At 69.1% G+C, this 55,565-nt stretch carries 53 protein-coding genes (2 of these 53 cut by a window edge); 27 read left to right on the plus strand and 26 right to left on the minus strand.

The genetic code is table 11. The features are described from left to right. On the minus strand, positions 1-389 hold the start of the coding sequence (locus JC881_RS04440) for a DODA-type extradiol aromatic ring-opening family dioxygenase (RefSeq protein WP_198784448.1). 436 nt of this gene lie to the left of the window's left edge; 389 of the gene's 825 nt are visible here — the first part of the coding sequence; it begins with the start codon at positions 387-389; its stop codon lies off the left edge, out of view. Between the two features lie 99 nt (positions 390-488). On the opposite strand from JC881_RS04440, the gene JC881_RS04445 reads away from it, so the two are divergent. Together JC881_RS04445 and JC881_RS04450 are read left to right on the plus strand one after the other, a co-directional pair. Next, positions 489-1,424, plus strand: a complete 936-nt coding sequence (locus JC881_RS04445; RefSeq protein WP_198784449.1) for a LysR family transcriptional regulator — start codon at positions 489-491, stop codon at positions 1,422-1,424. A 72-nt stretch (positions 1,425-1,496) separates the two neighbouring features. Continuing rightward, a complete protein-coding gene (locus JC881_RS04450; RefSeq protein ID WP_198784450.1) occupies positions 1,497-3,353 on the plus strand; it encodes an ABC transporter ATP-binding protein in 1,857 nt (618 codons plus the stop codon). On the opposite strand, the gene JC881_RS04455 is transcribed toward JC881_RS04450, so the two are convergent. After that, positions 3,350-4,042, minus strand: coding sequence for a GNAT family N-acetyltransferase (locus tag JC881_RS04455; RefSeq protein WP_198784451.1), 693 nt, complete (start codon positions 4,040-4,042; stop codon positions 3,350-3,352). The two genes, JC881_RS04450 and JC881_RS04455, sit on opposite strands and share 4 nt — an antisense overlap. Positions 4,043-4,112: 70 nt before the next feature. Here JC881_RS04455 and JC881_RS04460 point away from each other — a divergent pair, with 70 nt between their 5' ends. After that, positions 4,113-5,075, plus strand: coding sequence for a GlxA family transcriptional regulator (locus JC881_RS04460; RefSeq protein WP_198784452.1), 963 nt, complete (start codon positions 4,113-4,115; stop codon positions 5,073-5,075). Positions 5,076-5,089: 14 nt separating this feature from the next. Here JC881_RS04460 and JC881_RS04465 read toward each other — a convergent pair whose 3' ends face one another. Beyond that, positions 5,090-5,518, minus strand: coding sequence for a VOC family protein (locus JC881_RS04465; RefSeq protein WP_198784900.1), 429 nt, complete (start codon positions 5,516-5,518; stop codon positions 5,090-5,092). Positions 5,519-5,610: 92 nt separating this feature from the next. Between JC881_RS04465 and JC881_RS04470 the strand changes: the two genes are divergently transcribed. After that, positions 5,611-6,192: a TetR/AcrR family transcriptional regulator gene (locus tag JC881_RS04470; protein WP_198784453.1), complete on the plus strand. Its 582-nt coding sequence runs from the start codon at positions 5,611-5,613 to the stop codon at positions 6,190-6,192. Positions 6,193-6,315: 123 nt separating this feature from the next. On the opposite strand, the gene tssF is transcribed toward JC881_RS04470, so the two are convergent. Both tssF and tssE read right to left on the minus strand, forming a co-directional pair. Next, positions 6,316-8,196 (minus strand): type VI secretion system baseplate subunit TssF, encoded by a 1,881-nt coding sequence (gene tssF, locus JC881_RS04475; protein ID WP_198784454.1) that lies wholly within the window; start codon positions 8,194-8,196, stop codon positions 6,316-6,318. Positions 8,197-8,242: 46 nt separating this feature from the next. Continuing rightward, the gene (gene tssE, locus JC881_RS04480) at positions 8,243-8,830 is read right to left on the minus strand and encodes a type VI secretion system baseplate subunit TssE (RefSeq protein WP_443083328.1); all 588 of its coding nucleotides are present in this window, start codon (positions 8,828-8,830) and stop codon (positions 8,243-8,245) included. Positions 8,831-9,287: 457 nt separating this feature from the next. Between tssE and JC881_RS04485 the strand changes: the two genes are divergently transcribed. The 3 genes from JC881_RS04485 (at position 9,288) to JC881_RS04495 (ending at position 12,577) form a co-directional block, all read left to right on the plus strand. Beyond that, positions 9,288-10,682 (plus strand): DUF2868 domain-containing protein, encoded by a 1,395-nt coding sequence (locus tag JC881_RS04485; protein WP_198784455.1) that lies wholly within the window; start codon positions 9,288-9,290, stop codon positions 10,680-10,682. Then, complete coding sequence (locus tag JC881_RS04490) at positions 10,679-12,109, plus strand: GTPase/DUF3482 domain-containing protein (RefSeq protein WP_198784456.1); 1,431 nt, start codon at positions 10,679-10,681, stop codon at positions 12,107-12,109. The genes JC881_RS04485 and JC881_RS04490 overlap by 4 nt, the downstream gene beginning before the upstream one ends. 105 nt (positions 12,110-12,214) lie before the next feature. Continuing rightward, positions 12,215-12,577, plus strand: a complete 363-nt coding sequence (locus JC881_RS04495) for a hypothetical protein (protein WP_198784457.1) — start codon at positions 12,215-12,217, stop codon at positions 12,575-12,577. A gap of 6 nt (positions 12,578-12,583) precedes the next feature. On the opposite strand, the gene JC881_RS04500 is transcribed toward JC881_RS04495, so the two are convergent. The 4 genes from JC881_RS04500 to JC881_RS04515 are packed head-to-tail and all read right to left on the minus strand — an operon-like array spanning position 12,584 to position 16,969. Beyond that, positions 12,584-14,818 (minus strand): xanthine dehydrogenase family protein molybdopterin-binding subunit, encoded by a 2,235-nt coding sequence (locus JC881_RS04500; RefSeq protein ID WP_198784458.1) that lies wholly within the window; start codon positions 14,816-14,818, stop codon positions 12,584-12,586. Positions 14,819-14,820: 2 nt separating this feature from the next. Beyond that, positions 14,821-15,816, minus strand: a complete 996-nt coding sequence (locus JC881_RS04505; RefSeq protein ID WP_198784459.1) for an FAD binding domain-containing protein — start codon at positions 15,814-15,816, stop codon at positions 14,821-14,823. After that, on the minus strand, positions 15,809-16,471 hold the full coding sequence (locus tag JC881_RS04510) for a (2Fe-2S)-binding protein (RefSeq protein WP_198784460.1): 663 nt from the start codon (positions 16,469-16,471) through the stop codon (positions 15,809-15,811). Before JC881_RS04510 ends, JC881_RS04505 begins: the two co-directional genes overlap by 8 nt. Before the next feature lie 42 nt (positions 16,472-16,513). Next, complete coding sequence (locus tag JC881_RS04515) at positions 16,514-16,969, minus strand: DoxX family protein (protein ID WP_198784461.1); 456 nt, start codon at positions 16,967-16,969, stop codon at positions 16,514-16,516. 120 nt (positions 16,970-17,089) lie between these two features. On the opposite strand from JC881_RS04515, the gene JC881_RS04520 reads away from it, so the two are divergent. Then, positions 17,090-17,998 carry a LysR family transcriptional regulator gene (locus JC881_RS04520; RefSeq protein WP_198784462.1) on the plus strand — a complete coding sequence of 303 codons (909 nt, stop codon included), beginning with the start codon at positions 17,090-17,092 and terminating at the stop codon, positions 17,996-17,998. 4 nt (positions 17,999-18,002) lie between these two features. Here the strand turns inward: JC881_RS04520 and JC881_RS04525 are convergent, their stop codons facing one another. Beyond that, the gene (locus tag JC881_RS04525; RefSeq protein WP_198784463.1) at positions 18,003-19,004 is read right to left on the minus strand and encodes a sialic acid TRAP transporter substrate-binding protein SiaP; all 1,002 of its coding nucleotides are present in this window, start codon (positions 19,002-19,004) and stop codon (positions 18,003-18,005) included. Positions 19,005-19,508: 504 nt separating this feature from the next. Between JC881_RS04525 and JC881_RS04530 the strand changes: the two genes are divergently transcribed. Further along, entirely contained in the window at positions 19,509-20,504 is a 996-nt protein-coding gene (locus tag JC881_RS04530) for a Bug family tripartite tricarboxylate transporter substrate binding protein (protein ID WP_198784464.1), read from the plus strand. 16 nt (positions 20,505-20,520) lie between these two features. Beyond that, a complete protein-coding gene (locus JC881_RS04535) occupies positions 20,521-22,275 on the plus strand; it encodes an IlvD/Edd family dehydratase (RefSeq protein ID WP_198784465.1) in 1,755 nt (584 codons plus the stop codon). On the opposite strand, the gene JC881_RS04540 is transcribed toward JC881_RS04535, so the two are convergent. Beyond that, the gene (locus JC881_RS04540) at positions 22,276-23,145 is read right to left on the minus strand and encodes a LysR substrate-binding domain-containing protein (RefSeq protein ID WP_198784466.1); all 870 of its coding nucleotides are present in this window, start codon (positions 23,143-23,145) and stop codon (positions 22,276-22,278) included. A gap of 37 nt (positions 23,146-23,182) precedes the next feature. Beyond that, the gene (locus JC881_RS04545; protein WP_198784467.1) at positions 23,183-23,800 is read right to left on the minus strand and encodes a DJ-1/PfpI family protein; all 618 of its coding nucleotides are present in this window, start codon (positions 23,798-23,800) and stop codon (positions 23,183-23,185) included. Between the two features lie 61 nt (positions 23,801-23,861). On the opposite strand from JC881_RS04545, the gene JC881_RS04550 reads away from it, so the two are divergent. The 3 genes from JC881_RS04550 to trhA all read left to right on the plus strand — a co-directional run bounded on the left by JC881_RS04550 (position 23,862) and on the right by trhA (position 27,387). Next, positions 23,862-25,196 carry an aminotransferase-like domain-containing protein gene (locus JC881_RS04550; RefSeq protein WP_198784468.1) on the plus strand — a complete coding sequence of 445 codons (1,335 nt, stop codon included), beginning with the start codon at positions 23,862-23,864 and terminating at the stop codon, positions 25,194-25,196. Between the two features lie 88 nt (positions 25,197-25,284). After that, positions 25,285-26,730, plus strand: a complete 1,446-nt coding sequence (locus JC881_RS04555) for a glycerophosphodiester phosphodiesterase family protein (RefSeq protein ID WP_198784469.1) — start codon at positions 25,285-25,287, stop codon at positions 26,728-26,730. Positions 26,731-26,763: 33 nt separating this feature from the next. Continuing rightward, a complete protein-coding gene (gene trhA / locus JC881_RS04560; protein ID WP_198784470.1) occupies positions 26,764-27,387 on the plus strand; it encodes a PAQR family membrane homeostasis protein TrhA in 624 nt (207 codons plus the stop codon). A 9-nt stretch (positions 27,388-27,396) separates the two neighbouring features. Here the strand turns inward: trhA and bla are convergent, their stop codons facing one another. Then, positions 27,397-28,281 carry a class A beta-lactamase gene (gene bla / locus JC881_RS04565; protein ID WP_198784471.1) on the minus strand — a complete coding sequence of 295 codons (885 nt, stop codon included), beginning with the start codon at positions 28,279-28,281 and terminating at the stop codon, positions 27,397-27,399. A 170-nt stretch (positions 28,282-28,451) separates the two neighbouring features. Between bla and JC881_RS04570 the strand changes: the two genes are divergently transcribed. The 9 genes from JC881_RS04570 to JC881_RS04610 all read left to right on the plus strand — a co-directional run bounded on the left by JC881_RS04570 (position 28,452) and on the right by JC881_RS04610 (position 36,039). Next, positions 28,452-28,790 carry an ArsR/SmtB family transcription factor gene (locus JC881_RS04570; protein ID WP_198784472.1) on the plus strand — a complete coding sequence of 113 codons (339 nt, stop codon included), beginning with the start codon at positions 28,452-28,454 and terminating at the stop codon, positions 28,788-28,790. A gap of 26 nt (positions 28,791-28,816) precedes the next feature. Then, positions 28,817-29,353, plus strand: a complete 537-nt coding sequence (locus tag JC881_RS04575) for an SRPBCC family protein (RefSeq protein ID WP_198784473.1) — start codon at positions 28,817-28,819, stop codon at positions 29,351-29,353. Between the two features lie 40 nt (positions 29,354-29,393). Beyond that, entirely contained in the window at positions 29,394-30,137 is a 744-nt protein-coding gene (locus JC881_RS04580) for a glutamine amidotransferase (RefSeq protein WP_198784474.1), read from the plus strand. A 117-nt stretch (positions 30,138-30,254) separates the two neighbouring features. Next, positions 30,255-30,893, plus strand: coding sequence for a CDP-alcohol phosphatidyltransferase family protein (locus tag JC881_RS04585; protein WP_198784475.1), 639 nt, complete (start codon positions 30,255-30,257; stop codon positions 30,891-30,893). Positions 30,894-30,919: 26 nt separating this feature from the next. Further along, on the plus strand, positions 30,920-31,501 hold the full coding sequence (locus JC881_RS04590) for a glutathione S-transferase family protein (RefSeq protein WP_198784476.1): 582 nt from the start codon (positions 30,920-30,922) through the stop codon (positions 31,499-31,501). Between the two features lie 123 nt (positions 31,502-31,624). Continuing rightward, positions 31,625-34,045 (plus strand): penicillin acylase family protein, encoded by a 2,421-nt coding sequence (locus JC881_RS04595; RefSeq protein WP_198784477.1) that lies wholly within the window; start codon positions 31,625-31,627, stop codon positions 34,043-34,045. A 22-nt stretch (positions 34,046-34,067) separates the two neighbouring features. After that, entirely contained in the window at positions 34,068-34,715 is a 648-nt protein-coding gene (locus tag JC881_RS04600; RefSeq protein ID WP_198784478.1) for a histidine phosphatase family protein, read from the plus strand. Between the two features lie 41 nt (positions 34,716-34,756). Then, positions 34,757-35,719, plus strand: coding sequence for a DnaJ C-terminal domain-containing protein (locus tag JC881_RS04605; protein ID WP_198784479.1), 963 nt, complete (start codon positions 34,757-34,759; stop codon positions 35,717-35,719). Positions 35,720-35,721: 2 nt separating this feature from the next. Next, positions 35,722-36,039 (plus strand): chaperone modulator CbpM, encoded by a 318-nt coding sequence (locus JC881_RS04610; RefSeq protein ID WP_198784480.1) that lies wholly within the window; start codon positions 35,722-35,724, stop codon positions 36,037-36,039. 21 nt (positions 36,040-36,060) lie between these two features. Here JC881_RS04610 and JC881_RS04615 read toward each other — a convergent pair whose 3' ends face one another. Continuing rightward, positions 36,061-37,806 (minus strand): dipeptidase, encoded by a 1,746-nt coding sequence (locus JC881_RS04615; protein WP_198784481.1) that lies wholly within the window; start codon positions 37,804-37,806, stop codon positions 36,061-36,063. Between the two features lie 138 nt (positions 37,807-37,944). Further along, the gene (locus JC881_RS04620; protein ID WP_198784482.1) at positions 37,945-39,684 is read right to left on the minus strand and encodes a dipeptidase; all 1,740 of its coding nucleotides are present in this window, start codon (positions 39,682-39,684) and stop codon (positions 37,945-37,947) included. A gap of 60 nt (positions 39,685-39,744) precedes the next feature. Between JC881_RS04620 and JC881_RS04625 the strand changes: the two genes are divergently transcribed. Beyond that, on the plus strand, positions 39,745-40,338 hold the full coding sequence (locus JC881_RS04625) for a DNA-3-methyladenine glycosylase I (protein ID WP_198784483.1): 594 nt from the start codon (positions 39,745-39,747) through the stop codon (positions 40,336-40,338). Positions 40,339-40,424: 86 nt separating this feature from the next. Here the strand turns inward: JC881_RS04625 and JC881_RS04630 are convergent, their stop codons facing one another. Next, complete coding sequence (locus JC881_RS04630) at positions 40,425-40,775, minus strand: alpha/beta hydrolase (protein WP_198784484.1); 351 nt, start codon at positions 40,773-40,775, stop codon at positions 40,425-40,427. 267 nt (positions 40,776-41,042) lie between these two features. Beyond that, positions 41,043-42,011 carry a Bug family tripartite tricarboxylate transporter substrate binding protein gene (locus JC881_RS04635; RefSeq protein WP_198784485.1) on the minus strand — a complete coding sequence of 323 codons (969 nt, stop codon included), beginning with the start codon at positions 42,009-42,011 and terminating at the stop codon, positions 41,043-41,045. 227 nt (positions 42,012-42,238) lie between these two features. Between JC881_RS04635 and JC881_RS04640 the strand changes: the two genes are divergently transcribed. Beyond that, the gene (locus JC881_RS04640) at positions 42,239-43,750 is read left to right on the plus strand and encodes a short-chain fatty acyl-CoA regulator family protein (RefSeq protein WP_198784486.1); all 1,512 of its coding nucleotides are present in this window, start codon (positions 42,239-42,241) and stop codon (positions 43,748-43,750) included. Here the strand turns inward: JC881_RS04640 and JC881_RS04645 are convergent. After that, positions 43,692-44,543, minus strand: a complete 852-nt coding sequence (locus tag JC881_RS04645) for a hypothetical protein (protein WP_198784487.1) — start codon at positions 44,541-44,543, stop codon at positions 43,692-43,694. The two genes, JC881_RS04640 and JC881_RS04645, sit on opposite strands and share 59 nt — an antisense overlap. 7 nt (positions 44,544-44,550) lie before the next feature. Then, on the minus strand, positions 44,551-45,501 hold the full coding sequence (gene gcvA / locus JC881_RS04650) for a transcriptional regulator GcvA (RefSeq protein WP_198784488.1): 951 nt from the start codon (positions 45,499-45,501) through the stop codon (positions 44,551-44,553). 172 nt (positions 45,502-45,673) lie between these two features. Here gcvA and JC881_RS04655 point away from each other — a divergent pair, with 172 nt between their 5' ends. Then, positions 45,674-47,041 (plus strand): amidase, encoded by a 1,368-nt coding sequence (locus JC881_RS04655; protein ID WP_198784489.1) that lies wholly within the window; start codon positions 45,674-45,676, stop codon positions 47,039-47,041. A gap of 8 nt (positions 47,042-47,049) precedes the next feature. Next, positions 47,050-48,366 (plus strand): MFS transporter, encoded by a 1,317-nt coding sequence (locus tag JC881_RS04660; protein ID WP_198784490.1) that lies wholly within the window; start codon positions 47,050-47,052, stop codon positions 48,364-48,366. A gap of 186 nt (positions 48,367-48,552) precedes the next feature. Here JC881_RS04660 and JC881_RS04665 read toward each other — a convergent pair whose 3' ends face one another. Genes JC881_RS04665 through JC881_RS04695 form a run of 7 tightly spaced genes read right to left on the minus strand, consistent with a single transcriptional unit; the run spans position 48,553 to position 54,845 of the window. Beyond that, the gene (locus JC881_RS04665; RefSeq protein WP_198784491.1) at positions 48,553-48,777 is read right to left on the minus strand and encodes an acetyl-CoA carboxylase biotin carboxyl carrier protein subunit; all 225 of its coding nucleotides are present in this window, start codon (positions 48,775-48,777) and stop codon (positions 48,553-48,555) included. Then, complete coding sequence (locus tag JC881_RS04670; RefSeq protein WP_198784492.1) at positions 48,770-49,585, minus strand: LamB/YcsF family protein; 816 nt, start codon at positions 49,583-49,585, stop codon at positions 48,770-48,772. The genes JC881_RS04665 and JC881_RS04670 overlap by 8 nt, the downstream gene beginning before the upstream one ends. Next, positions 49,582-50,601, minus strand: coding sequence for a biotin-dependent carboxyltransferase family protein (locus JC881_RS04675; RefSeq protein WP_198784493.1), 1,020 nt, complete (start codon positions 50,599-50,601; stop codon positions 49,582-49,584). Before JC881_RS04675 ends, JC881_RS04670 begins: the two co-directional genes overlap by 4 nt. Then, the gene (gene pxpB, locus JC881_RS04680) at positions 50,598-51,326 is read right to left on the minus strand and encodes a 5-oxoprolinase subunit PxpB (protein ID WP_198784494.1); all 729 of its coding nucleotides are present in this window, start codon (positions 51,324-51,326) and stop codon (positions 50,598-50,600) included. Before pxpB ends, JC881_RS04675 begins: the two co-directional genes overlap by 4 nt. A gap of 17 nt (positions 51,327-51,343) precedes the next feature. Then, a complete protein-coding gene (locus JC881_RS04685) occupies positions 51,344-52,744 on the minus strand; it encodes an acetyl-CoA carboxylase biotin carboxylase subunit (protein WP_198784495.1) in 1,401 nt (466 codons plus the stop codon). 3 nt (positions 52,745-52,747) lie between these two features. After that, positions 52,748-53,983 carry an MFS transporter gene (locus tag JC881_RS04690; RefSeq protein WP_198784496.1) on the minus strand — a complete coding sequence of 412 codons (1,236 nt, stop codon included), beginning with the start codon at positions 53,981-53,983 and terminating at the stop codon, positions 52,748-52,750. A gap of 40 nt (positions 53,984-54,023) precedes the next feature. Continuing rightward, entirely contained in the window at positions 54,024-54,845 is an 822-nt protein-coding gene (locus tag JC881_RS04695) for a putative hydro-lyase (protein ID WP_198784902.1), read from the minus strand. Positions 54,846-55,042: 197 nt separating this feature from the next. Here JC881_RS04695 and JC881_RS04700 point away from each other — a divergent pair, with 197 nt between their 5' ends. Then, on the plus strand, positions 55,043-55,565 hold the 5' portion of the coding sequence (locus tag JC881_RS04700) for a LysR family transcriptional regulator (protein WP_198784497.1). It continues 452 nt past the right edge of the window; 523 of the gene's 975 nt are visible here — the first part of the coding sequence; its start codon is at positions 55,043-55,045; the stop codon falls past the right edge of the window.

Genomic DNA, 55,565 nt, shown 5'->3' on the forward strand with positions numbered 1-55,565 from the left:
GGCGAGAACATGCCGTGGTCGTAGCCGCGCTCGGGATCGATCTGCACCGGCAGGCCGGCCGCCGCGATGAGCGACTGCACACGCTGCGCGAGTTCGGGCGAACCGGGCGCGTCGTAGCGCACCTCGTAGGTGTGGGGCGGGAAGCCGCCGTAGTCATAGATCATGGGCGGCTTCGGGTTGCCCTGCACCGTGAAAGCCGGGGCCTCCCAATGCGCCGACACCATGAGGATGGCCTTGGGCGTGCGGCCGATCTGGCGCGGCATGTCGGCGAGCGAGGCGGCCAGTTGGTCGTAGGTGGGGCCCATCTCCTTCTTCATCCAGGGCCAGGGGCCGCCGCCGTGGGAGATGAAGTACGTGGGGAGGCGGGAGGTGCGGTTGTCGTGGGTCAAGTCGATGCTCCTTCAAGCGTTGGATCGACTGTAGACATTTCCTCAAAGGAAATCGACCGGCTACGATGCATCGAATCATTTCTTCCGAGGAAACCATCGATGGACCGCATGACCAGCCTGCGCGTGTTCCGCGAGGTCGTCGAAGCCGGCAGCTTCACGGCCGCGGCCGGGCGCCTCTCGATGTCGCCGCCCATGGCGAGCAAGCATGTGGCGCAGCTGGAGAAGTCGCTCGGCGCGCGCCTCTTGCACCGCTCCAGCCGCCACCTGAGTCTGACCGAAGCCGGAACGGCCTGGTACGAGCAGAGCCGCCGCGCGCTCGACCTGCTCGATGCGGCCGAGGCGGCGATCGGCCAGACCAGCGAGGCGCCGCGCGGCCAGCTCAAGGTGAGCGCGCCGGTGTGGTGTGCCACGCCGCGTTTCGCGCGCGTGCTCGCCGATTACCGCGAGCGCTTTCCCGAAGTGCTGGTCGACATGCACCTGGAGAACCGCAAGGTCGATCTCGCGGCCGATGGCTATGACCTCGCTTTGCGCGCCACGCAGGAGCCCTCGCCCGCGCTGATCGCGCGGCCGCTGTGCCGCGTGCCCTTTCACCTCGCGGGCACGCCCGATTACCTGAAGCGCATGGGCGGCTGCCCCGCGCTGCCCGCCGACCTGGCGCGGCTCGGCGCGATCGTGCCGAGCTACGTGAACCTGGACAACCTCGCGCTCAAGGGACCGGGCGGGCGGATGCTGCCGCTGCGCCTCACGCCGGCGATGCGCTCGGACGACACCACGCTCACGCTGCACGCGGTGCATGCGGGCATGGGCATCGCGTTCATGCCGCTGTGGCTCATCGACGACGACCTCGCCGAGGGCCGCCTCGTGCGGCTGCTGCCGGAGTACGCGGCCGAGCCCGTCACGCTCTTCGCGGTGTACACCAGCCGGCAGTACATGGCGCCCAAGCTGCGTACTTTCATCGACTTCCTGGGCGAGCGGCTCGGCGCGCTGGAACCAAAGGCAACGCCGCCCGCCGTCGCGAAGCCTCGCAAGCGCTAGAACAACGCACCTTTTCAGGGCAAGGACTTGCGGGCGCGGCTACAGTCCAAGGCTCTCTGGGAGACCGTGTCCTTGTTCCGCTTCTTCGAAAAACTCCTCCACCCCTACCCCGCCGCCGAACCGCCCCTGCCGCCGCAAGGCTTCTTCGCCTTCCTGTGGGCCTGCACGCACGGCGTGCGCGGCAAGATCGCCGTCATGGCGGCGCTCACGGCCGTCATGTCGATCTTCGAGGCCGCCCTGTTCGCGATCCTCGGGCGCATCGTCGACTGGCTCGGCGGCCAGGTGCCCGCGCGGCTGTGGGCCGAGCGCGGCGACATGCTGCTGTGGATGGCCGCGGTGCTGGTGGTCAGCATCGGGGTGGTGGCGCTGCAGACCATCGTCAAGCACCAGACGCTGGCGGTGAACCTGCCGATGCGCCTGCGCTGGAACTTCCACCGGCTGATGCTGGGCCAGAGCATGGCCTTCTACTCGGACGAGTTCGCGGGCCGCATCACGGCCAAGGTGATGCAGACCGCGCTCGCGGTGCGCGACACCATCTTCGTGCTGGCCGACGTGCTGGTGGCCATGGGCGTGTATGTCGCGACCATGATCATCCTGGTGGGCCTGCTCGATGCGCAGCTGGTGTGGCCCTTCGTCATCTGGCTGGCGCTCTATATCGGCTCGCTCGTTTACTTCGTGCCGCGCCTGGGCAAGGTCGGCAAGGCGCAGGCTGATGCGCGCGCGCTCATGACCGGCCGCGTGACCGACGCCTACACCAACATCGCGACCGTCAAGCTCTTCTCGCACACGCAGCGCGAGGCGGGTTTCGCGCGCGATGCGATGCGCGAGTTCATGCACACGGGCTACGGCCAGATGCGCCTGGTGAGCGCATTCGAAATCGTCAACCACACGCTGAGCATGGGCCTCACGGCCGGCATGGCGGGCACGGCCCTGTGGCTCTGGTCGCACGGCACGGTGGGCGTGGGCGCGGTGGCCGCGGCCACCGCGATGGCGCTGCGGCTGCAGGGCATGTCGCACTGGATCATGTGGGAGATGACCAGCCTGTTCGAGAACATCGGCACGGTGCAGGACGGCATGAAGACGCTCTCGCGCCCGCGCACCGTGCTCGACGCAACCGACGCCGGCGTGCTCGACGTGCCGCGCGGCGAAGTGCGCTTCGACCACGCGAGCTTCCGCTATGCAGATGCAGGCCGCCGCGTGATCGACGACCTCAACCTCACCGTGAAGCCCGGCGAGAAGATCGGCCTGGTCGGCCGCTCGGGCGCGGGCAAGTCCACGCTGGTGAACCTGCTGCTGCGCTTTCACGACCTGGAGAGCGGCCGCATCCTCATCGACGGGCAGGACATCGCGCATGTCACGCAGGACTCGCTGCGCAGCCACATCGGCATGGTCACGCAGGACACCTCGCTCATGCACCGCTCGGTGGCCGACAACATCGCCTACGGCCGGCCCGATGCGACGCATGCGCAGATCGAGGCCGCGGCCAAACGCGCCGAAGCGCACGACTTCATCCAGACGCTGGGCGATGCGAGCGGCCGGCGCGGCTACGAGGCGCACGTGGGCGAGCGCGGCGTGAAGCTCTCGGGCGGCCAGCGCCAGCGCGTGGCCATTGCGCGCGTGATGCTCAAGGACGCGCCGATCCTCTTGCTCGACGAGGCGACCAGCGCGCTCGACTCCGAAGTGGAAGCCGCGATCCAGCAGAGCCTCTACACGCTGATGGAAGGCAAGACGGTGATCGCGATCGCGCACCGGCTCTCGACCATCGCGGCGATGGACCGGCTGATCGTGCTCGACGAAGGCCGCGTGGTGGAAGAAGGCGACCACCGCACGCTGATGGCGCAGGGCGGCCTCTATGCGCGCCTGTGGGCGCACCAGAGCGGCGGCTTCCTGGGCGATTCGCTCGACGAAGACGAAGCGCTCAGGGCCTAGTCGAAACCCACCCGGTAGAGGTGAAACGTCTGCCGGGTCTGGAACCCCAGGCGTTCGTAGAGCCCGATGGCCGTCGCGTTGTCGTCGCGGACATGCAGGAAAGGTGTTTCGCCGCGCGCGCGTATCTCGCGGCGAAGGATGTTCATGAGGCGGCCCGCGATGCCCTTGCCGCGGTTCGCGTCGGTCACGCAGACCGCGCTGATCTCGGTGTAGCCGTCCAGGCGCATCCGCTCGCCCGCCATCGCAACGAGGCGCCCGCCGTCCCGGATGCCGATGTAGTTGCCCATCTCGTGCGTTCGCGGGCCGAAGGGGCCGGGCTTGGTCTCCAGGGCCAGTGCCAGCATCTCGGGCGCGTCGGCGGCGGCCAGCCGAAGCACGTCGTCTTGCGTCGCGCTCGCAGCCTCGGCGGTGTCCACCATCTGGCACACCGCGAACAGGCGCTCGGCGTGCACCCCTTCCACCGGCGGCAACGGCTCCAGCGCCGTGAGCAGCACGTGCTCGCCCGGCGCGACGAGCAGGCCGAGCTGACGGAAGGCCTCGGGCGTCGTGTTCGCCACGCCGGCGAACGCAGCGACCTCCGGGTGGTAGCGGGCGGCGAGTTCTGCGCACTGCCCCAGATGCGCCTGCTTCGTGGCGAGGGCGAACCATGGCGGGTTGTCGAGCCGGCTTTCATCGTGATGTTTCGTCATGCAGCCAGTTTAGGCAGCGGTCCCGCTCTGGGCTACAGTCGCAAACGACATCTTTGGTGCGATTCACGACATGAAGCTTTGCATCCTCGCCCTCGGCGGCGCGTTCGACACCGGCCTCACCGCGCTGCTGGACACCTTTGCCACGGCGAACGAACTGGCCATGCTGCAAGGGGCAACGTCGCCGCCATTCGACGTGCGGCTCGTCGGCGTCAGAAGGCGCATCCGCACGGCCATGGGGTTCACCACGATGGTCGAGCCGGCGGGCGCGCTCGGGCGGCCCGACTGGGTGGTGGTGCCGGCGCTGAATGCCAAGCAGCCTGTGAGCCTCGTGGAAGCCTTGGGGCGGCGCGATGTGTGCGAAGCGAAGGCGCACCTCCGCGCCTGGCATGCGGAGGGCATCGGCATCGCCGCCGCCTGCATCGGCACCTTCCTGCTCGCGGACGCGGGGCTGCTGGACCACGGCGAGGCGACCACGACCTGGTCGCTCGCGCCCCTCTTTCGCCAGCGCTATCCGGCGGTGAAGCTGGACGATTCGCGCATGGTCATCACATCGCGCGGCGTGGTGACGGCGGGCGCGATGATGGGCCACCTCGACCTGGCGCTCTGGCTGGTCCGGCAGGCCAGCCCCGAGCTGGCGGCGCGCGTGGCGCGGCTGATGCTGGTCGACAGCCGCTCCTCGCAGGCGCAGTACATCATTCCGGATTTCGTGGCCCATGCCGATCCGCTGATGGCGCGGTTCGAGCGCTGGTCGCGCGAGCACCTCGCGCAAGGGTTCTCGCTGCAGGCCTGCGCGGATGCGTTGCATGTTCATCCGCGCACGCTGCAGCGCCGGATGGAAGCGGTGCTGGGCAAGTCGCCCCTCGCGTTCTTCCAGGACCTGCGCATCGAGCACGCCAAGCAACTCGTGGCGTCCGGCGGCGACCTCGAGGCGATCGCGGCAGCGGTCGGCTATGCCGATGCCTCGACCCTGCGGAACCTCCTTCGCCGCAAGCTCGGCCGCGGCGTGCGGGAGCTTCGCGCGGAAATGAGATAACGGCGGCCCTCTTATCAGGCCGGCAGCGCGCCGGCCTCGTACTGTGCCGCGAACTCCCCGCTCGGCGGGATCGGCTTGATGATGTCGATCAGCACCCCGTTCGGATCGCGCGTGATGAAGTGCCGCTGGCCGAAAGCCTCGTCGCGCAGCGGCAGCAGGATCGGCAGGCCCGCCGCCTTCAGCCGGTCGTGAACGGCGTCGGGGTCGTCCACCTCGAAGTTCAGCAGCAGCCCGCCCACCACCTGGCCGCGCGCCGGCGCGGGAATGGTCTCGTGGCGGCCATCGAGCACGGCCAGGTTCACCGAAGGCTCGCCCTCCAGCTGCAGGTGCACGTACCAGTCGCTGGTGAAGAGCGGCACGAAGCCGAAGTGCGATTGGTAGAAGGCGGCGGTGCCGGCCACGTCTTCGGTCATGACGACGGGGTAGTAGCTCGTGACTTTCATGGGAAGCATGGGACAGGTCCTTTCATAAAACATACAGACTGTACGTAAATTGAATATTAACCTACAGACAGCCTGCATGTAAATTACCTCCCATGGTCACCAACCGCGAACGCACCGAAACCACCCAGCTCGCACTGATCGAAGCCGCCCGCGCGCTCTTCGTCAGCAAGGGCTACGGCGACACCTCCACCCCCGAAATCGCGCAGGCCGCGGGCATCACGCGCGGCGCGCTGTACCACCACTTCGCGGACAAGCGCGACCTGTTCCGGCAGGTGCTCGCGCGCGAGGCGATGGCGGTCGCGGCCGACATCGAGGCCGCGACGCCCGAGCGGCTGGGCCCGCGCGAGGCGCTGCTCCAGGGCAGCGAGGCCTACCTGGACGCCATGACCGTGCCGGGCCGCACGCGGCTCCTGCTGGTCGATGGCCCCGCGGTGCTGGGCATGGCCGAGTCCATGGCGATCGACGATGCCAACGCGGCGCAGTCGCTGCGGGAGGGCTTGAAGCGCGCGGGCATGGGGCGCGGCCAAGTCTCCGTCGATGCGCTGTCGCAGTTGCTGTCGGCCGCCTTCGACCGCGCCGCGCTGGAAATCGACGCGGGCGCCGATGCCAAAGAGGTCCGCGCGGCCATGCGCTGGCTGATCGAGCAGGCGCTGGGGCCCGTCAAGAAACGCTGACCCGTCCTGACTCGAGTTGGCCGTCAATCCACAAAAACCGTTCGGGCTGAGCTTGTCGAAGCCTCGCGCGGCGCTTCGACAAGCTCAGCGTGAACGGTTTTATCTTTTCGAACGCACTGGGTATCAGACGATCCCGCGCCCGCCCATGCGCACGGGCCACCTGGCCACCGTGCCGCGCTGCATCGATTCGAGCGTCGTCTGCGTGAACACGTTGATGCTCACGTGCCGCGCGAGGTAGTGCTCCAGCACCACGCCCAGGAGGTACGGGCTCGTGCCCGAGAAGCCCTCTTCGTCGACGCTCAGGGTGCACTGCACGCCGCGCCCGTAGATCAGCGGCCCCGAGCCCGGCAGGCGCCGCGTCACCGGCTCGATGCGCGAGCCCACGAGGCTGTCGATCTGCCGGCGCAGCACGTCGCTGTCGGCCGAGACGAACAGCCGCAGCATGTCGCGCAGCGCCTGCGCGCCCTCGCGGTGCGGCATGTCGGCCAGCGGCAGGTGGTTGAAGCCCAGCTGGCGAATCAGCCGCCAGGCGATTTCGCGCTGCGCGAACGGCGACTTCGGCGTGCTCGGCGGGCGGATCAGGCCCACCGCCGACACCGGGATCGAATCGGACACCGCCAGATCCGAATGCCCGTTGCGCGGCACCAGGCACGGCAGGTCGCGGTTCGTGAGCATCGCCTTCACCGAGAGGTAGCGCAGGCTCTCCGGATACGGCGCCTCGTGCTGGTCGACCAGCGAAAGAAACACCTCGGTGCCGATGTACGGCGTGCGCGTGCCGTACTTGCGCGCCGTGTCGGACACGAGCCGCGGCTCGCGGCGCACCGAGAAGTAGCGGCCGTGGTTGCCCTCGTCTTCATTGAGCGTCTGGTAGAGCGGGCGGAACTCCATCTCGGCCGTGGTCTGCGCCTGCTGCCCCGCAATGCGCTGGACCGAATAGACCTCGAAGTCGAGCGGCCGCGAGCGGTCGGGCACCAGGTGGAACTCGGGCTGCGCCGCGTTGAGCTCGATGCGGTCGGTGCGCCGCTCGAAGAGGTTGACCACCGGCGTGCTGAAGAGCGCGAACTGCCCCGCATCGACCAGCGCGCCCAGCGGCCCCGGCGGCTTGCTCAGCAGCACGAGGATCTCGACCTCCTTGCCCTGCACGCGCGCAAGGCCCGGCGCCAGCTGGGTCAGCGTGAAGAAGTAAAAGCGCTCCGGGCACGCGAAGTATTCGTGCAGCAGGTTGTGCCCATGGAAGGTGTTCCACGCGAGCGGCAACAGCCCCTGTCCCGGCGCGAGCCCTTCGTGCACCAGCGCACCGTCGGTCACCACATGCGGCCGCTCCATCAATCGGCCAGGCTCGCCGACGAAGGTGGCGACCGCCGAGGTGTGCAGCAGCTCGAACAGGTGCGAGGCCACGTGCTCGTTGCCGCGCAGGTAGATGGGCAACCGGTCGAGCCCGACCAGCGCGCCGAAGCCCATCTCGCCCACGGTGCGCAGCTTCAGGCGCAGCGCGCCCGTCACCTGCACGTGCGGCGGCAGGTAGCGCTCCAGCGCGGGAATGTCGGGCGGCGCGCCGGTGAGCTTCGCATCGACGATCTCGATGGGCCACAGCGTCACGTCCTGGCTGGAGCGGAACTCGCACGGCGTTTCCTCGCCCGCCGGCACGCGCGCATGGAAGGCCGTGCCGCGCGGCACCGCGAAGCCGCGCGTGAAGTCGCCCTCCTTCACGCTCGGGTGCAGTTGCGCCACCGCCATCGACGGCGTGGGGCTCAGGTAATTGGGATACAGCACCTCGAGCAGCCGCTGGGTGAAGCGCGGGAACTCCGCGTCCAGCTTGATCTGCATGCGTGCCGAGAGAAAGCTGAACGACTCGATGAGCCGCTCCACGTACGGGTCGGCCACCTCGATGCCGTGCATGCCCAGGCGCCTTGCGATCTTCGGGTGCGAGGCCGCGAACTCGCTCGCGGCCTCGCGCATGTAGACCAGCTCTTTGTTGTAGTAGTCGAGGAGTTGCGGGTCCATGGTGGCGTGTTTTCCCTGAATGAAGTCTGCTGTTGTGATGAAAGGATCAGCGCGCGGAAGAGATCACGCGCATGCGGTTGGTTTCCAGATCGACCGCGCTCTGCACGGTGAAGGCCAGCGGGTAAGGGCTCAGGTGGATCAGCGCGCGGATCTCGAACAGCAGCACGTTGTAGTCACCGGCCGCGCCGCCCTCCTTCATGAGCGGCACGACCGTCACCGTCTCGGGGATCAGCCGCGGCTCGTAGTCCTGGATGGCGCGGCGGATGATGCGTTCGATGTCGGCCCACTTGCGCTCCGACAGGTAGCTTCCCGCGAGCGGCGGCACGCCGAAGTTGATGGTCGAGGACGCCGCCTCGGCATGGCGTGTGCGATCGATCAGGTCTTCGGCGTTGGTGGTGTTGAGCAGGTAGGCCAGGTCGCGCTGCACGATGCTGCGCATCTGCGCGGGCGTCACCGCGTATTCGGACGGCAGCTCGCTCTCGCGGCTCGGGGCTTCGTCGCGCAGGCGGTCGAACAGCGTAGGGAGCAGTTGCGCGTTGGGATGCATGGCCGGGGCATCGGCCGGCCGGAGCGAACGGGCGCCGGGGTGCGCGGGGTGGGTGCCTGTGAAGGACGACTGATCGGAAGGTCGCATGGCGGGGCCTCTCTGCTTTCTGGAAGCGCCCGAGTCTTGCGTGGATGCGCGCCGCGCATTGCAAACAATGGTCACATCTGCCGGCGCGCGCTGACAAAGCCGCCCAAACCGGAGATTTGTCATGGCCGGTGCGCTTCGCGAGTCCTACAGCACCCGCCGCCTCCCGCCGACATCGGCCGCGGCGCCGAAGCCCGATCCTTGATTCATCCCAATCAACGAGGAGTCCTCGCGTGAATTCCATCATCTATATCGTCGGTCTGGTCGTGGTCGTTGTGGCCGTGTTGTCGTTCTTCGGCCTTCGCTGAGAACGCACCGCGCTTTTTTCGATCCGACATCCCTTCGAGAACGGGGCCGCATGCGGCCCCGTTTCTCATGGCCGCTCGCAAGGCGCCGGGCATAATTCCGGCGCCCCGGCACGCCGCGGGGCACGACCCGGCCACTTGCGAGAAGGACCCTGTTGATCAACACCGCGTTGCGCGAACCTGCCTTTCCGGATGCGGTGATCACCGAGGCGATCCGATGGACCGAAGAGCGCGGTCCGCTCGACGACGCGCAGGCCCTGCGCACCGCCGCCTCGCGTGCGAGCGACGGCCATGCCCGCATCACCGAACGCGCCCTGCAGCTGGGCGAACGCATCGGGCTCCAATCCGAAATGACGCGCGCACGCCAGTGGGCGCCCTGGGTGCTGCTCGCGCTGGTGGCGCTGATCGTCGTGGCGGGGCTGGTCCTCGCGGGCAATGTGGTGGGCGGCGGCGAGCGGCACATCAACGTGATCGTCGCGCTCGTGAGCCTGCTGGGCCTGCATGCGCTCACGCTGCTGCTGTGGCTTGCCGGCCTGTGGCTGCCGTCGGGCGCGTTCGGCACCGCGTCGCTCGGCTGGATCTGGCTGTCGCTCACCGCGCGCGCGGCGGGCGGCAAGCGCGGCCAGGCACCGCTGCTGGTGCGCGCGACCACCGGCCTCCTGACGCGCGCCCGTCTGTTGCCGTGGGCCTTCGGACTCGTGAGCCACGGCATCTGGTCGCTGTCGTTCGCCGTGGTGCTGGCCGCGATGCTGTTCGCGCTGGCCTTTCGCAGCTACACGCTGAGCTGGGAGACGACGATCCTCGATCCGGCCTTCTTCGTGCGTGCCGTGCAGGTGCTGGGCTGGGCGCCGTCGCAGCTGGGCTTTCCGGTGCCCGACGCGGCCACCGTGCTTTCCGCCTCGCCCGGCGCCGCAGGCCAGCGCACCTGGGCGATGTGGCTGACCGGCTGCATCGTGGTCTACGGCCTGTTGCCGCGGCTGGCGCTCGTGCTGTTGAGTGCCGCCGTCTGGCGCAGCCGCCGCAAGGCGCTGCAGCCCGACTGGAGCGAGCCCTATTACCGCAAGCTGCTCGCGCGCTTCGCTGCGCTCGCGCCGGCCGCCATCGTCGATGCCGACCCGGGGCGCACGCGCGGCGCCGCGCCCGCCCGGCCGGCGCCCTCCGAACTGCAGGACGCGCTCTTCGTCATCGGCTTCGAGCTGCCGCCCGACATGCCCTGGCCGCCCGCAGGCCTGCCCGTCGATGCGGCGCACGTGCAGCGCATCGACGGCAGCGCCCCCGCCCGCCGCACGCTGCTCGACCAGCTGGCACAGGCCCGCCCGCGCGCCGTGCTGCTGGTGTGCCACGCCGCATCGAGCCCCGACCGCGGCACCGAACGGTTCCTGCGCGAAGTGCTCGCGCATTGCGGCGAGTGCCGGCTCTGGCTGGCCGGCGCGACCAGCGACGATGCAACCACCCGCTGGACCGATTGGCTGCGCGACACCGGCCTCGAACGCATCGCGGCCAGCGACCGGCTCGACACCGCCTTGCAGGCGCTGGACCCCACGCCATGACGCAAGAAGCCGCCATCCGCATCGCCGTCGTCGGCCACACCAACGCGGGCAAGACCTCGCTGCTGCGCACGCTCACGCGGCGCGTCAACTTCGGCGAGGTGTCGCAGCGCCCGGGCACCACGCGCCATGTCGAATCGGCCGATCTCGACGTGGACGGCACCACCGCCGTGCGCTTCTTCGACACGCCAGGCCTGGAAGACGCGGTGGCGCTGCGCGAGCACCTCGCGGGCTTCGACGCAGGGGCCACGCCGCCCGAGCGCATCCGCCAGTTCCTGCAGGGCCCCGAAGCCCACGGTGTGTTCGAGCAGGAGGCCAAGGTGCTGCGCACGATGCTCGACATCGACGCGGCCTTTCTGGTCATCGACGTGCGCGAGCCGGTGCTGCCGAAATTCCGCGACGAGATCGAGCTGCTCAACGCCTGCGCGCGCCCCGTGCTGCCGGTGCTCAACTTCGTGCGCGATGCGGCCAGCCGCGAGCCCGCGTGGAAGGAGCTGCTCTCGGCCTACGGCCTGCACGTGCAGGTGCGCTTCGATGCGGCCGCGCCTTTCGTCGGCGCCGAGCGCGACCTGTACAACGACCTCGCCACGCTGCTGCGCGAGCGCCGCGACCAGCTGCGCGGCGTGGCCGATTTTCTCGATGCCGAGGCCGCCGAACGCCGCCGGTCCGCCTGCACGCGCATCGCCGGCTTGCTGGTCGATGCCGCAGCGATCCGCCGCACCGTGTCGGCCGCCGAGTTTGCTGACACGGCGCGGCGCGAAACCCTCGTCGCCGCCCTTCGCAAGACCGTGTTCGACAAGGCCCAGCGCTGCACCGACGACCTGCTCGCGCTCTACGGCTTTCGCCAGGGCGATGCCGACGAGGCGCCGCTGCAGGCGATCGAAGGCCGCTGGACGCTCGATTTCTTCAGCCCCGAAGCGATGAAGGACGCGGGCCTGCGCCTGGGCAAGGGCGCCGTCATCGGCGCCGCGGTGGGCGTGGTGGCCGACCTCGCGGTGGCGGGCATTTCGCTCGGCGCGGGCGCGGCATTGGGCGGCGCCATCGGCGGCGCGGTGTCGCAGGGCTGGGGGCCGCTGGGCCGCAAGCTCGCGAACAAGCTGCGCGACGTGCACGAGGTCACGGTGGAAGACGGCGTGCTGTTCACACTGGTTGCCTGGCAGCTCAAGCTCACGCAGGCGCTGGAGCAGCGCGGGCATGCGGCGACGCAGCGCATCAGCGCCCAGGCCTCCGAAATGCCCGAGGACGGCGACGCGCCCACGCGCGCCGCGGCCGCCGCGGCAACCGCAGTGCGCGGTGCGCAGCCCGCGCGCAACCACCCCGAATGGGAACAGAGCGGCATCGCGACGCGCAGCTTCTGGCGCCCCTCGCCGCAGCGCGAGACGCTGGTGGCCGATCTCTCGCGCACCCTGCTCCCCGCCTTCGAGCCCTGACGCCGGGCTTGGCTTGCAGCCGGCGTTGGCCGGCTCCTACGCACCGGTCGCGGCAAACGGTCCAGCGTTCCGACGATGTTCACCGGCACATCGAAAGGAAACCCCATGGCCGTCGAATGCAAGCTCCTGTCCACCCCGCTCGTCGGGCGCATCTGGGAAGGCCGCACGCCGATTGCGCGCGCGGACGAGTACCTGCGCTACAGCGTCGAGCACGGCATCGCGGAGATCGCGAAGAAGCCCGATTGCCTCGGCGTGCAGTACTTTCGCAAGCTCAACGGCAACGTGGCGGAATTCCGCACCGTGTCGTTCTGGCGCTCCATCGACGAGATGCAGGCGATGCACGCCAAGCGCGCCGGCGATCCGCTGCGCGTGGCGCCGCTCGCGCGCGATGCGGAGTTCCTGCTGGAGCTGCCCGAATACGTCGACATCGTCGAGGTGCATGTCAATTCGTTCGGCGGCAGCCGCTGAAGAAGCTCAGCGCTCCAGCAGGTCCTCGAGCATCAGCGGCAGCCGGCGCAGCCGCTTGCCGGTCGCGTGGAACACGGCGTTCACGATGGCCGGTGCCACGCCCACCATCGCGACTTCGCCCAGGCCCTTGACACCCAGCGCGTTGAGCCGCGGGTCGGGCTTGCCGACGAAATCGACCTCGATGCGGCCGATGTCCGCCGCCACCGGCATCACGTATTCCGCGAGGTCGGCATTGAGAAAGCCGCCGTAGCGCGCATCGACCTCGCTCGCCTCGCGCAGCGCGGCGCCGATGCCCCAGACCACGCCGCCTTCGACCTGGCTGCGCGCGGTGCGCAGGCTCGCGACCGCGCCGCAGTCCGCCACGCTCACCACGCGCGGCACGCGGATCCGGCGCGTGGTCGGCTCGATGCGCACCTCGACGAAATGCGCGATGAAGCTGAAGGCGACGTAGTCGGGATACACCGGCCCCGCCGCCGCGGGCAGCCCGCCGGTCAGCCGCCCGAACACCTGCTCGGGCTGGCCCGGCGCACGGCGCCGGCTTTCGGCTTCGGCGAACGGGCGGCCTGAGGCGCGCAGCAGCGCGACCGCGGTGACGCCGCTTCCGCTGCCCGTGCTGCCCGCATTCTTGCGCAGGTCTTCCATCAGCCGCTGCGCGGCCTCCAGCACCGGTGGCAGCGCCGTGGCCGTACCCCAGGAGCCCGCGGTCACGTGCTGCGGCGCGGCCGTCGTATCGCCGAGCGCGATCTCGATGGCCGCGACGGGCGCGCCGAGCGCGCGTGACACCGTCACGGCAATCGCGGTGCGCATGCCCTGCCCCATCTCGTGCCCGCCGACCGCCACGCGCACCGTGCCGTTGGTGTTGAGCCGCACGGTCGCGATGGCCGGTGCGACGGCCGCCTTGTACGTGCCGATCGCCACGCCCCAGCCGACGAGGCTGCCGTCGGGCGCGCGCATCGAGCCGGGCGCCATCGTTCGGCGCGCCCAGCCGAAGGTCTCGCTGCCCTTGATGAGGCACTCGGCCACATGGCGCGAGGAAAACGGCTTGCCGGTGAGCGGATCGGCCGCGGCATCGTTCGCGAGCCGGAAGGCCACCGGGTCGCGGCCGAGCGCGTAGGCCATCTCGTCGACGGCGCTCTCGAACGCGAAGGCGGCCGGGTGCTCGAAGGGCGCGCGCATGTAGCCGGGCGTCTGCACATCGGTGCGCACCAGCCGCTCCCTGCCCTGGTAGTTGGCGATGCCGTACAGCCGCGAGGTGATCTCGGTGCCGAACGAGGGAAAGAGGTCGTGCCGCGAGGTCTGCTGGTCGATCTCGTGGACTGCCGCGACAAGTCGGCCCTCGCGGTCCGCGCCGAGCCGCACATGGTGGCGGCTCGCGGGGCGGAAGCTCGCGTTGTGGAAGAGCTGCGCACGCGTCATCACCAGCTTCACCGGCCGCTGCAGCGCGCGCGCCGCAATGGCGACCAGCACGGTGTGCGACTGCAGCGAGTTCTTCTGCCCGAAACCGCCGCCCAGCGTGGGCGAGAGCACGCGCACTTTCGCGGGCTCGATGCCCAGTTGCTTTGCGAGGCCGTGGCGCACGCCCTCGGCGTTCTGCGTCGGCTCGCGGATGGTGAGCACGCCGTCGTTCCACTCGGCCACGGTGGCGATGATCTCCATCGGGTTCTGGTGCTGCGCGGGCAGCGTGTAGCGCAGGTCCACCGTCACGGCGGCGCTTGCGAGCGCGCCCTGCGCATCGCCCACGCGCCGGTCGGCGAACATGGGTTGCGGCAGCACCGCGGCCTGCGCGAGCGGTTCGGCATCGGGCGCGTCCAGGGTCGCGACGAACGGCGTCGCCTCGTACGCGACCACCACCAGCCCGGCCGCCTCGCGCGCGACTTCGAGCGTGTCGGCCACCACCATCGCGACGCTCTGGCCGCGGTAGGCGATCTGCGCCGAACGCAGCGGGTAGAAGCTCTGGAAGCCGAAGCCGCCGCCCATGAGGAAGCCGCCGGTGTCGAAGCTGCCGACGTTCTCGTGCGTGAGCACCGAGCGCACGCCGCGCACGCGCTCGGCGGCCGAGGTGTCGATGCGCGTGATGCTGCAGCGCGCGATGCGCGAAGGCACCAGCGCCGCGTGCAGGAGGCCCGGGCGCGCATCGTCGGCCGCATAGCGCGTGGCGCCGCGCACCTTGTCGTGCGCATCGACGCGTTCGGTGCCGGCACGTGGGGTGTTCTTTTTCGTCGTGATCGTGGGATTCGCCATCTTCAGCTCCTGTCCTTTGCCAGCATGAGCGCGTCGGTCACCGTCTCGATGCCCAGCGCAACCTTGAACGCGTTGTGTTCGAGCGGTTTCGCGCCCGCGAAGGCCAGTTCGGCTGCGCGCCGTGCGGCGGCGCGCGTGAGCGGCATGCCCACGAGGCTGCGCTCGGCCTCGGCCGCGCGCCACGGCCGGGTCGCGACGCCGCCGAGCGCGATACGCGCATCGGCCACGCGGTTGCCGCGCAGGTGCACCGCCACCGCCGCCGAGGCGAGCGCGAAGGCGTACGACTCGCGGTCGCGGATCTTGTGGTACGTCGACGCGCGGCCGACGGGCCCGCGCGGAATGCGGATGCGCACGATCAGCTCGTCGGCCGCCAACACCGTCTCCAGGTGCGGCGTGGCGCCGGGCTCGCGGTGCAGTTCGCGCACCGCCACCGTGCGCTCGCCGCGCGGGCTCACGGTGTCGACGACTGCATCGAAGGCGGTGAGCGCGATCGCCATGTCGCCCGGGTAGATCGCCACGCAGGCGTCGCTCCCGCCGAGCACCGCATGCCCGCGGTTCGCGCCGCCGATGGCCGCGCAGCCGCTGCCGGGCACGCGCTTGTTGCAGGCGAACTCGGGGCCGCCGCGAAAGTACGCGCAGCGCGTGCGCTGCAGCAGGTTGCCGCCGACGGTCGCCATGTTGCGCAGCTGCTGCGAGGCGGCTTTCCACAGCGATTCGGAGAGCGCCGGAAATTCGCGCAGCACCACCGCGTGCTCGGCCACGTCGCTCATCGCCGCGAGCGCGCCGATGCGCAGCTCCGTGCGGTCGCTCGCGTCGATGCGCGCGAGCCCCTCGATGCGCGTGATGTCGATCACCGTGGCCGGCGCTTCCACGCCGAGCTTCATCAGATCGAACAGCGTGGTGCCGCCCGCGAAGTAGCGCGCGCCGGGCTGGTGCTGCACGAGCAGTTGCACCGCCTCGCCGGTGCTGCGGGGGCGCAGGTAGGCGAAGTCATGCATGGCGGGCTCCCTGGCTGCGAAGCATCTGCGGCGCGGCTTCGCGGATCGCCTCGAGGATGCCGGCGTAGGCGCCGCATCGGCAGATGTTGCCGCTCATGTATTCGCGGATCTGCGCGTCGCTGGTGGCGTGGCCTTCGCGCACGCAGGCGATCGCCGCCATCACCTGGCCCGGCGTGCAGTAGCCGCACTGCAGTGCGTCGTGGTCGATGAAGGACTGCTGCATCGGGTGCAGCGTGCCGTCGGGCGATTCGATGCCTTCGATGGTGGTGACGGCGCAGCCGTCGGTCTTCACCGCGAGCGTGAGGCACGAGGCCACGCGGCACCCGTCGATGTGCACCGTGCAGGCGCCGCACTGGCCGTGGTCGCAGCCCTTCTTGGCGCCCGTGAGGCCCAGTTGCTCGCGCAGCACGTCGAGCAGCGAAGCGCGCGGCTCCAGCGCCAGCTCGTGCGACTTGCCGTTGACGGTGACGCGCGTGGCTTGCGAGCCGGCGTGCGGGTTCGCGGGCGCATCAGGCGCATCAGGCGCGTCGGTCGTTGTGGCTGCGGCGCCGCCGGCCGCGGCAACGCCGGCACTGGCCGCGGTGGTCATCATGAAGGTGCGCCGGCTGAGCGCGGGTTGGCCGCCCGCCGCACGCCATGTCGGTGTGTCGTTCATCGTGGACTTTCTTTTTTGGGGGAGAAGAGATCGGCTCGCGCGTCAAAGCTCGCGGCCGCGCCATGCATCGACCGAGCCGCGCCCGCTGCCGCGCGCGGTGATGAAGAGCGCCACGAACACCAGCATCAGCGGGTACTCGAAGCCGCGGTCGATCCAGGGAAAGGTGGGCGCCAGCAGCCAGCTGATGACCAGCATCTGCACCGTCACCATCGGCGCGACCAGGCGCGTGAGAAAGCCCACCGCCAGCATCAGCCCACCCACGCCTTCCAGCAGCGCGATGAACCAGCCGATGAGCGGCGCGGCCGGCAGGTGCAGCACGTTGGCGATCAGGTTGACCGAGCCGGCCATCGGGTCGGCCATGGAGCCGTGGCTGCGGCCCAGGAGCTTGGGCACGCCGTGCGTCATGAGCATCAGCCCGAAGGCGATGCGCAGCAGCAGGTAGCCCAGGGGTTCGAGGCGGTCGCAGAAGCCTCTCAGGCGCGGAAAGATCAGTGGCATGAAGTCGCTCCTCTTGTGGTCGAGGGCGAGTCTCTCTATTCCCTTGCGCTGAATAAAGAGTCAAAACCTGTCAATACAATCCAACAGGACTCAACAATCAACACCGAGGACGGACACCAGATGGACCGCTTCGATGCCATGCGGCTGTTCACCCGCATCGTCGAGCTGGGCAGCTTCACGCAGGCCGCCACCACGCTCGACATTCCGCGCGCCACCGCCACCCATGCCATCAAGGAGCTGGAGGCGCGGCTGCAGGTGCGGCTGCTCGAGCGCACTACGCGCCAGGTGCGCACCACGGCCGATGGGCAGGCCTTCTACGAGCGCTGCCGCCACCTGCTGCGCGACCTGGAAGACGCGGAATCCTCGCTCGCGCAACTGGCCGTGAACCCGCGCGGGCGGCTTCGCATCGACATCCACGGCGCGCCCGCCAACGACCTGCTGCTGCCGCGCATCGGCGAGTTCCATGCGCGCTATCCGCACATCGAGCTTGCGATGGGCAGCGGCGACCGGCTGGTCGACCTCGTGCGCGAAGGCGTGGACTGCGTGGTGCGCGCGGGCGAGCCGCGCGACTCGTCGCTGGTCACGCGGCGCCTCGCGCTGGTGCCGCAGGTCACCTGCGCGAGCCCGGGCTATCTCGCGGCGCACGGCACGCCGCTGCAGCCGGCAGACCTGGCGCAGCACACCGGCGTCAATTTCTTCTCGGCCTCGCGGCCCGATGTGTTCCCCTACCGCTTCGAGGTCAAGGGCAAGGTCCAGGAACACATGCTCAAGGGCTGGATCAGCGTCAACAGCGCCGACAGCTACAAGCTCTGCGCCGAGCAGGGCTGCGGAATCATCCAGGTGCCGCGCTACGGCATCGAGCGGCAGCTGCGCGAGGGCACGCTGGTGGAGATCCTCGCGCACGCGCCCTGCCCGCCGATGCCGCACTCGGTGCTGTACCCGCACCACCGGCAGCTCTCGCCGCGGGTGCGGGTGTTCATCGACTGGGTGACCCAGGTGTACGTGGACCGCTTCGGCCCGCTGCGCTAGCGGATCAGTTCGCGCCCCCGGCCAGCGCCTGCAGCTTCGCATAGTCGCCCGGCCGCGCGCCGAACTGCTCGGGCGTCGAGCGCCTGGCGATGCGCTCCAGGAACGCCTGCCGGTTGACCGGCGAGACGGTCATGCCCTTGCCGCGCAGGAACTGCTCGTCTTCCAGCTCGCCGGCGATCACGCCGACGTTGGTCCACTTGGCGGTTTCCACGAGCGTCTTCTCGACCATCGCCTGCTGGGCCGGCGTGAGCTTTGCCCATGCCGCCTTGCCGATCACGATGCCCAGCGTGTCGTAGATGTGCCCGGTCAGCTGCACGTATTTCTGCACCTCGTAGAGGCGCTTGTCCTTCACCGTGCCGAGCGGGTTCTCCTGCGCTTCCACCTCACCCTTCTTGAGCGAGCCGTAGAGGCTCATGAAGGGCAGCGTGATGGGCTTGGCGTCCAGCGCGGTGGCGAAGAGCTGGTAGGCCGAGGCATCGGGCACGTAGAGGCGCAGGTCGCGAAAGTCCTCGGGTTTGAGCAACGGCTTGCTCGACGTGACCTGCCGCGCGCCGTAGTACACCGGGGCCACCATGTGGTTGCCGCTCTTCTCGTCGTAGCCCTTCATCAACTCCGCGAGCAGCGGGCTCGCGAGGTACTTGCGCATGTGGGCGAGGTCCTTGAAGGCGAAGGGGTAGCTGCCCAGCCGCAACGGCGGGTAGCCCTCGGCCAGCGTGGCCTGCCCGACGTAGGCGATCTGCATGGAATCGTTGGCGAGCATCAGCGCGAAGTCGCCCTCCTGCCCCAGCTTGGACGAGGGCACCACCTCGATCTTGATCTTGCCCTCGGACTGCTCGCCGATCTTGCGCGCCGCCAGCTCCGCCTGCTGGTGAAAGATGCTGCCGGGCTCGAAGACGTGGCCCCACTTGAATTGCAGCACTTGGGCCTGGGCGGCCGCGCTCGCGACGACGCCACCCAGTGCCATCAGCAGGACGCCCGCCCGGCGCCACGGCAAGAAGCTTTTCATGAACTCTCCCTCTGTTTGAGAAGGTCAACACAGTGCAAATTGCGCGCCAGTGCACCGGTCGGCCACCGGAAGAAGCCCGGCGAACGGATCGTAAGGATTTGAAACAAAGGTGGTAATCGGGTTTGCCCGACTGCTGCATGCCGCCAAGCCCAGGTCGCCGCCGCATTCAGGATGCGTGCCTCGCGCATACGCATGACCGCATAACCACCAGCGACTGCCACGCAGATCACCCAGGGGCACCTGGATCGACGTGCACATTTCCGCCGCGACCCAAGGAGCGGGCAGCTCGAACCGCCAGGCGGCGACCGCGTTTCTCAAGACGCTTGCCGTGTCGCAACGCGAATGACCGCCGCGCCATGAACATGGGCGTGCGCGCCGGCTAGCGCGCACCGCGCCCCGCCGCACACGCAAGAATCTTTATCTTGTGTCCTTGCCCCAGCCGCTTCAACGCACACGCCCCACGGGCAACACTGCGCACCGAGAGCGAACTGGAGACAACACAAGATGAAAGCCCCCCGATTCCCGCGCCGCCGGGCGCTGCAGGCGTGCCTGGCCGCAGCCCTCGCGGCATGCGCCCCGGCCGTGCTGGCCGCTTACCCCGACAAGCCCGTGAAGCTCGTGATCCCCTACCCGCCCGGCGGCGCCACCGACGTGATCGGGCGCATCGTCGCGCTCAAGCTCGGCGAGCAGCTGGGCCAGCAGGTGATGGTGGACAACCGCGGCGGCGCGGGCGGCAACATCGGCGCCGAGGCGGTGGCGCGGGCGCCGGCCGACGGCTACACGCTGCTGATGGGCGCGCTGACCTCGCACGCGACCATGGCGACGCTGGAGAAAGGGCGCCTGCGCTACGACCTCACGAAGGACTTCGCGCCGGTGATGGTCGTGGGCTCGGTGCCGCTGGTGATCGTGGTGAATCCGCAGGTGCCTGCGACGACGCTGAAGGAATTCATCGCCTACGCCAAGGCCAACCCCGACAAGCTGAATTACGCCTCGTCGGGCGCGGGCTCGCCGCAGCGCATGGCGGCCGAACTCTTCCAGCGCGAGGCCGGCATCCGCATGACGCACATCGCCTACAAGGGCAGCGGCCCCGCGATGACCGACATGGTCGCCGGGCAGGTCAACACGATGGTCGAGACCGCGCCGGCCTCGCTGCCCTTCATCACCGCGAACAAGCTGCGCGCGCTGGCGGTTGCCACGCCGCAGCGCATCTCGATGCTGCCCGACGTGCCCTCGGCCGTGGAGGCCGGCGTGCCGAACCTGGAGGTGAGCTCCACCTTCGGCGTGCTCGCGCCGGCCGGCACGCCCGCGGCCGTCGTCGCGCGGCTGAACGAGGCGCTCGCCAAGGTCGTGCAGTCGCCCGAGGCGAAGGAGATGCTGCTCAAGCAGGGCGTGTACGCGGCACCTCCCACCACGCCCGCGCAGTCGGCCGCGCAGATCCAGGCCGAGGTGGCGCGCTGGAAAAAAGTGATCACCGAGTCCAATATCAAGTCCGACGAATAACCACCCACGACCACCCATGCCAGATTCTCCTTTCGAGCCCGACGACAACGCCCCCGACAGCAACGCAGGCATGCGCAAGGGCCTGACCAGCTACGGCGACCGCGGCTTCTCGCTCTTCTTGCGCAAGGCCTTCATCAAGGGCGCCGGCTTCACCGACGCGGCGCTGGACCGCCCCGTGATCGGCATCGCCAACACGGGCAGCGCCTACAACCCGTGCCACGGCAATGCGCCGCAACTCATCGAGGCGGTCAAGCGCGGCGTGATGCTCGCGGGCGGTTTGCCGATGGACTTTCCGACCATCTCGGTGCACGAGAGCTTCGCCGCACCGACCAGCATGTACCTGCGCAACCTGATGTCGATGGACACCGAAGAGATGGTGCGCGCGCAGCCCATGGACGCCGTCGTGCTCATCGGCGGCTGCGACAAGACCGTGCCCGCGCAGTTGATGGGGGCGGCCTCGGCGGGACTGCCCTCGATCCAGCTCATCACCGGCTCGATGCTCACCGGCAGCCACCGCGGCGAGCGCGTGGGCGCCTGCACCGATTGCCGCCGCTACTGGGGCAAGTACCGCGCGGGCGAGATCGACATCGAGGAAACCGCCGACGTCAACAACCAGCTGGTGGCCAGCGTGGGCACCTGCTCGGTGATGGGCACGGCCAGCACCATGGCCTGCATCGCCGAGGCGCTGGGCATGACGATGCCGGGCGGCGCATCGCCGCCGGCCGTGACGGCCGACCGCATCCGCATCGCGGAGCAGACCGGCGCGCAGGCGGTGCAGATCGCGCGCGACCGGCTCACCATCGACAAGGTGCTCACGCCCGCCGCCTTCGAGAACGCGATGCGCGTGCTGCTGGCCATCGGCGGCTCGACCAACGGCATCGTGCACCTGGCGGCCATCGCGGGGCGCATGGGCCTGGACATCGACCTGCACGCGCTCGACCGCATGGGCCGCGAGACGCCGGTGCTGCTCGACCTGAAGCCCTCGGGCCAGCACTACATGGAAGACTTCCACGCCGCGGGCGGCATGGCGACGCTGCTGCGCGAATTGAAGCCGCTGCTGCACCTGGACGCGCTCACGGTCACCGGCCGCACGCTCGGCGAAGAAATCGAACGCGCCGGCCCGGGCTTCAGGCAGGAGGTGGTGCGGCCCGCGAGCCAGCCGATCTATCCGCAGGGCGGCATCGCGGTGCTGTGGGGCAACCTCGCGCCGGGCGGCGCGATCATCAAGCAGTCGGCGGCCGACGCGAAGCTCATGGAGCACGAAGGCCGCGCGGTCGTCTTCGAGAACGCCGAGGACCTGGTGACGCGCATCGACAGCGAAGAGCTCGACGTGACGGCCGACGACGTGCTGGTGCTCAAGAACATCGGCCCCAAAGGCGCACCGGGCATGCCCGAGGCCGGCTACATCCCCATTCCGCGCAAGCTCGCGCGGGCGGGCGTGAAAGACATCGTGCGCATCTCCGACGGCCGCATGAGCGGAACGGCCTTCGGCACCATCGTGCTGCACGTGACGCCCGAGTCGGCCATCGGCGGGCCGCTGGCGTATGTGCAGAGCGGCGACCGCATCCGGCTCAGCGTCGCGAATCGCGAGATCTCGCTGCTGGTATCGGACGACGAACTTGCGCGCCGCGCGAAGGAAACCGTGGTGGTCGAGCCGACCGCCGACCGCGGCTACAAGAAGCTCTTCCTGCAGACGGTGACGCAGGCGGACAAGGGCGTGGACTTCGACTTCCTGCGCGCGCCCAACACCGTCGGCAAGGTGCCGCGCTGACTAACCGAAGACGGCCCGCGCCTCGGTCAGCAGCGCCTGCGCGAGCGCCGCGCGCGGCCCCTGCGCCGCCCAGATGAGCCCCACGCGCCGCACCGGCGCACGCTCGGGCAACGGCACGCGCGCGATCTGCATGCCGGCGCGCCACATCGGCGCCCAGTCGGGCAGCAGCGCCACGCCGAGGCCGCGCCCCACGAGCGCGGCGACGGCCATGAGGCTGTCGATTTCCAGCCGCTGCCGCACGCGGATGCCGTGGTCGCGCAGGTACCGGTCGGCGAGCTGTCCGCCCAGCACCGAGCGGTCGTAGCGGATGAAGGGCTCGTCGGCCAGCAACTCGTGCGCCGCGCGGTGCGCCATGGCCTCGGGCGCCACCACCACCAGCGGCTCCTCGAGCAGCGTCTCGAAGCTGCAGCCCTTGCCGACGGCGAACTGCGGCTCGACCACGATGGCCGCATCGAGCGCACCGTTCGCCACCTGCCGGCACAGCTCCACCGAACTGCCGGGCGCCACGAACACCGAGAGATCGGGAAAGCGCGCATAGAGGCGCTCGAGCACCGGCGGCAGCACGCCGGTGAGCGCCGAGATGAACACGCCCAGCCGCAGCTCGCCGAGCGAGACGCCGCCGCTGGTTGCGGCGCGCAGGTCGCGCACGTCGCGCAGCACGTTGCGCGCGCGCTCGAGCATCTTCAGGCCCGCTTCGGTGGGGCGCACCGAGCGGCCGGCACGCTGCACCAGCGGCACGCCGATGTCGTCTTCGAGCGCCTTCACGCGCGCGGCGATCGCGGCGGGCGTCAGGTCGAGCCGCCGCGCGGCCTCGGCCATCGAGCCCAGTTCGACCACGGCGACGAAGCTCTGCAGGTATCGCGTATCCATGCGCGCGAATGTACGCGCCGCGCTGAGTGGCCCGGTCTCAGGCAGCGATGGGCACCGGCGCCAGGAACGGCGTGATGTTGCGCATCGCGCGCTCGACGTACTCGTCCTTTTCGCCGACGGGCGCCACGTAGTGCATCGCGCTGCGGGCCGCTTCGGCGCTCACGAGGCGGGCGATGACCCACGCTGCAAGGTACTGTGATGCCAGGCAACCGCCGGCAGTCGCCACGTTGCCATTCGCAACGAAGGGCTGGTTCAGCACGGCAACACCGGCGGCTTCGACCCACGGCTTGGTCGTCAGGTCCGTGCACGCCGGAACGCCATCGAGCAGCCCGAGCTTGGCCAGCACCAGCGCGCCGGAGCACTGCGCGCCCAGCAGTTGCCGCGACGGATCGAGCTGCAACTGCGCCATCAAGCCCGCATCGGCGACCACCTCGCGCGTCTGCATGCCGCTGCCGACGATGACCGCATCGGCCTCGCCGGCTTCGCGAAGGGACGCCTGCGATTCGAGCACCACGCCGTTCATCGACCGCACGCGCGCGGTGGGACTGGCGATCGACACGCGCCAGCCCGGCGTCTTGATGCGGTTGAGGATGCCGAGCGCGATGAGCGAGTCGAGCTCGTTGAAGCCTTCGAAGGTGAGGATGGCGATGTGCATGGGCCGCATCGTAGACAGGGCGATCAATACAATCAAAAAATTGTCATGGATACATTGCCGCATGCCTCAAGCCCGCTACAAGCAATTGGTCGATGCGCTCGCCGCGCAGATTCGCGACGGCAGCCTGCCGCCGGGCACGCGCCTGCCGACCGTTCGCAAACTCGCGGCGCAGAAGGGCCTGGCGCTCGTTACCGCGGGCCGCGTCTACGCGGAACTGCAGGCGATGGGCCTGGTGAGCGGCGAGACCGGCCGCGGCACCTTCGTGCGGGAGAGCCTCTTGCCCCGGGGCCTGGGCATCGACCAGCATGCCGCGGCCTCGGGCATGGTCGACCTGAACTTCAACTACCCGTCGCTGCCGGGCCAGGCCGAGATGCTGCGCGCGGGCCTGCGGCAGCTCGCCGCCTCGGGTGACCTGGAAGCGCTGCTGCGCTACCAGCCGCACGGCGGTCGCCCGCATGAACGCGCCATCGTCGCCGGCCATCTCGCATCGCGCGGCCTCGCCGTGAATGCGGACCAGGTGATGCTCGTGAGCGGCGCGCAGCACGGGCTGGCCACGACCGTCATGGCGCTGCTGCAGCCGGGCGACGTGGTCGCGGCCGATGCGCTGACGTATCCGGGCTTCAAGGTGCTGGCCGAAGCGCACCGCCTGGAGCTGGCGCCGATTCCCGCATCCGGCCACGGCCCCGATCTCGATGCGCTGGAGCGCCTCTGCAAGAGCCGCCGCGTGCGCGCGCTCTACGCGATGCCCACGCTGCACAACCCGCTCGGCTGGGTGATGAGCGCGAGCCGGCGGCGGCAGCTGGTGGCGATCGCCCGGCGGCATGGCCTCCTCATCATCGAGGACGCGGCCTACGCCTTTCTCGCGGAGGACGCGCCCGCGCCGCTCGCCGCGCTGGCGCCGGAATCGACGGTCTACATCTCCGGGATTTCAAAGAGCATCGCGACCGGGCTGCGCGTCGGCTTCGTCGCCGCGCCGACCGCGTGGGTGCCCGGCATCGAGCGCGCGATCCGCGCCACCACTTGGAACACGCCCAGCGTGATGACGGCCATCGCCTGCGGCTGGCTCGAGGACGGCACCGTCACCCGCCTGGAGGCCGAGAAGCGCGGCGATGCAATGGCGCGGCAGGCGATTGCGGCCGGCGTCTTCGCCGGCATGCGGTGCGTGCGCCATCCGTCGTCGTACTTCGTGTGGCTGCCGCTGGCAGAAGAGGTGCGCGCGGACCAGGTGGCCACGGCGCTCATGCGCGACGGGATCTCGGTGTCGACGGCCGAACCGTTCGCGACCTCCGCCCAGGTGCCGCATGCCATTCGCCTCGCGCTGGGGTCGGTCAGCCTGGACACGCTGCACGGCGCGCTGGCGCAGGTCCGGCGCACGATCGACGCATACACCCTCTGAGGCGCGAGCCTCCGGCGGTCACCGTGCCGTCACGGGCCAAACCTAGCATCCGCCGGCCTTCGTCCCTACAAAACATCCGAAAACCAACATGACAAAGAACGTTCCTGCGCCTGCTCCCCGTCCGCTGCGCGCGGCCCTCGTCGCCCTGGGCGGCAGCCTCGTGATCGCAGCCTGCGGGGGCGGCGGCAACGACGGCCCGGTGTTCCCGATCATCCCGCCGGCGCCCGCACCCGCACCCGCGCCTGCGCCCGCCCCGGCACCGCAGCCCTCGCCGCTGGGCACGCTCGACGGTTCCGTGCCGCTGGTCATCGGCCATCGCGGTCTGCCGGGCCTGTTCCCCGAAGAGACGCAAAAGGCCTACGAGGCCGCGGCCGACGCCGGCGCCGATTCGCTGGAGACCGACCTGCACCTCACCAAGGACTGCGTGCTCGTCGCGCGCCACAACCCCTGGCTGAGCGACAACACGAACGTGGCCGACGTCGCCAAGACCAACGCCACCGTGGCCGGCCGCAAGCGCACCGTGCCGGGCGTGCTGGTCGATGTGAAGTACCCGCCCGTGGCCGACAACGGCCCGCCGCAGTACCTGAGCGACCTGACCGATCCGAAGGACCCGAAGTCCGTGCTCAAGTCGCTGATCGTGGACGGCGAGGACCACACCAACGACTGGTCGATCACCGACTTCACGATGGGCGAGCTCAAGCAGTGGATCGCCGGCACCACCTACGACGCCGCCGACCAGCGCCCCACCGAGCTCAACGGCAAGCTGCCGATCCTGAGCTTCCAGGAAGTGATCGACATCGCGAAGGCCAAGTCCAAGTCGACCGGCCGCGCGCTCACCATCTACCCGGAAACCAAGAACCCGATCTGGAACAACGCACAGGCCATCGCCAACGGCTGCGGCGTCGCCGGCAGCCATCCGCTGGAAGACGCGCTCCTGAAGATCATGGCCGCCAACGACCTCAACCGGAAGGACGCGCCGATCTTCGTGCAGAGCTTCGAGCCCGAGAGCCTGAAGTACCTGCGCACGGCCGGCCTGAAGGCCCGCGCGGTGCAGCTGGTGGACGGCAATGCCATCGACTTCAAGACCGGCGAGATGATCTACGTCACCAACGACGTCTACACCTTCGTCGACGGCCGCCCCTACAGCTGGACGCTGGCCGGCAACCCCAAGTGGTTCGGCGAGATGCTCACGCCCGCGGGCCTGGCCGAGGTCAAGACCTACGCCGACGGCATCGGCCCCTGGAAGCCGCAGGTCATGGCGCACACCATCGTGCCGTTCAAGGACAAGGGCACGCTCGCCGACGTGAACACCATCAAGCCCACCGCGCTCATCGCCGATGCGCACAAGGCCGGCCTCATCGTGCACAGCTACACCTTCCGCAACGAGGCCAAGTACCTCGCGGGCGTGTTCAAGGGCGACCCGGTGGCCGAGTACCTGGCGTACTTCCGCGCGGGCATCGACGGCGTGTTCTCGGACTTCGCGAACACCGCCTTCGCAGCGCGCCAGGCGTACCTGAAGGAAACCGGCCGGTAAGGGTCAGGGCCGGTAACAGACAGCAGGCGGCGCATGTATCCAGGCGAACGACTCAACGGATACAGCCACCTGCTGGGGCTCGTGCTCGCGCTGCCCGCGGCCGCCCTGCTGCTCGCCAAGACCGTGCCCACCGGCGACCCCGCGCGCATCGCGGGCGCGCTGGTGTTCTCTCTCTCGGCCGTGGCGCTGTATGCGGCCTCGACGCTGTTCCACAGCACGCGCGGGCGCTTCAAGCGCATGTGGGAGCGCGCCGATCACTGCGCGATCTACCTGCTGATCGCGGGCACGTACACACCGTTCGCGCTCGTCACGCTGCAGGGGTTCTGGGGCTGGCTGCTGCTCGCGACGATCTGGGGCGCCGCGTTCTACGGCATCTGGCGCGAGCTCCAACCGCCCAAGACCGGCGCGCCGCAAAAGCCCCCGCTCGCGCTGTACATCGGCATGGGCTGGCTCGGTGTGCTGGCCGCCGTGCCGCTCGCGGCGCGGCTCGAGGGCGGCGGGCTCGCGTGGCTCCTGATCGGCGGCGTGCTGTACACCGCCGGCACCGTGTTCTATCGCAACAGTTTCGGGCTGCGGCATGCGCACGGGGCGTGGCACCTGTTCGTGCTGGCGGGGACGGCGAGCCACTATGTGGCGGTGGGGTGGTTCGTGCTGTAGCAGCGCGACTCAGGCCAGCGCCCCCACCGCAATCCGCGTCGCCGACGCCACCACATCGTTGCGCCCCTTCGCATCCTTCTCCGGAAACGTCAGGTACACCGCCAGCACCAGCGGCGCACCCGCTGGTGGCCAGAGCACGCCGACGTCGTTGTTCGTGCCGTAGGAGCCCGCGCCGGTCTTGTCGCCGACCTTCCATCCCGCGGGCACGCCGGCCAGGAAGCGTTCGGTGCTGGTGGTGTTGCCCAGCAGCCAGGTCTTGAGCTGCTCGCGTTGCGATGCGCCGAGCGCATTGCCCAGCACCAGCCGCTGGACGCTGGCCGCCATGGCCGCGGGCGTGGTCGTGTCGCGCAGGTCGCTGGGGATGGCGGTGTTGAGTTCGGTCTCCCAGCGGTCGAGCCTGAAGGCATCGTCACCGGAAGAACGCGCGAACGCCGTCACCGCGGGCGGGCCGCCCAGGATCTTCATGAGCAGGTTGGCCGCGGCGTTGTCGCTGTACTGGATCGTGGCGGCGCACAGGTCGGCCACCGTCATGCCGGCCGCGACGTTCTTCTCGGTGATGGGCGAGTTGGGGATGATGTCGCCCTTGCTGTAGTTGACGCGCCGCGCGAGCAGGCCGCCCTCCTTCGCGCTGCGGTCCAGGACGGCCGCGGCCAGCATGAGCTTGAAGGTGCTGCAGAACGGAAAGCGCTCGTCCGCGCGATGCTGCACGCGCGCGCCGGTGGCGGTGTTGAAGCCGACGACGCCGAGCCGCCCGCCCGATGCGCTTTCGAGCGCGGCCAGTTGCGCCGACGCATCCTGCTGCGCGCCCTTGGCGGACCATGCGGTGCAGGCGCTCGCGAGCGGAAGGGCGGAAGCGGCGAGCAACAGGGTGCGGCGATGTACGAGAGGATTCATGGGTTGTGTGGCAAGTGAATGGAACGAGCCCTCATCGTAGGAGCGCCATCGCGCAGGCCCAAGTGCGCCGCGGCGTGTGGGCGTCTCGCGTGTATCGGGTGTAACGCCTCGGATTTTTATATTCAACCTTGTGGTTGAATAATTTCCGGAATCCATCTATATTCAACTTCATGGTTGAACTAGATGACGAACGGCTCGACGCCGTGTTCCAGGCCCTGGCCGACAGCACGCGCCGCACCATGCTGCAACTGCTGGCCCAGGGCGACTGCAGCGTGGGCGAACTCGGCGCGCCGTTCCACATGTCCTTCGCGGGCGCCTCCAAGCACGTCAAGACGCTGGAGCGCGCGGGCCTGGTCTCGCGCACCGTGCTCGGCCGGGCACATGTCTGCCGGCTCGAGCCGGCGGCGCTGGCCACGGCCGATGCATGGCTGCGCCACTACGAAGGCTTCTGGAACACCCATCTCGACGCGCTTGCAGAGGAACTGCGGCGCGACACATCCGGCAAGTGAACGAATCTCTCAAGGAGCGCGACCTCATGACACTCAAGCACAGCCTCGGCACATTGATCGAACCCGCCACCCTGCGTGTGGAGCGCACCCTGCCCGCGCCCGTCGAGCGCGTGTGGGCCTACCTCGTCGACCCCGAGAAGCGCAGGACCTGGCTGGCCGGCGGCTCCATGGCGGCGGCGCCGGGCGGCGTGTTCGAGCTGCGCTTCCAGCACGCCGAACTCTCCGGCGAGGAAGCGCCCGAGCACTACGCGGCCTACCGCAAGACGCACATCCAGAAGTCGCGCGTGGTGCGCATCGAGCCACCCAAACTGCTGACGATCAGCTGGGGCAGCGAGAGCGACACGGCCTCCGAAGTCACCTTCGAACTCGCGCCCAAAGGCGACGGCACGCAGCTCGTGCTCACGCACCGGCGCCTGCCCGACCGCAAGGAAACGGTGAGCGTCTCCAGCGGCTGGCATGCGCACCTGGACGTGCTCGACGACGTGCTGCATGGGCGCAAGCCGCATGGGTTCTGGACAAACCTGCAGGACATCGAGAAGGCCTACGAAGCCAGCATTCCCTGAGCATCCGCTTGCGCATGTCGCCTGCGGCATGATCCCGGGCATGGACAACCACAGCCCTCTTCCGCTCGTCATCGTCAAGCTCGGCGACACCCATGCCACGCTGCGCGAGCGCCGCGGCGATTTCGAACACTGGATCGCCGACGGCCTCGACACGCAGACCCTGCCGCTTCTGGTGGTCGACCCGCGCCGCGGCGACACGCTGCCCGCACCGGATGCGGTGTCGGGCGCGGTGATCACCGGCTCGCATGCGATGGTGTCGCACCGCGAGGCCTGGAGCGAGCGCACCGCCGAATGGCTCGCACGGCTCGTGGCGCAGAACACGCCGGTGTTCGGCATCTGCTACGGCCACCAGCTGCTCGCCCACGCGCTGGGCGGCGAAGCAGGTGACCATCCGCAAGGCATCGAGATCGGCACGGTGACCGTCACGCTCGACGAAGCCGCCGCCACCGATGCGCTGCTGCAGGGCCTGCCGGCCGAATTCCCGGCCCACGTGGTGCACCTGCAGAGCGCGCTGCGCCTGCCCGAAGGCGCGGTGCGCCTCGCCGGCAACGCGCATGAGCCAGTGCAGGCCTTTCGCGTCGGCGACAGCGCCTGGGGCGTGCAGTTCCACCCCGAATTCGATGCCGAGACGATGCGCGGCTACATCGACATGCTGGCCGGCGACCTGAAGGCCGGCGGCACCGACCTGGCCGCGCTGCGCGACGGCGTGAGCGACACCGGCACGGCCGCCGCGCTGCTCGGCCGCTTCGCCCGGATCGTCGAGGCGCGCCAGGCCGGCGGCTGAGCGGCGCAAGCGGGCCACAGACGCCCACAGACGCCTTCACCGCGTCGGAGCGCGACTACAAGAAGGGGCCCGCGCTTGGGTTAAGGTGCGGTCCATTCGTCGATTCCGAAGCCTCTCATGACCACCCCCTCCCCCGTTCCGGCCCGCAAGCATTTCTCGATGATCCGCGGCTTCCACCTGGCCGACGTGTTCACGCTCGGCAATGCGGCCTGCGGTGTCGGCGCGGTGTTCCTGGCGATGGCCTACATGGCGAGCCAGTCGCTCGCGCAGTTCCTCTGGGCGGCGGCGCTCGCGCCGGCGGCTTTCATCTTCGACGTGTTCGACGGCCGCATCGCACGCTGGCGCCAGACGCACTCCGCGCTCGGGCGCGAACTCGATTCGCTGGCCGACGTGATCTCCTTCGGCGTCGCGCCCGCGGCGCTGGCCTTCGCGGCAGGCCTGGATGGCGGTTGGGACTGCGCCATCCTCATCTATTTCGTGGGCTGCGGCGTGAGCCGGCTCGCGCGCTACAACGTCACGGCCGAGGCGCTGTCCGAGGGCGCCGACAAGGTGAAGTATTTCGAAGGCACGCCGATCCCGACCAGCGTGGTGCTGGTGGGCGTGCTGGCGTATGCGGCGTGGCAGGGCCGCATCGGCGACGCCGTCTGGGGCGGCGCCTGGGCCATCGGCCCGTGGCTTTTGCATCCGCTCGCGCTGCTGTTCGCTCTCTCGGGCACGCTGATGATCAGCAAGACCCTGCGCATTCCCAAGTTCTGATTCCCTCCAGCCGAAGGAGAACGCCCATGACCATGAAGCTGTATTTCGATCCGCAAAGCCGCTCGCAAATCGCCAAGTGGATGCTCGACGAAGCCGATGTCGACTACGAGATCGTGACCACGCTCATCAAGGACAAGGCGCACAAGCGCCCCGAGTACCTGAGGATCAACCCGGCCGGCAAGCTGCCCGCGCTGGTCGACGGGCGCACGCGCATCTTCGAGAACGCGGCCATCTGCATGTACATCGCCCAGAAGTTTCCCGGCAAGCGCCTGGCGCCCTTCACCGGCACGCCCGAGCACGGGCGTTACCTGTCGCTCATGGTGTATTCGACCGCGCAGCTGGAGCCCGCGATGGGCGACAGCCTGCTGCACATCCGCAGCAACAACAGCGCGCGCGGCTGGACCAATTTCGAGGAGGCCAAGAACGCGGTGGAGCGCGAGCTGGGCTACGGCCCGTACCTCTTCGGCACGCAGTTCACCGCGGCCGACGTGATGATCGGCTCGATGTTCATCTGGCACCGCGCCTTCGGCGGCAAGCTGAACCGCCCGAAGCTGGACGCCTATGTCGACCGCCTGCAGGCGCGGCCCAAGGGCATGAAGTTCGGCTGAAGCATGGGTGGTGTGCCGCGCTGCGGCAGTGCGCGGCGTGCCGCCCTGGCGACAGCGCGCGGCGGAGGCTTCGTCCTCTAATCGGTCCCGTTTCCTGGCCTTTTCAAATCACACGCCCGCACCATGACTTCGAACACTCCGATCTCCCGGTTCCCGTCGACGGCCCTCGCGCTGAGCGCCCTGGGCCTGGCCGCCCTGCTCTCGGCCTGCACCAGCGCGCCGCCCTCCAGCGGGCGCAGCGTGACCATCGAGCGCACCACCTTCGGCATCGCGCACATCACCGCGCCCGACTACGAGGGCCTGGCCTACGGCAGCGCCTACGCGCATGCGCAGGACAACGTCTGCCAGACCGCCGAGCACCTGCTCACGCTGCGGGGCGACCGCTCGCAGTTCCTCGGCGCGCAGAACACCGGCGAGATCGGGCTGGGCCGCGCGCCCAATGCGCAGATCGACCTCTTCATCCGCTATCACATGGACGACGAGGCGCTCGCGCGCGCCGGGGCCACCACCAGCCTGGACGTGAAGGCCGCGCTGCGCGGCTACGTGGCGGGCTACAACCGCTACCTGCAGGACGCGGGCCCGAACGGCTTGCCCGCGGCCTGCCGCGGCAAGCCCTGGGTGCGGCCGATGACGCTGACCGACCTGTCGCGCGCCACCGAGATGTCGATGATCCAGGGCGGCCTGGGCGCGCTGGCCGGCGCGGTGCTGGCGGCCACGCCGCCACCACCCGGCGCGAATACCGGCGTGAAGACCGGCGCGGCGCCCGTCGGCCTCACGGAGGCCGTGGCCGAGATCGGCCGCCACAGCTTCAACGCGAACCCCGAGGGCGGCGAGCTCGGCTCCAACGGCTGGGCGTTCGGGCGCAACGCCACGCCCGACGGACGCGGCCTGCTGCTGGGCAACCCGCACTTTCCGTGGAACGGCACCAACCGCTTCTGGCAGATGCACCTGACCATTCCCGGCCAGCTCGACGTGATGGGCGCCACCGGCGGCCTGAGCCCGGTGGTGGCGATCGGCTTCAACGAGGACGTGGCGTGGACCCACACGGTGTCGACCGGCAAGCGCTTCACGCTCTATGAATTGAAGCTCGACCCCAACGACCCGACCGTCTACTGGGTCGACGGGCAACCGAAGAAGATGGTCGCGCGCACCGTGGTGCTGCCGGCCGCGGCCACGGGCGGCGGCGCCGCGCCGGTGCAGCACACCTTCTACGCAACCGACTGGGGCCCCGTCGTCTCGCTGCCGCGCGCGGGCCTGGGCTGGACCGCGCAGAAGGCCTATGCAATCCGCGATGCCAACACGCTGAACGTGCGCTCGGCCGAGAGCTGGATGCGCATGGCGCTCGCGCGCAACGTGGCCGAGCTGCGCGCCGCCATGGGCAACCAGGGCATGCCGTGGATCAACACCATCGCGGCCGACCGCGAAGGCAACGCGATGTATGCCGACCTCTCGGTGGTGCCCGACGTGTCGGCCGACATGCTCAAGGCCTGCGCGCCCTCGCCCGCCGCCGCGGCGCTGCTGGGCGCGGCGGGCCTGCCGGTGCTCGACGGCTCGCGCAGCGCCTGCGCCTGGAACCGCGACATCACGGCCGCCACGCCCGGCCTCATCGCGCCGGCGCGCATGCCGGTCGTGGTCACGCCGGACTACGTGCAGAACAGCAACGACAGCTTCTGGCTCAGCAACCCGCGCATCGCGCCGATGGCCGGCGTCTCGCCGCTGGTCGGCCCCATCGGCGTGCCGCAGCGGCTGCGCACGCGCAGCGGCATCATGGAGATCGAAGGCCGCCTGGCCGGCGTTGACGGCCTGCCCGGCAACCGCATGGGCGCGGCCGAACTGCGCAGCGTGATCTTTCGCGACAAGAACCTCGCCGGCATGCTGGTGATGGACGACCTGCAGGCGGCCTGCGCCGCCGGCGGTGCCGCGCTGAATGCCGACCAGGTGCTCGGCTGCCGCGTGCTCTCGGCCTGGGACCGCACGAGCAACGCCGATTCGAAGGGCGCCGTGCTGTTCCGCGAGTTCTGGCGCAAGGCCAAGGACCTGCCGAAAGTCTGGCGCGTGCCCTTCGATCCGGCGCAACCGGTGGCAACGCCCGCCGGCCTGGACATGGCCACGCCCGCCACGCGCGAGGCGGTGTTCAAGGCGCTGGGCGACGCGGTCGGCATCGTGCGCACCGCGGGCTTCGCGGCCGACGTGCCGCTGGGCGTGCCGCAGTCGCGCGAAGTGCGCGGCCAGAAGATCGCGCTGCACGGCGGCGACGAGTTCGAGGGCGTGCTGAACAAGCTCGAATCGCAGGGCCAGTCGCTGATCGATCCGAAGGGCTACAACGTCAACTACGGCAGCAGCTACATGCAGGTCGTGACCTTCGACGAGCGCGGCCCGGTCGCGCAGGGCCTGCTGACCTACGGCCAGAGCAGCGACCTCGCCTCGCCGCGCGCCTACGACCAGCTGCCGCTGTTCGCGGCCAAGCAATGGCATGCGCTGCCGTTCCATCCGGCCGACGTGCAGGCGCAGCGCGAAGGCCCACCGCTTCGGCTGGCCTATTGAGCGATCGACGGACAGCGAAACCATGTCAGAGAACAAGCCCCCACCCGCACACACCGCCGCCGGCGGCCTCGACCGGCTGGTCGAAATCGCCGCCGCGCAGCCGCTCTCGCCGGCCTGCGACCACTTCTACTTCCTGCGCCACGGCCAGACCGGGCGCAACGCGTTGCGCATCTTCCAGGCAGTGGACGAACCGTTGAGCGAGCTCGGCCTGCAGCAGGCGGCGCATGCGGCCGAGCTGCTGGCGGGCGAGCCCATTCGCACCATCGTCTGCAGTGACGCGCGGCGCGCCTTCGACACCGCCCACACGGTCGCGGCCGCGCTGCGGCTCACGCCGACGGCGCAGGCCGAGCTGCGCGAGCGCAACTTCGGCGCGCTGATCGGCACTTCGTCGGCCAACATCGACTGGGCCTGCGAGCCCGAGGGCGGCGAGACGTTGACGCAGTTCGTCGCCCGCAAGCGCGCCGCGCTCGACGCGGCCCTGAAACAACCCGCGCCGGTGCTCGTGGTGGCGCACGGCGGCACGCTGTACGCGCTGGCGGCGCTGCTGGGCGTGCCCATCGACGTCACCGTGCTCGGCAACGCGCAGCCATTGCGTTTTTCGCGCAGCGGCCTTAAATGGGTCGTAACGCCGCTTCTGCGGCATGCGGGCGGCGAGGCGGCCCTGGCCTAGCCAGGCCGCCCGGTACCCCGTCCATCGAAACCACCGACACCATGGAATTTAAGGACTACTACAGCGCACTGGGCATCGAGCGCACCGCGTCGGACGACGAGGTGCGCAAGGCCTACCGCAAGCTCGCCCGCAAGTACCACCCCGACGTCAGCAAGGAGCCCGACGCCGAGAAGCGCATGCGCGAGATCAACGAGGCCAAGGACGTGCTGGGCGACAAGGAAAAGCGCGCGTCCTACGACGCGCTGGCCGACCGCGTCGCGCGCGGCGGCAGCCCCGAGGGCGACTTCCAGCCGCCGCCGGGCTGGGACTCGGGCTTCGAGTTCCACCGCGGGCCGCGCCAGGGGCCGGCCGACCATGCGGACTTCAGCGAGTTCTTCTCGTCGATGTTCGGCGAGGCCGAGCGTCGCGGTGCCGCGCGGCAGAACTATCGCGCGCGCGGCGAGGACCATCACGCGGCCATCGAGATCGCCATCGAAGACGCGCTCAACGGCGCCGAGCGCGAGATCACGCTGCGCGCACAAACGGTCGATGCGCAGGGCCATCCGCAACTGGAGAACCGCACGCTCAGCGTGAAGATCCCGCCGGGCGTTCACCCGGGCCAGTTCATTCGCCTCGCAGGGCAAGGCATGCCCGGCCACGGCGGCGAAGCGGCCGGCGACCTGTACCTGGAAGTGCGCATCGCGCCGCACAAGCTCTACCGCGTGGAGGAACGCGACATCTACATGACGCTGCCCGTCACGCCCACCGAGGCCGCGCTCGGCGCGCAGGTCGAGGTGCCGACACCGGGCGGCGGCGTGGTCGAGGTCACGGTGCCGCGCAATGCGCGCGGCGGCATGAAGCTGCGGCTGAAGGGCCGTGGCCTGAAGGGCAAGACGCCCGGCGACCTGTACCTGCTGATCGAAATCGCGCTGCCGCCCGCCGACAGCGACGCCGCGCGCGCGGCCTACGAGCAGCTTGCGCAGGCAGCCTTTTCGTTCAACCCGCGCCAGCACCTGGGAGTCTGAGCATGGCGACTGTTTCCGTCACAACCGCAACCGCCATCAGCGCCTCGCAACCGCTCGCGCTGAACGACCTGGCCCATGCCGTGGGCGCCGACACCGACTGGGTGGTGCAGCTGGTCGAGGTCGGCATCGTGCAGGTCACCACGGCCGAGGCGCCGCCCGAGCGCTGGGAGTTCTCCAGCACCGACCTGCAATGCGCGCTGGAGGCGCGCCGGCTGGAGCGCGACTTCGGCGTGGGCCTGGATGCCGCGGCGTTGATCCTCGACCTGCAGCACGAGGTGCGGCGGCTCAAGGCCGTGCTGCAGGCGCACGGCGTGCGCTGAGCGCAGCCCGCCGCGCCTGGGTTACTGCATCTGCTGCAGGTTGCCGATGCGCACCAGCATCTCGGTGAACATCTGCAGGTCGGCCTCCAGGTCGGGCACTTCCTTGTATTCCTTGGCGTTGTGCCCCGTGTATTTCTTGCCGGGCATGCCGGGGCCGAAGCTGATCGCGTTGGGCATCTGCTTGGCCGTGGTGGCGCCGGCCGCGGACACGGGCTTGGCTTCGAGCCCGGTGGTGTCGCCGTAGATGTTGAGCAATGTCGAGAGCCACTGGCCCGAGGGGTCGCGCGCCATCCAGTTGCCCTGGTCGTACTTGATCTCGACCTTCGCCTTGTTCGCCGCGGCCCATTCGTTGATCTTGGCTTCCACCTGCGCCTTCAGTTCCTCGGGCGTGCGGCCGCGCGGCATGCGCGTATTGACCGACATGACCACGCGGCCGTCGGCACCGGTGCGGATCAGGTTGGGCGAGAACGTCAGCGGGCCCATGAAGTCGTCCTTGTAGCCCACGCCCAACTTCTCGCCGAGGTAGCCGGTGCCGTAGAGGCCGTCGATGTACTTCACGGCCTTCAGGAACTGGTTGTCGGCCAGCGCGATGCCCGACTCCTGCAGGAACAGGGACAGGCGCGGCAGCGGGTTCACGCCGTTCTGCGGCTCCGACCCGTGGGCCGAGGTGCCGGTGACCTTGATGTCGATGCTGTCCCCGTTGTCGCTCTTGCGCGTGACGGCGATCGCGAACTTGCCCTGCGGTTCGTACTTCTGCAGGAAGGCTGGCTTCGCGGCGTCGAGCTTCGCCTGCACGGCCGCGAGATCGCCGCCCTTGAGCGTGGCGGTGGCGGTCTGCGAGATGGCGTTGACCGCGGCGGCCGCGCCCATGTCGGTGATCGCGGTGACGGCGCCATCGGTTTTCTCGGCCGGGAAGAACACGCTCAGCGAGCCCGCGCCCTTCTCGGCCACGACGGCCGGGTAGCCGCTGTCGAGCACGATGTTGTAGTCGGGCAGCTTGGTCTTTCCGCGGTAGTACTCCATCGCATCGCCGCCGGTTTCCTCGGTGGTCTCGATCATCAGGCGCATGGTGCGCTGGATCGGGATGCCGCTTTCCTTGACCGTCTTCATCGCGTAGAGCACGGCCGCGATGGAGCCCTTGTCGTCGATGGTGCCGCGGCCGTAGAGGCGGTCGCCCACGCGCTTCATCGTGAACGGGTCGAGCGTCGTGCCGTCTTCGAGCACCCATTCGGAGAGCACCGCGGGCACCACGTCCGAATGCGTGAGGATGCCGAACTCTTCGGTGCCCTTGCCCTTCAGGCTCACCTCGAAGATGCGGTTGTCGACGTTGCGGTAGGCAAGCCCGAAGTCCTTCGCCATCTTCTGCACGAGCTTGCCGAAGTCGACGATCGCCGGGTTCTCGTGCGGCGGGATCTGCACGTTGCGCGCGGTCGGCAGCGCCACCATGGTGCCCAGGCTCGCGATCACCGCCTTCTGGTTGTGCAGGCGGTTGTAGAGGCCGAGCAGGCGCCCAATGTTGGTGAGGTCGTCGCCAGCCAGCGGCGCCTTCTTGCGGTAGGCGGCGACGGCAGGTTTGAGCGTGGGGTCGGCCTTCTCTGCCTGTGTGAGGAACGCGTTGAAACTGGCCGGCGGCTTGCCGCCCTGCCAGGCCGCGGCCAGCTGGTCGAGCGCGGGTTTCTTGAGCGTGTCTGCGAAGGCCGGTGCGGTGAGGCCAACTGCCATCAGGCCCAGGGTAAGGGCCGGCAACGAGACGCGAAATTGCTGCATGAGGATGACTCCCTGTTCACGAAAAATGGAGCCTTCGACGATACCCGAGGCATGCATGCCGGCATGTCTCGTCGCGCTACGAAGAAACGTAGCGCGCGTGGCGCAAGGTGCGGCTTTAGGTTTGCAGACAGCGCGTAGTCATTGCATCTGCTGCAGGTTGCCGATGCGCACGAGCATCTCGGTGAACATCTGCATGTCGGCATCGAGGTCGGGCACTTCCTTGTATTCCTTGGCGTTGTGCGCGGTGTATTTCTTGCCCGGCATCGCGGGGCCGAAGTTGATCGCGTTGGGCATCAGCTTGGCCGTCGTGCTGCCGGCCGTGGGCACGGGCTTGGCCTCGAGGCCGGTGGTGCTGCCGTAGATGTCGAGCAGCGTGGAGAGCCACGCGCCCTTGGGGTCGCGGGCCATCCAGTTGCCCTGGTCGTAGTTGATGTCGAGCTTCACCTGGTTCGCCGCGGCCCACGCGTTGACCTTGGCGGTGACCTGCGACTTCAATTCGTCGGGCGTGCGGCCGCGCGGCATGCGCACGTTGGTCGTCATCTCGAGCTTGCCGTCCGCGCCGATGCGAATGAGGTTGGGCGAGAAGGTCAGCGGACCCATGAAGTCGTCCGTGTAGCCCAGGCCCATCTTCTCGCCGAGGTAGCCGGTGCCGTAGAGCGCGTCGATGTATTTCACAGCCTTGAGGTACTGGTTGGCGGCGAGCGGCGCGCCCGATTCCTGCAGGAAGAGCGCCAGGCGCGGCAGCGGGTTCACGCCTTCTTCCGGGCGCGAGCCGTGGGCCGATGTGCCGGTGACCTTGATGTCGATGCTGTCGGCACCGCGCGCGACGTCGACGGTGAACTTGCCGCCTTGCGATTCGTATTTCTGCAGGAAGGCGGGCTTGGCGGCTTCGAGCTTCGCGGCCACTGCGGCGAGGTCACCGCCCTTCAATGTGGCGGTCGCGGTCTGCGAGATCGCGTTGGCGGATGCGGCACCGCTCATCGCGGTGATCGCGGTCGATGCGGCGTCCACGGTCTCCGCGGGGAACAGCACCTTGAGCGCGCCCGAGCCCTTCTCCGCGACGACCGCGGGGTACTTGCTGTCGAGCACGATGTTGTAGGCCGGCAGCTGCGTCTTGCTGCGGTAGTACACCATCGCGTCGCCGCCGGTTTCTTCGGTGGTTTCGATCATCAGGCGGATGCTGCGGTCGATGGGCAGGCCGCTGTCTTTGACGGCCTTCATCGCGTAGAGCACGGCGGCGATGGAGCCCTTGTCGTCGATGGTGCCGCGACCGTAGAGGAAGTCGCCCACGCGCTGCATCGTGAAGGGGTCGAGCTTCGTGCCGTCGTCCAGCACCCACTCGGAGAGCACCGCGGGCACCACGTCGGCGTGCGTGAGGATGCCGAACTCCTCGCTGCCCTTGCCCTTCAGGCTCACCTCGAAGATGCGGTTGTCGACGTTGCGGTAGGCGAGGCCGAAGTCCTTCGCCATCTTCTCCACGAGCTTGCCGAACTCGATGATCTGCGGGCTCTCGTGCGGCGGCACCTGCACGTTGCGCACCGTGGGAATCGCCACCATCGTGCCGATGCTCGCGATCACGGCCTGCTGGTTCTGCAGGCGGTTGTAGAGGCCGAGCAGGCGCGCGATGTCGACGAGCTCGTCGCCCGCCAGCGGCTTCTTGTGTCGGTACGCGGCAACCGCCGGCTGCAATGCGGGGTTCGCCTTGGCGGCTTGCGCCAGGAAGGCATTGAAATCGGCGGGCGGCTTGCCGCTGCTTTTCCATGCCGCAGCCAATTGGTCGAGCGCCGGTTTCTGGAGCGTTTCGGCGAAGGCCGGTGCACCGAGACCGAGCGCAACGCCCAATGAAAGGGCCGACAATGAAAATCGAATTTGCTGCATCAGGGTGACTCCCTCATTCTGAAAACATCTCCCGACGATAGACGAGCGACACATCGAACAATGAACAGCACCACCGCCATCACCGCCACGCCAACGCGCTGCGCCTGGGCCCAGACCGACCCGCTGCTGGGCGCCTATCACGACGCCGAATGGGGCGTGCCCGAATACGACAGCCGCGCGCTGTGGGAAAAGCTGGTGCTCGACGGCTTCCAGGCCGGACTCGCGTGGATCACCATCCTGCGCAAGCGCGATGCGTTCCGCAAGGCCTTCAAGGGTTTCGTGCCGGAGAAGGTCGCCAAATTCACGGCCGACGATGTCGAGCGGCTGATGCAGGACGCGGGCATCGTGCGCGCGCGGGCCAAGATCGAGGCCACCATCGGCAACGCGCGCGCCTATCTCGCGATGCAGGCGGCGGGCGAGGATTTCTCGGAATTCATCTGGGGCATGGCCGGCGGCAAGCCCATCGTCAACAAGACCGGCAAGGTGCCGACGCAGACGCCGCTGTCGGAAGAGATCTCGAAGGCGCTCAAGAAGCGCGGCTTCAAGTTCGTCGGGCCGGTGATCGTCTATGCGTGGATGCAGGCGACCGGCATCGTGGACGACCATGCGCCGGATTGCCACCGGCACGGGTCGAAGAAGAAACGGACGCAATAAAGGCCCAATAAAAAAGCCGGACCGCGCTTTCGCACGGTCCGGCTTTTGTTTGGCTGGTTACCTGAGGCGGCTTGCGCCGCGACGGATTACAGGCCGGCTTGACGCGTGAAGGTCAGGCTCTTGGCTTGCGAGGGGATCACGCTGCCAGCGAAGGTTTCAGGACGCAGGTTTTGGCCCGGTGCGTGTGCTGCGGCAACAGCTTGAGCACGAACGGCTGCGCGATCGGTGGTCGAAGCGGTCAGCGTGGGAGCGACGGTGGACGAAGCAGCGTCGCTGTATTCGTTGCCGGCGCGGGCGGCAGCAGCAGCTTGGGGCGCCACGTCGGCGCGGCTGTAGCCGGAGGTCAGGGGTTGCACGCCTTCATAGGTTTCTGCATGGGCGCCAGCGGCGGCAAGCAGGGAGAGAGCGGCGGCGGCGAGGATGTTCGAGGTCTTCATTTCAATTTCCTTCTTGATTGGGCTTTGGATGCCCTGAAGTTTGCACCACGATTCCAAGGGAAAACCCTACTCAATCGAATCGCAGTGTTCATGAAACTGAAACAATGACCGGGAACTTTGTGACGAGGCTAAGTCAAGTGCCCATTGCGCCTCCGAAAACCCGGCTAGTTTGCGTACTTTTCCTCTAGATCGTCAAGCAATGGTTGGCACCAAGGTGCTAAGTCATGCACGTCAACGCACGTTGCATGCCAGCCCAAACCAGCGCGCCTAGTCTTCCTTCATGCCCGTCGCCTTGACCACGCCGCCCAGTCGCGCGCGCTCCTCATCGACGAACTTGGTGAACGAGGCGCGCGTGCCGCCGATCGGCTCGATGCCCATGCCCTTCAGGTGCTCGGCCGTGGCCGGTGTCTTCATCGCGGCGTCGATGGCCGCGGCCATCTTGTCCAGGATCGCGTCGGGCGTGCCGCGCGGCGCGTGCACGCCGGCCCAGTGCGCGATGCGGATGTCGGGGAAGCCCTCTTCCGCCGCGGTCGGCAATTGCGGATAGGCCGAGATGCGCTGCGTCCACGTGCCCGCGAGCGCCTTCAGCTTGCCGCTCTTGATGTACGGCAGCACCACGATGCTGGCCTCCGACGTCGCCTCGACCTGGTTGCCGAGCACCGCGGTGATCGACTCGGAGCCGCTCTTGTAGGGCACCACGTCGAGCTTGCCGCCGTACTTCGTCTGCAGGATGCCCTCGACGAAATGCGGCGTGCTGCCGGTGCCCGCGGTCGCCCAGTGGAAGCCGTTGGCCGATTGCTTCGATGCGGCGACGAACTCCTTCAGGTCCTTGTAGGGCGCGTTGGCCGGCACCACCACCACCGAGGGCGCGAGCGCGATCATGGCCACCGGCACCAGCGCGTCGTCCTTGTAGGGCATGTTCTTCTTGATCATGCTGTTGGACACGACGCCCGCCGCGCTCACGAGAAAGGTGTAGCCATCGGGCGCGCTCTTGGCGACCACGTCGGCGCCGAGGATGGCGCCGGCACCGGGCTTGTTGTCGATGACGACCGGCTGGCCGAGTTGCTTGGACGCGCCCTCGGCCGCGGCACGCGCCATCAGGTCGTTGGCACCACCGGCCGAGAACGGAACGACGAGGCGGATCGGCTTGGTCGGCCACGCCTGCGCAGAAGCGCCCGAGGCAAGCACCGACGCTGCAAGCCCGATGGCCAGCGAGGCAAAGCGGAATGGAATCATGCTGTTCTCCTGTGTTGTAGTGGGTGTGAAGGGGCCCGTCGAAGCGGGTTTTTCATGATGCCACGCCCCCGCTTTCCGCGGCCTCCCGCATGTAAATCGCATGCGATTTACATGATTCGCAAATCACGCAATTTCGTACCCATAATGAAGGGCTCGATTGGCAAATCCTTGCGAATGCGACGCGCAAGATTTGCGAATCTTGCGAACATCGAAGAACGGATCGAACGATGAAGAAGACCTTCATGGGCGTGCGGCTGCGAAGCCTGCGCGAAGCGCGGGGCCTGAGCCAGCTCGCGCTCGCGCAGCAGCTGGGCCTGTCGCCCAGCTACCTCAACCAGATCGAGCAGAACCAGCGGCCGCTCACCGTTCCGGTGCTGCTGCGCCTGCATGCCACGCTGGGCGTCGACATCCAGGCCTTCTCCGAAGACGAGGAAGCGCGCCTCGTCGCGAGCCTGCGCGAGGCGCTGGCCGACAACCCGGGCGGCGATACCGTCGCGCTCGCCGAGCTGCGCGAAGTCGCCACGCAGATGCCCGCGGTGGGCCGCGCGCTGGTCGCACTGCATCAGCGGCATCGCGATGCCATGGAGCGCCTCGAGGCCCTGGCCGGCGAGCTCGGCGATGGCCGCGGCGACCTCGCGCGCATGCCGCAGGCGCGGCCGATGCCGTTCGAGGAAGTGCGCGATTTCTTCTTCGCGCACCAGAACCACATCGCCCCGCTCGACGACGCCGCCGAGGCTTTCTCCGCCGAGTGGCGGCTGCGCGAGGGCAATCCCGGCGACCGGCTCGCGCAGCGCCTGCTCGAAGCGCATGGCGTGCAGGTGATTCCGGCCGAAGACGACGAAGGCGGCGCGCAACGCCGCTTCGACCCGGCCACGCGCGTGCTCCGTCTGTCGCGCTACCTGGAGCCGGGCCAGCACGCCTTCCAGCTCGCGACGCAGCTGGCGTTTCTCGAAGTCGGCGACATGATCGACAAGCTGGTCGCAGAAGCGCCGCTGTCGAGCGACACCGCGCGTTCGCTCGCGCGCATCGGCCTCGCGAACTACTTCGCGGCCGCGCTGCTGCTGCCCTATGGCGTGTTCCTCGAAGCGGCCGAACAGTTGCGCTACGACATCGACCAGCTCGCGCGCCGCTTCGGCGTGGGCTTCGAAACCATCTGCCATCGCCTGAGCTCGCTGCAGCGGCCCGAGGCGCGCGGCGTGCCCTTCTTCCTCATCCGCGTCGATCGCGCGGGCAACATCTCCAAGCGCCAGTCGGCCACGCACTTTCACTTCTCCAAGACCGGCGGCACCTGCCCGCTGTGGAACGTGTACGAGGCCTTCGCGCAACCGGGCCGCGTGCTGACGCAGCTCGCGCGCATGCCCGACGGCCGCGCCTATCTCTGGATCGCGCGCACCGTGTCGCACGGCTTTCGCGGCTACGGCTCGCCCAACAAGACTTTCTCGATTGGCCTCGGCTGCGACGTGAGCCACGCCACGCGGCTCGTCTACTCCAAGGGCATGGACCTGCGCGACCCCGAGGTGCCGACGCCCATCGGCGCGGGCTGCAAGATGTGCGAGCGCGAGGCCTGCCCGCAGCGCGCCTTTCCGTTCGTGGGCCGGCCGCTCGATGTGGACGAGAATCAGAGCCGCTTCATGCCCTATGCCGCGGCGCCCGAAAAATACGGTGCCGCGCGGGCAACCCTCAAGAGCGGGGCCAGCCGCGCACCAGCGTCCGGATCGCCACGGCGCCGCTCCCCTTGACCTCGGCGCGGTAGGTGCCCACCAGCGCCTCGCGCTCGGCGGCCGCCTGCGGGTCGTTGCGCCAGGCGAGCAAGGCCGCCACGTCCGCATCGGGCAATGCCGCGAGCAGCGCCTGCGTGACCTGCTTCTCGAACTCGCGCGCCACCGTCAGCAGGTTGCGCGGGCGCGGCGAGGTGATGCCGCGCGACCACAGCGTGTCGACCGCCATGTCGAGCGTGCGATCGGGCAGCGAGGTGAACTGGCCGGCATTGCCACGCGCCAGTTGCTTGACGACGGAACTGAGCAACAGCTGGCTGGAGAAATCGACTTCGCGCGTGTCGGCCACGGCCATGCGCTCGAGCAGTTCGGTGCGGACGGGGTCGGCCGCCTTCGCGCGTTCGCGGTTGAAGAACTCGACCTTGGCCGCGTCGTCCATCGCCGCGTAGTCGGCGCGCAGCTTCGCGAAGCGCGCCACCGCCTCCAGCACCTGCGGGCTCGGCGCGGCGCCGCCCTTGCCGGCAGTGGCGACCTCCTGCTGGATCGCGGCTACGGAAGCCTTCACATCGAACGCGCGCGAAGCGGCCGTGTCCAGCGCCGCGAGCGCCTTGTCGGCGATGGCCTGGTCCGGCGGGTCCAGCAGTTGCCGCGCATCGCGCGACACGGCGCCGGGCGCATACGCGGCCTGGTAGCGCGCCTGCACGCCTTCGAATTGCAGCAGCGCCTGTGCACGGTCCTGCGCCCAGGCCATGGCCGGCGCGAGCAGCAGCGAAAGGACAAGGGCAAGACGTTTGGCTGCGAGGGGAGAGACATTCATGGCGCCATTATTGGCGCGGGCCGCGGCCGCCCTTGCCGCCTCTGCCTGCCCTCTTGCGCGAAGAGGCCGCTTTCCTGCTCGCTTCGCTCAAGATCCATTCGCGAAAGGCCGCGACCTTCGGACGGTCGTGGCTGTTCTCCGGATACACGAGGTAGTAGGCAAAGTCTTCGAGCCAGCTCACATCCGACAGCTGCACGAGCCGGCCTTCCGCCAGGTCGTCGGCCACCACCGCAGCGGGCAACAAGGCCGCGCCCTGCCCCGCAAGCACGGCCTTCAGGAGCAGGCCCGAATCGTCGAATGACGGACCGCGCGCAGGCCCCGTGCTCTCGATGCCCTGCGCCTCGAACCACAGCGCCCACGCCTTGCGCTCGGCATCGTTCACGCGCGGCCAGCGCGTGAGGCCAGCCGGTGTTTCGGGCATGCCGAGGCGCTTGACCAGCGCAGGCGCAGCGACCGCAACGATCTCCACCGTCAGCACCCGCTGGCTGCTCAACCCCACATAGCGGCCCAGCCCGTGGCGGATCGCAACGTCCACACCATCGCGCGAGAAGTCGGCCAGCGCGCTGCTGCTGACCACCTGCAGGTCGATGTCGGGATGCGCGTCCTGAAAGCTCTTGAGCCGAGGCACCAGCCACGCGGAAGCGAAGAACGGCGTTGCGCTCACGGTGAGGATGCCCGTGTCCTCGGGCACCGCGACGCGGCACGTGGCATCGCTGATCTGCCGGAAGGCATTGCGCACCGGCGGCAGGTAGGCCTGGCCGACGTCGGTGAGGAAGATGCCGCGGTTCACGCGGCGAAAGAGCGGAACGCCCAGGTGCACCTCCAGCGTCTTGATCAACTGGCTCACCGCGCCGGGCGTCACGCACAGCTCGTTCGCCGCGTTCTTGACCGAGAGATGGCGGGCAGTGGCCTCGAAGGCGCGCAGCGCGTTGAGCGGTGGGAGTTGGTGCTCTGTCATTGAGTTAATCTGATCCGAAGTCTTCAGAAAATCTGGTTTGCGAGGCCGTGCTTGAAGAGGGAATATTGGCACAACAAAGCCGAAACGAGAAACCACCTTGTTGCACACACCCGATCTCCTTGACCTTAGATATTCTGATCACTCGCACGACGCCCTCCACTACCTGGAAATCATGGAACTGGCCGCGCGCATCCGCACGCGCCAGGTCTCCCCGGTCGCGGTGCTCCGCGCCCAGCTCGATCGCATCGCCGCGCTGGACGGCGCGCTGCACAGCTACGCGCTGGTGATGGCCGACGCCGCGATGGCGCAGGCCGAAGCGGCGCAAACGGAGATCGCCGCGGGCCGGTACCGCGGCCCGCTGCACGGCGTGCCCATCGCGGTGAAGGACCTGTGCTTCACCGCAGGCTTCGCCACCGCGGGCGGCATGGCGATCCACAAGCACCACATCCCCGCCGACGATGCGACCGTGGTGCGCCGCCTGAAGGAAGCCGGCGCGGTGCTGATCGGCAAGCTGCAACTCACCGAGGGCGCGTACGCCGACCATCAACCGTCCATCACGCCGCCGCGCAATCCGTGGCATGCGGACCATTGGCCTGGCATGTCGTCCAGCGGCCCAGGCGTGGCGACGGCGGCGGGTCTTTGCTACGGCGCGCTGGGTTCCGACACGGGCGGCTCGATCCGCTTTCCCTCCGCAGCCAACGGCCTCACCGGCATCAAGCCGAGCTGGGGCCGCGTGAGCCGGCACGGCGTGTTCGAACTCGCGGCCTCGCTGGACCACGTCGGCCCGATGGCGCGCAGCGCGGTCGATGCGGGCGTGCTGCTCGGCGTGATCGCGGGCAGCGACGAAAACGACCCGACCGCCGCGCTCGACGCCGTGCCCGACTACCTCGCGACGGCGGACCACGGCGTGCGCGGCTTGCGCATCGGCATCGATGCCGCATGGAACAGCGACGGCGTGGACCCCGCGGCACAAGCCATGCTGAAAGACGCCGCCGAGACCTTGCGCGCCCTCGGTGCGCGGCTCGTCGACCTGCGCCTTCCCGACATGACGCAGGCGGTGGCGGACTGGTTTCCGCTCTGCGCGGTGGAAGCCGCCGTGGCGCACGAAGCGACCTACCCGTCACGCAAGGATGCGTACGGCCCCGTGCTCGCTTCGGTCATCGAATCCGGACACGCGGTGAGCGGAACCGAGTTCCAGAAGATCCAGCTGCGCCGCATGGTCCTGCGCGGCCGCGTCTCGGCCCTGTTCACCGGCATCGACCTGCTGCTGATCCCGGTACACCCCTTCGCATCGCCCACCGTCGCGGCGATGCAGGCCCTGGGCGAAACGCCGACACTGGTGTCCGCGCTGCTGCGCTACACCGCGCCTTTCGACATGACCGGCCACGCCACGATCACGCTGCCCGGCGGATTCACCGAGGCCGGCATGCCGCTCGCATTTCAACTCGTCGCAGCGCATATGGACGAAGCCACGCTGGTGCGCGCCGGCGCCGCGTTCCAGAGCGTGACGGCATGGCACCGCCGCCATCCACTGGACTGAAGAAGAACATGGAGACCTCCCCCTTGACCCCTTCATCTCCTTCGCCGCGCGCACGCCTTTTCCGCGGCTGGCTCGTCGTCGCGGGCGCCTTCGCCGTGACCCTCGTGGGCTTCGGCAGCGCCTACACCTTCAGCGCCTTTCTCGAATCGCTGCAGCGCGACTTCGGCGCCTCGCGCGGATCGGTCTCGCTCGTGTTCTCGCTCGCGGGCTTTCTCTATTTCGGGCTCGGTGTCATCAGCGGCCCGCTGGCGGACCGGTGGGGTTCGCGGCGGCTCGCGGTCGCGGGCATGGTGCTGGTCGGACTGGGCCTCGCCCTCGCGGGGCAGGCGCAGAGCCTCACGCAGATCTATCTGGCCTACGGGCTCGGCGTGGGCCTGGGTGTCGGCGCGTCGTATGTGCCGGTGCTCGGCGCGGTGCAGCGCTGGTTCGTCAAGCGGCGCGGGTTCGCGTCGGGCCTTGCGGTCAGCGGCATCGGCGTGGGCACGCTGGTGATGCCGCCGCTGGCGTCGTTCCTCATCGAAGCCATCGGATGGCGCCACGCCTACCTGGCACTCGGCGTGCTCGCGGTGGTGGTGGGCGTGGGCATGGCGCTCTTCATCGAGAACGATCCACGCGATCGCGGGCTCGGTCCCGACGGCGATCCGCTGCAGCCGCAAGCGCCATCGGCCAAGCCGGCAGGTGCGACGGTGCGCGAAGCGGTCACGTCGCGGCGCTTCGCCGGCCTCTTCGCGGCGTGCCTCATCAGTTCGTTCGGCCTGTTCGTGCCCTTCGTCCACCTCGTGCCTTATGCGCTCGACCATGGCGCGCCGTCGACCTCCGCGGTGTTGCTGCTGGGCGCCATCGGCGTGGGCAGCACGGCGGGCCGCTTCTTCCTCGGCGGGCTGGCGGACCGCATCGGCCGCCAGTTCGCACTGCCGCTGATGTCCGCCGGCATGGCGCTGTCGCTCGTGGTGTGGGCCGTGTCCGATGGGTTCTGGGGGCTGGCCGTGTTCGCGTTCGCCTACGGCGTGTTCTACGGCGGCTTCGTCGCGCTGCTGCCGGCGTTGGTGATGGACTATTTCGGCGGACGCAACATCGGCGCGATCATCGGCGTGCTCTACACCAGCGTCGCCGTGGGCACGCTGGTCGGGCCGAGCGCGGCGGGCTTTGCGTTCGACGTCAGCCGCAGCTACCTGCTGCCGATCGTGGCCAGCATCGGCGCGAACCTCGTGGCCGTCGCCATCCTGCTGGCCATGGCCCGGCGGGATGCCTCGGTGAAACCGGCCGCGGCCGGACCCGCGCGGGGTACAGTCGGGAATGAACCCACAACCGCCCGCCGCCCCTAGCCCCGCTCCCGCGGCTGCCCCCGAAGTCGTGACCGAAGCCCAGGCCTTCACCCGTGCCTGGATGCTCTTCGTCGTGCTGGTCGCCGTCGTGCTGGGCGTCCTGTGGGCCGTCAAGGCCTACTTCATCTGACGGCAGGGAGCCCTGGGATCCAGCGGGCGCTCAGGTCCCTCGCGATTGCGGGGAATTCACGCGGATGCCAGCACGACCAGCACCTGCTCGTCGGTCACCATGTCGCCTTCGGCGGCCAGGATGCGCAGCACCGTGCCCGCGGCCGGCGCCTCCACCGGAATTTCCATCTTCATGGACTCCACGATCAACAGCGTGGCGCCCTCCTCGACCTGCTGGCCCTCGGCCACCTCGAGCTTCCAGATGCGGCCGCTGACATCGGCCACCACGTTGTGTTCAGGCATGGGTATTTCCTCCGGTTGATTGCGTGCGATTCGTCGATGGGAATTCAGGGGCGGCCACGCACACGCCGACGGCATCGAGCGCGCCGCGGATGCGCTGGGCGAACGCGAGCGCGCCAAGCTGGTCGCCGTGGATGCACAGCGTGTCGGCGCGCAACGCGACCGTCTTGCCGCTGGCCGCGCGCACCGTGCCGTGCTGCACCATCTGCAGCACCTGGGCGGCGGCCGCGTCGGCGTCTTCGATCAGCGCGCCGGGCTGGCCGCGCGGCGACAGCGAGCCGTCGTCCTGGTAGCTGCGGTCGGCGAACACCTCGGCAGCCACGGGCAGGTCCAGGGCCTCGGCGGCGCGGATCATCTGGCTGCCGGCCAGGCCGAACAGCACGAGTTGCGGATCGACCTCGTGCACGGCACGCGCGATCGCATCGGCCAGCGCACGGTCTTTCGCGGCCATGTTGTAGAGCGCACCGTGCGCCTTCACATGGCTCAACGTGCCGCCGGCCGCCTTCGCGAAGGCCCACAGCGCGCCGACCTGGTAGACCACCATCGCGTGGACCTCGGCCGGCGACACCTGCATCACGCGCCGCCCGAAACCCTGCAGGTCGGGCAAGCCGGGATGCGCGCCGACGCGCACGCCGCGCTGCAGGGCCGCGGCCACCACGCGGCGCATGGTCTGCGGGTCGCCCGCATGAAAGCCGCACGCGATGTTGGCCGAGCTCACATGGTCGAGCAGCGCGATGTCGTTGCCCATGGCCCAGGCGCCGAAGCCCTCGCCCATGTCGCAGTTGATGTCGATGCGCAGCGCCCGCGTCATGGCGCCTCCCCGGCCGCGCGCACCAGGCTGCGCAGCCGCGCGAGGGCGCGCTCGCGCCCCAGGTAGAGCGCCTGTGCCGCCTCGAGCGAAATCGGCTCGAAGCGCAGCGCCTGCTGCGGCGCCAGCTGCGCGACCAGCGGCAGGTCGACGCTGGCCACGCAGGCGATCTTGGGATAGCCGCCGGTGGTCTGCCGGTCGGCCATCAGCACGATCGGCTGGCCGTCGGGCGGCACCTGCACGGTGCCGAAGGCCACGCCCTCGGAGATCATCTCCATCGCATGCCGGCGCTCGAGCACCGGCCCTTCGAGCCGAAAGCCCATGCGGTCGGACTGCGGGCTCACGCGGAACTCGGCCTGCATGAAGGCCTCTTGCGCCTGGGCGGTGAACAGCGCCCATTGCTGGCCCGCGATCACGCGCACCGGGGCGGCGTCCGCGGTTTGCGGCGCGATGGCCGGCGCATGCACCTCGGGCTCGTGAATTTCGATGAAATCTCCATCACCCAATCGGGCGAGCGATGCGGCGACCGATGGCGCGGAAAGCGGCGGCACGCCCCCCACCTCCAGCACATCGCCCTTCTTCAACGCCCGCCCCTGCAGCCCGCCGAACGCGCCGCGCACATAGGTGCTGCGGCTGTCCATCACGCTGGGCACCGCAAAGCCGCCGCGCACCGCCAGGTAGCTGCGCATGCCCTCGATGCGCTTGCCGAAATCCAGCCGCGCACCGGCGCGCACCCATACCGCGCGGTTCATCGGCAGGTCGGCCTCGCCGATGCGCGCCGACAGGTTCGCGCCGCACAGCGCGATCGCCTGGGCCTCGTGGAACAGGAGGCTGGGCCCCATCAGCGTGATCTCGAGCGTGGCCTCGTCTTCGTCGTTGCCGAGCAATGCGTTGGCGCAGCGGTGCGACCACTCGTCCATCGCGCCGCCCACCACCACGCCCAGGTGCTGGTAGCCGTGGCGCCCGCGGTCCTGCAGCAGCGACAGCGCGCCGGGCTTGATGACGTCGATGCGGCTCATCGGGGCACCTCCGCGCTGCCGAAGACCTCGGCCGATGCCGGCACGAAGCGGATGCGGTCGCCCGGGCGCAGCAGGCACGGCGATTCGGCCGCCGCGTCGAACAGCTTGAGCGGCGTGCGGCCGATCACGTTCCAGCCGCCCGGCGTTTCCAGCGAATAGATCGAGGTCTGGTCGCGCGCGATCGCCACGCTGCCTGCGGGGACGCGCGTGCGCGGCGTGTCGCGGCGCGGCACGGCCAGCGACGGATCGAGCCCGCCGATGTACGGAAAGCCCGGCGCGAAGCCCAACATGCAGACGAGGTGCGGCGATGCGACGTGGCGCGCGATCACCTCTTCGGCCTGCAGGCCGCAGGCAGCGGCGACCTCTTCGAGATCGGGGCCGAATTCGCCGCCGTAGCACACCGGGATATCGACCGTGCGCGCGTCCTCGTCGTGAGGGCGGATGCCACGCGCGAGCAAGGCGTCGAGCCGCCGGCGCAGCACGTCGTAAGGCGAGGCGCCTTCCGCGAAGAACTCGGGGCGGTAGTGCACCGCCACGGTGGTGAAGGCCGGCACCACGTCCACGATGCCCGCGATGGGTTCGTCGAGCAGTTCGCGCGCGAAGCTGCGCACGGTGGCGTTGACGGCCGGCTCCACGGCCTGGCCGAACTCCACGACGAGGCAGCGGTCGCCCACCGGGGCGATGCGCCAGGCGAAAGCGCTGGAGGGGGTGCTGGAAGAAGTCATCGGTCGCGCCTTCGTGTTCAGCGCACCGCCGGCGCAGCGGTCATCGCCTCGAGCAACCGCGCACGCTCGCGCTCGACCAGCCCGGTGTCGAGCCGCCCGGCCGCGAAGTCCTCGTGGCGGATCACGGCCTTGAGGAATGCGAGGTTGTTCTTCACGCCCTCGATGCGGCTTTCTTCCAGCGCGGCCAGCATGGCGGCGAGCGCCGCGTCGCGGCTCTCGCCCCAGACGATCATCTTGGCGATCATCGGGTCGTAGAAAGGCGTGATCACATCGCCCTGCCGCACGCCGGTGTCCACGCGCAGGTGCGGCGCGGCCGGTGGCAGCGCGAACACATCGAGCGGGCCCGGCGAGGGGAAGAAGTTCTTGGCCGGGTTCTCCGCATAGAGGCGGCATTCGATGGCCGCGCCGTGCATCGCGATGTCCGCCTGCGCGATCTTGTCGAAGCCCGCGAGCGAGGGGCCCGCGGCCGCCAGCTTGATCTGCTGCTGCACCAGGTCCCAGCCCGTGACCATCTCGGTGACCGGGTGCTCGACCTGGATGCGCGTGTTCATCTCGAGGAAGAAGAAGTCGAGCGAGTCGGCATCGACGATGAACTCCACCGTGCCCGGGCCGCGGTAGCGTTGATGCGCGGCCAGCGCGGCTGCCGCCTTGGCCATGCGCGCGCGCAGCTCGGCCGGCAGGCCCGGCGCGGGGCTCTCCTCGATGATCTTCTGGAAGCGCCGCTGGATCGAGCACTCGCGCTCGAAGAGATGCACCGCGCTGCCGTCGCCGTAGCCGAACACCTGGATCTCCACATGCCGCGCACGCGGCACATAGCGCTCCAGGTAGATCGTGCCGTCCTTGAACGATTTCGCAGCGAGCTGCTGCGTGCCCGACACCGAGGCCAGCAGTTTCTCGGGCGCGTCCACCAGCCGCATGCCGATCCCGCCGCCACCGCCCGTGGCCTTGACCAGCAGCGGGTAGCCCACGGCCTCGGCCGCGCCTTCGATGCCGGCCAGCTCGTCGAGCGCGAAGCGCCGGCTGCCCGGCAGCGTCGGCACGCCGGCCGCCTTGGCGATTTCGCGGGCGCGCTCCTTGTCGCCCATCTCCTCGATGCTCTGCGGCGTGGGGCCGATCCACACCACGCCCGCCGCCTCGGCGGCGCGTGCGAACGCCGTGTTTTCCGACAGGAAGCCGTAGCCCGGGTGCACGCCTTGGGCGCCCTCTGCGACGGCGGCCGCCAGGATGCGCTCGTGGTTCAGGTAGCTCTCGGCCGGCGACGCGGGCCCGATGGCGACCGCGCGGTCGGCCATCTCCACATGCAGCGCTTTCGCGTCGGCCTCGGAGTACACGGCCACCGTCTCGATGCCGAGCGCCTTGCAGGCGCGGATGACGCGGCACGCGATCTCTCCGCGATTGGCAATGAGGATGCGCTTCATCGCTCAGTCCTCCGACGAGAGCTCGAGGCCGCCCGTTTCAGGCAGCAGCAACGACGCGATGATCACCAGCAGGTAGCCGCCCGCCGCCATGTAGCCGATGGCGATGCCCAGCGGCATCGAGGTGCTCATGTAGCCGATGAGCGCCGGGCAGATCGAGCCGACGGCGCGGCCGAAGTTGTAGCAAAAGCCCTGGCCCGAACCGCGCACGCGGCTGGGGAACAGTTCGCTCAGGTACGCCCCCATGCCCGAGAAGATGCCCGAGAGAAAGAAGCCGAGCGGAAAGCCGAGCACCAGCATCATCCCGTCGGTGATCGGGATCTGCGTGTAGGCGATCACCAGCAGCCCGGCGCACAGCGCGAACAGCATGAAGCAGCGGCGGCGGCCCAGCTTGTCGGACAGCCACGCGCTCGTGAGGTAGCCCACGAAGGAGCCGAGGATCAGCACCAAGAGGTAGCCGCTAGTGTTGAACACCGAGAGGTTGCGCTCCATCTTCAGGTACGTCGGCAGCCACGTGGTCACCGCGTAATAAGCGCCCTGCATGCCGGTGGCCAGGAGGCTCGCGAGGATCGTGGTCCTGAGCAGCTTGGGCGAGAAGATTTCCAGGAAGTTGCCCTTGTCGCCCTCGGCCTTCATGCGCGCGCGGGTCTGGTGGTAGACCTCGGGGTCGCTGATGTTGCGGCGGATGTAGAGGATCAAAAGCGCCGGCAGCACGCCGATCCAGAACAGCACGCGCCAGGCGAGCGCCGGCTCCAGCATTGCGTACACCGCCCAGAACGCGATGGCCGAGATGCCCCAGCCCACCGCCCAGCTGCTCTGCACCAGCCCCACGGCCTTGCCGCGGTGGCGCGCCTGGATCATCTCGGCGATCAGCACCGAGCCCACCGACCATTCGCCGCCGAAGCCCAGCCCCTGCAGCGCGCGCGTGACGAAGAGCTGCTCGGGCGACTGCGTGAAGCCGCTCAGGAAGGTGAAGAAGCTGAACCACAGCACCGTCAGCTGCAGGATGCGCACGCGGCCATACCTGTCGGCCAGGATGCCCGCGAGCCAGCCGCCGATGGCGGAGGTGACCAGCGCGCCGGTCGCGATGTAGCCGGCCTCGGTCTTGGTCATGCCCCACACCAGGATCAGCGTGGGGATCATGAAGGTGTAGATCATGTAGTCGAACGCATCGACGCCGTAGCCGGCGAAGGCGGCGACCAGCGTCCGGCGCTCCTGGGGTTTGGTTTCCTGCAGCCACATGGTGCGAATCCTCTTTTTTGAGTGAAGTGAATCGGGGCGCTCAGGCGAACGGAAGGTCGCGGTTGAGCATGTCGGTGACCAGCATGTACCCCGGCGCGTGCGTGATGCACAGCGCGGGCCTGGCAGCCATCACCACCGCCTGCGGCGTCACGCCGCAGGCCCAGAACACGGGCAGCTCGTCGGGCGCGATGCGCACCGCGTCGCCGAAGTCGGGCCTGGCGATGTCGGCGATGCCGATGAGCGAGGGGTCGCCGATGTGCACCGGCGCGCCGTGCACCCTGGGCACGCGCGCGGTGATCTGCACCGCGCGAATGGCGTCGGCCGCCTTCATCGGCCGCATCGACACCACCATCGGCCCGTGGAAGGGACCGGCCGGCACGGTCTGGATGTTCGTGCGGTACATGGCCACGTTCTTGCCCTCGTCCACGTGGCGCAGCGGAATGCCCGCATCGATGAGCCCATGCTCGAACGAGAACGAGCACCCCAGCACGAACGCCACGAAATCATCGCGCCACAGGGCCTTCAGGTCGTCCACCTCGCCCACCAGCACGCCTTCGCGATAGACGCGGTAGGCGGGCACGTCGGTGCGGATGTCGATGTCGCGGCCCAGCGTGGGCAGTTGCGGGTTGCCGGGCTGGCCGACCGCCAGCAACGGGCACGGCTTGGGGTTGCTCTGGCAAAAGCGCATGAAGTCCGAGGCCAGGTCCACCGGCAGGATCGCCAGGTTGCCCTGCACGTGCGCCGGCGCGAGCCCGCTCGTGTGGCGGCGCCAGCGGCCGGCGCGGATGGCCTGCCTTGCCTCCCAGGCGTTCGCGAATTCGTCCAGCGCCTGTACGGCACGTCTTCCGTCGGGGGCCTGCATGGCACTGCCCGTATCCACCAATTCCATTGCGTACCTCTTGATGTCATGCTTTTGCGGTGGTGCAGGTCTTGCATGCCGGCACACCGTCAATGGGGGGCGATGAAATCACGGCATGCCGATGACGTCGACTCAGAAATTGTTCGAGCCCTCGATAAGATTTTTTTAAGCACCGCTTTGCACCGAACACCGACGGACCGATGAACACACGCTTTCTGGAGACGCTGGTCGTCCTTTCCCGCCTCAAGAGCTTTCGCGAGACCGCGCAGGTGCTGCACACCACGCAGGCGGCCGCATCGCAGCGCATCGCGGCGCTGGAAGACGAACTAGGGGTTTTCCTTGTTGACCGCTCCAATCGCACCCTCGCCCTCACGCCCGTGGGCGAACAGGTGGTGCGGCAGGCCGAGCGCATGCTGGCGCTGGAGCGCGAGCTCAAGCTCTCCACGCAGCCCGATGCGCCGCCCGCCGGGCGCGTGCGCATCGGCGTGATCGAGACGGTCGTGCACACCTGGCTCACGCCGCTGATCCACGGCATCACGCGGCGCTTTCCGGCGGTGGACCCGGACATCACCGTCGAGCCGGCGCGCAACCTCAGGGAGCAATTCCGCCAGCACAAGCTCGACCTGCTGATCCAGAACGATCCCGTGGAAGAGGCGGCCGGCAACGTGGAGCTCGAAGTGACGCCGCTGTCGCGCTTTCCGATCCGCTGGATCGCCCGGCCCG

The sequence above is a fragment of the Variovorax sp. IB41 genome, from assembly GCF_016405905.1.
GTDB lineage: Bacteria > Pseudomonadota > Gammaproteobacteria > Burkholderiales > Burkholderiaceae_C > Variovorax.

Excerpts from the sequence above, each read along its gene's own strand:
- JC881_RS04660 (WP_198784490.1), top strand. The coding sequence starts at position 47,050 with ATGGAGACCTCCCCCTTGACCCCTTCATCTCCTTCGCCGCGCGCACGC.
- JC881_RS04530 (WP_198784464.1), top strand. The coding sequence starts at position 19,509 with ATGAAAGCCCCCCGATTCCCGCGCCGCCGGGCGCTGCAGGCGTGCCTG.
- JC881_RS04470 (WP_198784453.1), top strand. The coding sequence starts at position 5,611 with ATGGTCACCAACCGCGAACGCACCGAAACCACCCAGCTCGCACTGATC.
- JC881_RS04595 (WP_198784477.1), top strand. The coding sequence starts at position 31,625 with ATGACTTCGAACACTCCGATCTCCCGGTTCCCGTCGACGGCCCTCGCG.
- JC881_RS04640 (WP_198784486.1), top strand. The coding sequence starts at position 42,239 with ATGAAGAAGACCTTCATGGGCGTGCGGCTGCGAAGCCTGCGCGAAGCG.
- JC881_RS04510 (WP_198784460.1), bottom strand. The coding sequence starts at position 16,471 with ATGAACGACACACCGACATGGCGTGCGGCGGGCGGCCAACCCGCGCTC.
- JC881_RS04570 (WP_198784472.1), top strand. The coding sequence starts at position 28,452 with ATGGTTGAACTAGATGACGAACGGCTCGACGCCGTGTTCCAGGCCCTG.
- JC881_RS04620 (WP_198784482.1), bottom strand. The coding sequence starts at position 39,684 with ATGCAGCAAATTCGATTTTCATTGTCGGCCCTTTCATTGGGCGTTGCG.
- bla (WP_198784471.1), bottom strand. The coding sequence starts at position 28,281 with ATGAATCCTCTCGTACATCGCCGCACCCTGTTGCTCGCCGCTTCCGCC.
- pxpB (WP_198784494.1), bottom strand. The coding sequence starts at position 51,326 with ATGACTTCTTCCAGCACCCCCTCCAGCGCTTTCGCCTGGCGCATCGCC.
- JC881_RS04520 (WP_198784462.1), top strand. The coding sequence starts at position 17,090 with ATGGACCGCTTCGATGCCATGCGGCTGTTCACCCGCATCGTCGAGCTG.
- JC881_RS04630 (WP_198784484.1), bottom strand. The coding sequence starts at position 40,775 with ATGAAGACCTCGAACATCCTCGCCGCCGCCGCTCTCTCCCTGCTTGCC.
- JC881_RS04490 (WP_198784456.1), top strand. The coding sequence starts at position 10,679 with ATGACGCAAGAAGCCGCCATCCGCATCGCCGTCGTCGGCCACACCAAC.
- JC881_RS04625 (WP_198784483.1), top strand. The coding sequence starts at position 39,745 with ATGAACAGCACCACCGCCATCACCGCCACGCCAACGCGCTGCGCCTGG.
- JC881_RS04670 (WP_198784492.1), bottom strand. The coding sequence starts at position 49,585 with ATGACGCGGGCGCTGCGCATCGACATCAACTGCGACATGGGCGAGGGC.
- JC881_RS04525 (WP_198784463.1), bottom strand. The coding sequence starts at position 19,004 with ATGAAAAGCTTCTTGCCGTGGCGCCGGGCGGGCGTCCTGCTGATGGCA.
- JC881_RS04495 (WP_198784457.1), top strand. The coding sequence starts at position 12,215 with ATGGCCGTCGAATGCAAGCTCCTGTCCACCCCGCTCGTCGGGCGCATC.
- JC881_RS04505 (WP_198784459.1), bottom strand. The coding sequence starts at position 15,816 with ATGCATGACTTCGCCTACCTGCGCCCCCGCAGCACCGGCGAGGCGGTG.
- JC881_RS04445 (WP_198784449.1), top strand. The coding sequence starts at position 489 with ATGGACCGCATGACCAGCCTGCGCGTGTTCCGCGAGGTCGTCGAAGCC.
- JC881_RS04645 (WP_198784487.1), bottom strand. The coding sequence starts at position 44,543 with ATGAATGTCTCTCCCCTCGCAGCCAAACGTCTTGCCCTTGTCCTTTCG.
- JC881_RS04575 (WP_198784473.1), top strand. The coding sequence starts at position 28,817 with ATGACACTCAAGCACAGCCTCGGCACATTGATCGAACCCGCCACCCTG.
- JC881_RS04615 (WP_198784481.1), bottom strand. The coding sequence starts at position 37,806 with ATGCAGCAATTTCGCGTCTCGTTGCCGGCCCTTACCCTGGGCCTGATG.
- JC881_RS04635 (WP_198784485.1), bottom strand. The coding sequence starts at position 42,011 with ATGATTCCATTCCGCTTTGCCTCGCTGGCCATCGGGCTTGCAGCGTCG.
- JC881_RS04695 (WP_198784902.1), bottom strand. The coding sequence starts at position 54,845 with ATGCAGGCCCCCGACGGAAGACGTGCCGTACAGGCGCTGGACGAATTC.
- JC881_RS04540 (WP_198784466.1), bottom strand. The coding sequence starts at position 23,145 with ATGGATACGCGATACCTGCAGAGCTTCGTCGCCGTGGTCGAACTGGGC.
- gcvA (WP_198784488.1), bottom strand. The coding sequence starts at position 45,501 with ATGACAGAGCACCAACTCCCACCGCTCAACGCGCTGCGCGCCTTCGAG.
- JC881_RS04455 (WP_198784451.1), bottom strand. The coding sequence starts at position 4,042 with ATGACGAAACATCACGATGAAAGCCGGCTCGACAACCCGCCATGGTTC.
- JC881_RS04580 (WP_198784474.1), top strand. The coding sequence starts at position 29,394 with ATGGACAACCACAGCCCTCTTCCGCTCGTCATCGTCAAGCTCGGCGAC.
- JC881_RS04550 (WP_198784468.1), top strand. The coding sequence starts at position 23,862 with ATGCCTCAAGCCCGCTACAAGCAATTGGTCGATGCGCTCGCCGCGCAG.
- JC881_RS04500 (WP_198784458.1), bottom strand. The coding sequence starts at position 14,818 with ATGGCGAATCCCACGATCACGACGAAAAAGAACACCCCACGTGCCGGC.
- tssF (WP_198784454.1), bottom strand. The coding sequence starts at position 8,196 with ATGGACCCGCAACTCCTCGACTACTACAACAAAGAGCTGGTCTACATG.
- JC881_RS04555 (WP_198784469.1), top strand. The coding sequence starts at position 25,285 with ATGACAAAGAACGTTCCTGCGCCTGCTCCCCGTCCGCTGCGCGCGGCC.
- JC881_RS04585 (WP_198784475.1), top strand. The coding sequence starts at position 30,255 with ATGACCACCCCCTCCCCCGTTCCGGCCCGCAAGCATTTCTCGATGATC.
- JC881_RS04545 (WP_198784467.1), bottom strand. The coding sequence starts at position 23,800 with ATGCACATCGCCATCCTCACCTTCGAAGGCTTCAACGAGCTCGACTCG.
- trhA (WP_198784470.1), top strand. The coding sequence starts at position 26,764 with ATGTATCCAGGCGAACGACTCAACGGATACAGCCACCTGCTGGGGCTC.
- JC881_RS04690 (WP_198784496.1), bottom strand. The coding sequence starts at position 53,983 with ATGTGGCTGCAGGAAACCAAACCCCAGGAGCGCCGGACGCTGGTCGCC.
- JC881_RS04535 (WP_198784465.1), top strand. The coding sequence starts at position 20,521 with ATGCCAGATTCTCCTTTCGAGCCCGACGACAACGCCCCCGACAGCAAC.
- JC881_RS04515 (WP_198784461.1), bottom strand. The coding sequence starts at position 16,969 with ATGCCACTGATCTTTCCGCGCCTGAGAGGCTTCTGCGACCGCCTCGAA.
- JC881_RS04665 (WP_198784491.1), bottom strand. The coding sequence starts at position 48,777 with ATGCCTGAACACAACGTGGTGGCCGATGTCAGCGGCCGCATCTGGAAG.
- JC881_RS04655 (WP_198784489.1), top strand. The coding sequence starts at position 45,674 with ATGGAACTGGCCGCGCGCATCCGCACGCGCCAGGTCTCCCCGGTCGCG.
- tssE (WP_443083328.1), bottom strand. The coding sequence starts at position 8,830 with ATGCGACCTTCCGATCAGTCGTCCTTCACAGGCACCCACCCCGCGCAC.
- JC881_RS04675 (WP_198784493.1), bottom strand. The coding sequence starts at position 50,601 with ATGAGCCGCATCGACGTCATCAAGCCCGGCGCGCTGTCGCTGCTGCAG.
- JC881_RS04610 (WP_198784480.1), top strand. The coding sequence starts at position 35,722 with ATGGCGACTGTTTCCGTCACAACCGCAACCGCCATCAGCGCCTCGCAA.
- JC881_RS04465 (WP_198784900.1), bottom strand. The coding sequence starts at position 5,518 with ATGAAAGTCACGAGCTACTACCCCGTCGTCATGACCGAAGACGTGGCC.
- JC881_RS04605 (WP_198784479.1), top strand. The coding sequence starts at position 34,757 with ATGGAATTTAAGGACTACTACAGCGCACTGGGCATCGAGCGCACCGCG.
- JC881_RS04590 (WP_198784476.1), top strand. The coding sequence starts at position 30,920 with ATGACCATGAAGCTGTATTTCGATCCGCAAAGCCGCTCGCAAATCGCC.
- JC881_RS04600 (WP_198784478.1), top strand. The coding sequence starts at position 34,068 with ATGTCAGAGAACAAGCCCCCACCCGCACACACCGCCGCCGGCGGCCTC.
- JC881_RS04685 (WP_198784495.1), bottom strand. The coding sequence starts at position 52,744 with ATGAAGCGCATCCTCATTGCCAATCGCGGAGAGATCGCGTGCCGCGTC.
- JC881_RS04460 (WP_198784452.1), top strand. The coding sequence starts at position 4,113 with ATGAAGCTTTGCATCCTCGCCCTCGGCGGCGCGTTCGACACCGGCCTC.